Source organism: Desulfovibrio sp. SGI.230 (assembly GCF_050313065.1).
Classification (GTDB): domain Bacteria; phylum Desulfobacterota; class Desulfovibrionia; order Desulfovibrionales; family Desulfovibrionaceae; genus Desulfovibrio.
The window spans coordinates 1-57037 of record NZ_JBNPKS010000017.1 but is presented as its reverse complement, the minus strand read 5'-3'; the positions used below and the strand labels follow the sequence as shown (position 1 = coordinate 57037).

The window sequence follows — 57037 nt, the reverse complement described above, 5'->3', positions numbered from 1 at the left end:
ATTACACGCAGCTTGCGGATGGCTCCTATCAGCAACTTCAGTGGAAGAACGTTGGTAGTTTCTTTAATCCGGACTACCGGTTGGGATACCAGTCTGGTGGAATATGGCATGAAGTAACGGACAACTTGTATACTATGCAGGAAGTTCCCGTTATTGCCACAGGCGGCAATGCCACACAGGTGACCAATGGCGAAGGCTTAGCCGCTGCCTTTGAAAACGGCTTCAAGCCAGGCACACTGACCGCTGCTGGTAACGATACCATTCGGGCAGAGCACGCCACCTCATCCGCCATCATCTACGGCGACGTGATGAATACGGACCGGCTGCTCCATGAACTGAAGCAGAATGACGCGATTACCCAGATGGTAGCGGCAGGTATGATTACCGCCCTGCCTGGCTATGGTTCCGGTTCGGAACTCTTCCAGTGGCTGGAAAAGAATAGCGATAAGCTCTCGGGCGACTACGCCGGCTGGACCCATGATGATACTATCAAGTACATGCTGGAGCATGCCGGGGAATTGGGGTACGAGACCCGCGTGGCGGAGGACGGTACTGCCTACCTTGTGAAGCCCGATGGTACCGTGCTGAACATGAACGGCTCGGAGGCCACGGATGTTGATCTGGGCAGTCTTACCGGTCGCGATGGTGGCGATGACATCATCACCGGCAGCAGTGCCTCCGACATCATCTACGGTCAGGAAGGTGACGACACCATCTATGGCGGCAGCGGCCACGATACCCTCTACGGTGGCACGGGGGGTGACCTGCTGATGGGTGATGACAAGCCCGAAAGCCTGGCTGCCGATACGGTAGCTGACATCAAGGCCTTGGGCACTGATGCAGCGCTGGATGCCTTCATCGACTCCGTGGAAAACCCGGATGCCGACGGCAATGACCAGCTCTTCGGCGGTGTCGGTAACGATGTTCTGCTCGGTATGGGCGGTGACGACTATCTGGACGGCGGCGCAGGTGAGGATGCCATCTTCGGCGGCTCCGGCAACGACATCATCGTCTACGACAAGGCCGACTACCTGGTCAGCGGCGGCAGCGGCATCGACTTCATGGTGTCCGATGACAGCACGCTGTCGTTGAAGACGCTGCTGCAAGGGACTGGAGAAGGAAACGGCCCCATCGTGGACAGCATCGAAGTGCTGCTGAAGGGCGATGCCGCCCTGAGCCTGACCAGTATCCAGGATCTGGCCGACAAGTACGGTATCAAGCTGGATACCAATCCCGACGGACAGGAAATATTGACGCTGGATATGAGCAAGTGGATTGAGAGCACTTCCGCCGACGGTACCCACGTCTTTACGTCCACGGACAACGATCTGACCCTGGAGACCAATCTGACACCGGTGGACGCCAGTGACCCGGCCAGTGAGGCCGTACAGCAACAGGTCTTCACCCTGGAACACGGTAACGGTTAACCATACACACGGCGGGGCGGCCCAAAGGCCGTCCCGCCTTTCAACATCCTTTAGGGCTTCCATGCGCATCCTTTTCGTCAACCACACCTTCCCGGGAGATCTGGGCCCGCTGCTGGTGGCTTTTGCCGCGCAGCCGGGGCATGAGATCCTTTTTGCCTCCTGCCGGGGCAGACGGGATTTCAGTGTGCCCGGGGTGCGGCATGTGGTCCTTTCCCCCTCCCGCTCCCGGCGTCTTGTCGGGGACGGGGCGGGCACGTCTCTGGACAGGGCCGTGGAGATGGGACGACAGGCCCTGCAGGCCTTCCGTCTGCTGCGGCAAAGCGGTTTTGTGCCGGATATGATGCTACTTTCTTCCGCACTGGAGCAGGGGCTGTTCCTCAGGGATGCCTTTCCTGATGCCTTTGTGGCCTGCTTTGCGGAAAGCTTGCCGTCCGACGGGCTTGCCGGGGACGGTAAAGGGCTTGTCCGCCACTTGCTGCAATGCCGCCAGATGCAGCAGAGCGATCTGGTCATCAGGCTGGCGGCAGAAGCGGAAAACCGCGATCAGGAACAGCGAGGCGTCATGAGCTTGCCGTATCCTGTAGATACGGACTATTTTTCTCCCCTCACTCCAAACGGGGCATCCGGCCCGCAAGCCGGAACCCGGATTCTGTGCGCTGCCCGGGACGCGGCGGATGTCTGGCAGATGCTGCGCCTGGCGGAAGTCCTGCTGGCGCAGTGCCCGGGCTGCCGTCTGGTGCTGCTGTGCGAAAGCGCGGCAGGGCGGGAATCGCTGGCGGAGCTTGGCCTTTCCCTGCCGACCGGGATCGAGGTCCCGGAGCGCCTCTCCCTGCAGGCCTATCGGGATCTGCTCCGCACGGCGGCCGTCATCACGGCCCCGGCGGCAGCGTGCCTTTCCGCGCCGGTGCTGCTGGAAGCCATGAGCTGCGGCGTGGTGCCGGTGCTGGCGGGCGATGCGCCGCACTGGCCCCTGTTGCAGGAGGGCGGGGGAGGCCTCTGGTGCGGGGCGGCGGATCTGGTCCCCACACTGGCGGGCATACTGGCGCAACCGCACCAGCTGGCGGAGTTGTCCCTTGCCGCCCGCCGGACCGTGGAGCGGCATTTCCGGCGGCAGGATGTCATCCCCGGGCAGCTGGCCTTGCTGCATCAGGCACGGGCCGCGTGGCTGCGAAAAAAGCAGGGCGGTACGACGGCCTGAGGCGGCGACGCGCAAGGCTGACGGCCGGCAGAGACAGTCATTTTTTTGCCCGCTCTCCCGGAAGGGATACGACGACCGCAGAGACGATCATCACGGATCGTGACAGATATAAAAAGACCGGCGCCCGTGCTACGGGCCACCGGTCTTTTTTGCATTTTCAGAGGCAGGCCATCATGCGGAGGGCCTGCCTTTTATGGGCGTTTTTTTAGGAGGGATGTCCGTCTTCCATGCCTTTTGGGGCGACGATCCCGGAAAAGATTCTTGTGGAGCCTGTCCGGCAGGAGGCTTGCCCGCCCCCGTCATATCCGTTCCGGCGACTTCTTGCCAAAGGCCCGCTTCAGCGGACGCCGTGGGCCCTCCCCCGTGTTTCAAAAAGCTACATCCCGGGCTTCATGCCCGCGGGCCAGAACGAGGAGTTCCGGCGGCCCTCGCCATCCAGGGCCCAGCCGAGTCCCCAGCCGGCCAGCGAGAAGGCAAAGCCCACGAAGAAGGGCGGCAGCGCGGCCAGCGAAGGCCAGGGCATGGGCAGGATGGCGAACTGCGGGTGCGTCATGAGGTACCAGAGCATGCAGCTCACGAAGCCCGCGGCGCAGCTGCACCAGGCGGCCAGGCTGCTGCGCTTGCCGAAGCGCACCAAGGCCACATAGGCCACCAGTACCGTGGAACCCACGATGCTCCAGCTGGTGGTGCAGAGCATGGCGATGATCTGTCCCTTGATCTGGGCACAGCCGCCGCTGAGCAGCACACAGAAGACGATGCCCGCAAACCACATGCCGCGCGAGGTCTTGCGGCCCGGCAGGTCTTCGGCGATGGCCGCCACGGCGATGTGGAAGATGGCCGTGGCCGTGGACAGGGAAGCCGAGACGATGGCCAGCACGAAGAGCTGCAGGCCGATGTCGGGCAGCAGCATCTTGACCAGGGCGGGCATGACGTCATCGGGCGAGGCCACTTCGGGCATGAACAGGCGGGCCAGGCTGGCCACATAGTAGGCACCGCCCACCAGCACGGTCAGCACCAGCATGGCCAGCGGCGTGATGCGGTTGACCTGCCGGGCGGAGTTGAGGGCAAAATGGCGCTGGATCATCTGGGGCTGCGCCCAGACCGCCACGGACGTGACGATGACCAGCGAGATGATGAACCAGCCCTGTCCGCCGTCGGCCAGCGAGACGAAGCCGGTATTGGCCGTGGCGGTGGGCGCCAGTTCCGCCAGCCGGGCCATGCCTTCCACCGGGCCGCCCACCTTGTCGAACACGGCCACGGTGAGCATGCAGATGCCCACCAGCATGACGAAGCCCTGCATGGCTTCGGTATAGAGCACGCCGCGCAGGCCGCCCATATAGATGGCCGCCGCCACCAGCAGGGCCACGATCCAGACCAGCAGCCAGACGGGCACGGGCATGATCTGGGCCAGGAGCAGGGCCGCCCCCTTGATGACGGCCGAGGCATAGACGCCCAGGAACACGGCGAAGATCAGGGCCAGACAGCGGCCCAGCAGGGGGCTGCGGTGGCCGTTGGCCAGCAGCTGCACCGGGGTGCGGGCCTGCAGGTTGCGCTGGCACAGGCGGGTGGGCCAGGCCAGATAACGATAGACGATCCAGGTCCCCAGCCAGACGTTACCGGCGGCCACCAGCAGCATCTGCATGCCGTAGGCATAGGCCAGACCGCCAAAGCCCACCAGGGCCACGGCGGAGATATAGGTAGCCACATAGGCAAAGGCCTGGATGCCGAAACCCACGCGGCCCGAGACCATGACATCATGCCCGCTGCCCTTGCGGGACAGCCAGATGAACAGGGCGATGTAGCCGCCCCAGATGAGGACATCGGCCAGCATCTAGCGCCCCCTTCCCTGACGGATCAGGCTGAAGAGGGAAAGCACCAGCGCGGCCAGCAGTGAAAGCACCGCCAGCAGCACCGGAGCGTCCGCCAGCCCCAGAACGGAAAACAGTTCCATACGCAACTCCGGTTACGGTCTGACGGGAACGGCAGGGAGCCGCCTCCCGAATATAGACAGTGTAGACAGAAGTGCTGTCCCGAGGCAAGTCCATTTTCCGTTTTTCGGCGGAAAGGCGATACTCTCCGGCCCCGGACCGGAAGGCGGAAAGGGGAGCTAAGCAGCCGGGGTCCATAAAAAAAAGGGCCCCGCAGGGCCCTTGGGTACGGAAGTCGGATGCGATCAGCGCTTCCAGGGCGTGATGGCGCACTTGATGCAGTCGTCCTGTCGCTGTTCGAAGATACGGTAGCCCTCCAGGATCTTGTTCAGGGGCAGGCTGTGGGTGATGAGCGGGTTGGTGTCGATGCGGCCGCGCTCGATAAGGCGGATCAGCTCCGCGCTGTGGGTGGCGTCCACACCGCCGGTACGGAAGGTCAGGTTCTTGCCGTACATCAGGTGCAGGGGCAGGTTCTGCGCTTCTTCATACATGGCCACCACAGCCACGGTGGCATTGGGGCGGGCCACTTTCCAGGCGGTCTGGAAGGTATCGTGCCCGCCCGCGCATTCGATGACCGCATCGGCGCCCAGACCGCCGGTGGCGTCGAGGATGCGCGCTTCCACGTCATCCGCGGCGGCGTCGATGGTCAAATCGGCATAACCGCGTTCCTGCGCCAGCTGCAGGCGGCTGGGCAGGATGTCCACGGCGATGACCTGCGCGGGGCCGAACAGGCGTGCGCACTGCATGGCGCACAGGCCCACAGGTCCGGCCCCCAGCACGGCCACGCTGTCGCCGGGGCGGATAGCGGCCAGTTCCGCACCAAAGTAACCGCTGGCCAGCACGTCGCCCACCAGCAGCACGTCCTGATAGGACAGGGAATCGGGGATGGGGTCGAGGCCGTTGTCCGCAAAAGGCACGCGCACATACTCGGTCTGGCAGCCGTCGATGCGGCAGCCCAGCTCCCAGCCGCCGTGACGGCAGTTGTTGACGTAGCCCTGGCGGCAGAACCAGCAGGTACCGCAAAACGTTTCCACATTGGCGGCCACACGCTGGCCGGGGCGCACTTTGCGCACCTCGCTGCCCGTTGCCACCACTTCGCCCACGAATTCGTGCCCCAGCACCGTGCCGGGCAGGGCACGCGGTACCGCGCCGTTGCGGATATGCAGGTCACTGGCGCAGATGCTGGAAAGTTCCACTTTGACGATGGCGTCGCGCGGATCCTGTATCTGCGGCAGGGGACGTTCCTCCAGCCGCAGGTCGTTGGTACCGTGATAGACCAGTGCATGCATGGTTTCAGCCATAAGCCCCTCCTTGTGCGGACATGCAGCCGTCATATCCGTCCACTATGGCGGGCTTTGGGCAGTGTGTAAAGCGTTCCCGCCCGGCCTGTCCGGCCGGGCTTCATGGGACGGGCCGTCCCGCGGCATCAAGACTTGCGGATGAGCGTGGGCAGGTCGTCTTCCGTGGAGCAGAAGCGTTCCCAGCGGAAATCGCGGCGGTCTTCCAGCAGGCGGGGGACAAGGTCCGGCACATCGACGGGCCAGAAGCAGTCAGGGCGGGGGTGGTGCACGCCCGGTCGTCCGGTCTGCGGGCGGCAGGCAAGGATGGCTTGTCGCCATTGCGCCGGGATGGCTTCCAGACCGTACACGGCCCCCAGCAGGGCCCCGCAGATGGCGGCGTTGGTGTCCGTATCACCGCCGCGCCGCACGGTATCCACCACGCCTTCCTCCAGCGTGGGCGCGTGCAGCAGCTGCCACAGGGCATTGTGCAGGGCGATGCGGACCCAGCCCATTTTGTGTACATAATCCGCAGGCGCTTCGTGCGGCGCCAGCTCCAGGATCTCGTACAGACAGGGCTCAAGCCGCTGCCGCCGGGCAAGCCTGAGCAGCCAGGCGTACAGGTCCTGGGGAGAATCGCCGCTGCGGATGGCCTGCGCGATGAGGCAGGCATACAGGGCATTGGCCTGCTGGCAGACCGGGTGGGCATGGGTCAGGGCCGCATCCTGTTGCGCCCAGCGGGCCACGTCGTGCCAGTGGCGGGTGGCGCCGAAGATGCCCAGCGGGCTCACACGCATGAGAGCGCCGTTGGCTTGGCTGTCCGGGTCGGGATGCCCGCGCAGGCCCAGGGCGATGGTCCGGCCCATGTCGAAGGGGCCGCTCTCCAGCCAGAAAAGATAACGGCGGCGGGCTTCTTCGGCATCATATTCCACGGCTTCGGCCAGCAGACGGGCCAGCATAAGGGCCATTTCCGAGTCGTCCGTGGGTTGCCCGGCCAGGATGTTCCAGGTACCGCCGTCTTCCAGCAGACGGGGTCCATCGGGATAGCGTTCGCGGATGGTGGCCGGGGAACAGAACTCCACCAGACCGCCCAGGGAATCCCCGGCGATCTGGCCCATGAGACAACCGGCGGCACGGTCGAACAGGGGATCGGTATGGCTGGGCATGGAACCTCTTTTTTTTCAGCTCACAGATGGTGGGGAAAGGCCTGCGGGAGAGCCTGTCCTTCTCCATTTCGAATGGAGATACCAGACCTCCGTTCCATTTTGCGGAATGGAGCATGCTGACTGCAGCTGTGCAAGAGATTTTGTCATCATCCCGTCCCACATATTTTTTCTGAAAAGCAGATCGTACGCGCTCGTGTGGCTGCGGGCACAGCCCGGAGGCGGGCGCTGTGGCAAGATTGGCCTGCTCACGCTGATGCGACCATTGAGGACGTGACAGCGGGGGACAACAGGCAGGCCGTCCTCGTGGAAGGCGGCCAAACAGGCAGGAGGGCAGGATGGACGGCAGCATGCAGATGGAGGCCGCGCCCCGGGCGTGTCCCCAGCCGGGGAGATGGAAGGGCCGCGCGGCTCTGGCGGGGGCCGCGCTGGCCTTTGTGCTGGGGGCAGCCCATTTTTTTCGCAGCGGGCAGCATGGCCTTGCTTGTGTTTGTCTGGTCTGGGCCGGGCTGCTCTGGCGGCCGGTGGCCTGGCTGCGGCGCAGTGCTGCGGTCTTTTTGCTGGGGCTGGCCGCGGAGTGGGGCATGACGACGCTGGCCCTGGCCCGCTGGCGTCTGCAACTGGGCCAGGACTGGCTGAGGATGGTCTGCATACTGGGTGCGGTGGCCGCGCTTACCCTGCTGGCGGCCGCAGCCCTGCGCAGTCGCGCCTGCCGCCGGGGCGAGGTCTCCGGTCCCCGTGCCCAGGCGCTCGCCTGTTTGCTGGTCTCGGCCCTGCTGTTGCTGCTGGACGGGCTGCGGCCTGATCTTTTGCTGCTGCACCGGCTCGTACCGGGCTGGGGAGCGGTGCAGGCCCTGCTGGCCGGTCTGTGGGCGGGCCTCGTCTATGGCTGGCTTGCGGACAGGCGTCGGGCCCCCGTATGGCGGCGGCGCATCTGGCTGCTGTTTTCCTGCGTGTTTTTCGGGCAGCTGCTGGCGGGGCTTTTCCTGCACAGCCTGTTCCTTTTGCAGGGCGTGCCGCACCTGCCCGTGCCGGGACTCATCCTGTCCGGCCCGCTGTACCGGGGCGAGGGCTCGCTCTTCATGCCCGGGCTGTTCGCGGTCTCGCTGCTGCTGGCGGGCAGTGCCTGGTGCAGTCATCTGTGCTATCTGGGCGTCTGGGATGCCCGGGCGGCGGATGCCGGGCCCCGCAGCGGCCGGGGCGTGCCCGCGCTCTGGCGCAAGATGCGCTGGGGCCTGCTGGCCGTGAGCCTGCTCCTGCCTTTGGGGTTGCGCCTTGCCGGGCTGCCGTGGCCCTGGGCCCTGGTCCTTGCGCTGGCGCTGGGGCTGGCCCTGTTGCCCTGTGCCCTCTGGCTGAGCCGGAAGCTGGGCATCCCGGTGTATTGTTGCGGCATCTGTCCGCTGGGGATGACGGCCAACCTGCTGGCGCGTCTCTCCCCGTGGCGTCTGCGCCGGAACGGGCACTGCACGGGATGCGGGGCCTGTGCGCGGGTCTGCCGATACGGCGCCCTGCGGCTGGACGGGGACGGCAGGGTCACCGGCCCGGATTGGCGCTGCACCCTGTGCCGGGACTGCATGTCCGTCTGCCGTCATAGAGCCCTGGAGATCCGTTGCTGCGGACAGGTCGGGGCGTGGGTGGAGCAGGCGCTGCTCTGTTCGCTGAGCGTCCTGCATACGCTCTTTCTCTTCATGGGACGTGTCTGATGCCCTGAGGGCCCGGCAGCTCCCGTGACGTTCCCTGTGGCCGTTCCACGCGCAGAAAAAAAGGAGGACGACCGCTGTGGCCGTCCTCCCGTTTTGCGTCAGCAGGGATGGTTTACGGCAGCACCAGCTGAAAATCGGGACGGAAGCTGTCCAGCAGGGAGAGCAGTTCCTTCACCGGTGCGGCGTTCTGGAGCAGGCCCTGCTGCACGGCCTGTTCAGGCGTCAGGCGGCCTTCGAACAGGGCCATCATCTGAAGGCGGGTGCAGGTGAGTAGGGGGGCACGACGGTCACGATCCGCCCTGTGCGCCGTGAGCACGCTGTTGGCCAGATGCAGTTCCCAGCCTTCCTGCGTGTCTGTCAGGCGGATGAGCAGATCCAGCGTCTTGCCCTGGGCCCGGATTCCATCCAGACGCACGCCCAGATAGTCGAAGTACAGGGCCGCGGGCATGGCCCTGGCCTGCGTGTTGACGGGGCTGGCGGCATTGGCGGACACGGCGGGCGGCAGGCCCCGCAGGTCGCGGGCGCCGCTCAGGTAAAAGTTGCGCCAGGGGGCGCTCTCGGCCTGATAGCCCAGCTGTTCCAGGGCATCGGCGGCCAGCTCGCGGGCGGCCTTGTTGTCCGGCTCGGCAAAGATCACGTGGTCGAGCACCTGGGCCACCCAGCGGTACTGACCGGCCTCAAAGTCCTTGCGGGCCCGCTTCAGGACGGCATCGGCACCGCCCATGTATTCCACATATTTGCGGGCGGCCTCCACCGGGGCCAGCATGTGCAGGTGCGCGGGATTGCCGTCGAACCAGCCCAGATAATAGTTGTACACGGCCTTGGCATTGTGGTTGAGGCTGCCGTAATAGCCGAGCAGGCTGAAGACCCGCTGCAGTTCGGGAGGCAGACGCAGGGTCTCCGCGATCTCCAGCATGGTCTGGCCTTTATTGGCCAGATGCAGGGTCTGGTCATTGATGTAGCGGTACAGGTCCCGCATCAGGCCCAGCTCGGTACGCACCCGTTCCGCTCCCCAGACGGGCCAGTGGTGCATGCCGTACAGGACCTCCGCCTCGCCGCCCCAGCGCTGCAGGCTCTCGTCCAGAGCACGGCTCCAGCACAGGGGATCGCGCGCCTTGGCCCCGCGCAGGGTGTAGAGGTTGTGCATGGTGTGGGTGCAGTTCTCGGCGGCGGTCAGGGCCTTGAGCTTAGGGATGTACCAGTGCATCTCCGCCGGGGCCTCGGTGTTGGGTGCCAACTGGAAGATGAAGGTCAGGCCGTCCAGCTGCAGGGTCTCGCCATCCTTTTCGATGAGGTGGGTGGGCTCCAGCAGGCCCGACGTGCCGCGGGAGGTGGCCAGCCCCAGCCCGGCGCCCACATGCCCGCGCGGCGAGGGCGGCAGCAGGGAGCCGTACATGTACTGGGCCCGGCGGCTCATGGCATTGCCGGCCAGCACGTTCTCGGCCACGGCCGCTTCCATGAAGCCCCCGGGCGCGATGATCCGCACCTTGCCGGCGGCCACGTCCTTTTCATCTACCACGCCGTGCACGCCGCCGTAATGGTCCACATGGCTGTGGGAATAGATGACGGCCACCACCGGCTTGTGCGGCCGGTGGGCGTAATAGAGCTTGAGGGCCGCCGCGGCGTTCTCGGCGGAGATAAGCGGATCGACCACGATGATGCCGCTGTCGCCCTCGATGATGGTCATGTTGGAAAGGTCGGCATTGCGGATCTGGTAGAGGCGGTCCACGACCTTGTAGAGGCCGTCGCGCAGCACCAGCTGGCTTTGCCGCCACAGGGAAGGATTGACCGTATCCGGCGCCTGGGTGGGCATGATGACCGACGGCGGAAAGTCGCGGCTCATGGCCGGGGCCAGAAAATCATAGGGGGCCAGGTTCCAGGTCTCGCGGCCGTTGGCGTCGAGGATGCGGCCCCTATCCGGCAGGGGAGCCAGAAAGCCGCGCTGGGCATCCTGAAAATCCTGCCGGTCGGCAAAGTCCACTTCTTTGCTCATGGCCGCGTGGGCGGCGCGTGTGTGCTCCGTGGCCGGTTTGCTCATGTCCGCGGCATCTGGGGCAGGAGCCGCCCAGGCAACGCCGGGGCCGCAGGACAGCAGGGCGGCGCACAGGGCCGAAGTCAGCAAGGTACGCATGGGTTCCCTCCATCGGGGTATGCTCGGGAAAAGGCCGGCCACAGGAAGGCGGACCTTTGGAGAGATCCCGGAACGGGACGGGTCCCGCTGCCGGATCTTTTGCCAGTATCGCGTCCGTCCCGGTCGAAGGCAAGCGGATTCCGGGCCAGGGCATGCGGCCGGGACAGGCCGGGAACGGATAAAAAAAGGCCGGAGAGGCTCCGGCCTTTGGGCATGCTTTGGGGGCGGGGCCACCCGCCGCAGGATCACATGCTGTGCTCGAAGTAGCGGGCCACTTCCGCGGGATCGGGACGACCGTCGGGGCCGTACTGGCTGAGGATGAGCATGAGCTTGAGGCGGGCCTTGGCGGCGCTCAGTTCTCCGGCCATGATGACGCCCATCTTGTGCTGTTGCAGCATGCCGCCCTCGTAGCCGTATTCGTCCAGCACGCGGCCGCCCGTACGGGTGGCGTTGACCACGATGATCCCTTTTTCCAGGGCGCGCGCGATACCGGGGATCACATAGGGCGGCACGTTGCCGCGGCCGAAGCTTTCCACCACGATGCCGTCCACACCGCGCGAGACGGCAAAGTCCAGATAGGCGGCATCGGAACCGGTGACCAGCTTGATGAGGTCGACCTTCTTGCACAGGCTGTGGGGCAAAAAGGTCTGGCGGCCCAGCTGGGCCCTGCGGAAGATGACCCTGTCGCCGTCCACCACACCCAGGGGGCCCCACCAGGGGGACTGGAAGGTGGCCACGTTGGCGGCGTGGGTCTTGGTGACTTCGCGGGCGGCGTGGATCTGCTCGTTCATGACCACAAGGCTGCCCATGTTGCGGGCCGAGCGTGAGGCCGCCACGCGCACGGCCGCCAGAATGTTGCGCGGCCCGTCGGGGCTGAGCTCGTCACCGGAGCGCATGGCTGCCGTGAAACAGACAGGCTTGTGGCCTTCCAGGGAAAGATCGAGGAAATAGGCGCTTTCTTCCAGACTGTCCGTGCCGTGGGTGATGACGCCGCCGCTGACGTCGTCCATGGCCAGATACTGCCGGACCATGGCCGCCAGGCGGAACATGTGGTCAGGGGTGATGGCCGGGCTCGGCAGGTTGTCGAACTCGCGTACTTCCAGATCGCAGACGCTGCCCAGGCCGGGGATGGCCCGGACAAGGTCCGCACCGCTGACAGCGGGCACGGCCGCACCGGTCACGCTGTCATGCTGCATGGCGATGGTGCCGCCGGTAGTGATGATGACGACTTTTGACATGGGTGGTTCCGTATGTCTTGCATAAAAAAAGGGAAAAACAGCCGGCGTGCCGCCCCGGACGGCGGCAACGGGAGACTTGTACCCGACTTGCGAAGATTGCTCAAGGATATGGCGGGGAAAGGATATTTTTGTCCGGTAGCGGCTTTTGGGGTGTTTCCTTCCTTTACGCTGCATCTGTCCCGTGCTATTGGAACTCATTTACATGGTTTCACCGCCGATTCCGCATTTTTTCAGTCCTTCTTTCGGGTAGCATCATGAACATGCATGAAAAGATCCTGGATAACCTGCAGGAGCTGGTCTACATCGCCGACATGGAGACCTACGAGCTGTTCTACTACAACAGGGCCCTGGCAGAAGAATTCCATATCCCCCAGAGATTGCATGGCAAATGTTACGAGATCCTGCAGGGACGGCGGTATCCCTGTCCTTTTTGTACCAACGGCAAGCTTTCCCAGGACGGCTGCTATGTATGGAAGTTCTACAACCAGCTTGTCGGACGCCATTTTTTGCTGAGCGACAGCATTTGCGAGTTCAACGGCAGGCAGGTCAGAACGGAGATCGCCTCGGACATCACGGAGCATGTGCTCCTGCAGGAACAGCTGGACAAGAATCTTTCCCTGCAGAACTTCATCAACCACTGCGCCCGCAAGCTGTACCGGCAGGATGCCGACCTGCCTTTCCTGATCGACGACGTGCTGGCCGCCATCGGCGAATATTTGCAGGCGGACAGGGCCTATATCTTTGAGGTCTCTGACGATGTCGTCCGCAATACCTTTGAATGGTGTCGTGAGGGCGTCGTGCCGCAAAAGGAATTCCTGGCCAATGTCCCTGTGGGGGGCATTGCCCGCTGGATGCCCAACTTCTACGCCCACCAGCCCATCCTGATCACGGATCTGGAAAGCCTGCGTGTGAGCAGCCCGGAAGAATACGCCGTGCTCAAACGCCAGGACATCCACTCCCTGCTGGTGTTCCCGCTCTGGAACGGCAAGAGCCTGCGCGGTTTCGTGGGCGTGGACAACCTGGATCCCGAGCGTATCGATTCTTCCCGGGTGCTGCTGTCGTCCATGAAGTTTTTCCTCAGCTCCTCCCTGTGGCGGCGGGATTCGCTGAACGAGCTGCATTTCCTCAGCTACCACGACCAGCTGACCGGGGTGTTCAACCGCAATGCTTTCCAGCGCGACGTGCAGAAGCGGGATGCCGACATCGGCGTCATCTTCTTGGACATCAACGGCCTCAAGGACATCAATGACGGCGACGGCTACAGCGGCGGGGACGCCGTCCTGGCGGCGGTGAGCCGTTCGGTCCATGAGCTCCTGCCGGATACGGCCGTATACCGCATGGGCGGTGACGAATTTGTCCTGCTGTGGCAGGGAGGGGACGAATGGGAGTTCCGCAGGGATGTGGAGCGGGTGCGTTCCCTGTTTGCCGGGACGCTGGGCTTTACCGCCTCTGTAGGCTGCGCCTGGGTGCGCCGCGAAGACGATATAGGCGAAGGCCTGATCGCCGCCGATGCCCGGATGTTTGCCGCCAAGCGGGATTTTTACCGTTCGTCGCCCCAGAGCGGTCGTTACCGGAGCGGGCTGGACGACGTCCTCGACCTGGCCCGGCCCGGCCGTCTGGAAGAGCTGCTGGCCTCGGACAGCTTTACCCTGTATTGCCAGCCCCAGTTCCGGGTGGCGGATGGTGCGGTGGTCGGCGGCGAGATCCTGCTGCGCCTGATAAGCGAGGGCAAGGTCATCCCGCCCACGCAATTCATCCCCCTGCTGGAATCCCTGTACGCCATGCTGCAGGTGGACCTGCATGTGTTCGGCAAGGTCTGCGCCTGCCTGAAACGCTGGCGGGACGAGGGGCGGCCGCTGGTGCCCATGGCCGTGAATTTTTCCCGTACGACGCTGGCCTTTCCTGAAGTGGCCGACAGGCTGGAGGAGATCAGGCAAAAGTTCGACATCCCCGCCGAACTGTTGCAGGTGGAGATCACGGAAACGGCCAGTACGGAGGATTACCGTACGTTCCAGAAGGTCGTGGACAGCATCCGGGCCAAAGGCTTCCGGGTGGCCATCGACGATTTTGGTGTGGCCTATGCCAATCTCATGACCCTGGCGCGTCTGGGCTTCGATGAGCTCAAGCTGGACAAGAGCCTGATGGATGACCTGTGCGGCAGCGACAAACGCCAGCGCCTGCTGCGTCTGGTCATCGAGGCTGCGGAGGATATGGGCATCCGTACCGTTGCCGAGGGCGTGGAGACCGAGGAACAGCTGGCTGTCCTGCGCAAACTGGGCTGTCCCAGGGCCCAGGGCTATCTGCTCAGCCGGCCGCTCCCGGTGGAACAGTTCGCCGCCCTGCTGTCCTGACAGGGAGCGCAAAAAAGCCGCCCGCAAAGGGCGGCTTTTTTATGGTCTTCAGCCAGTTGAACGCCCGGGGCGCGCAACGGCAAAACATCCTCGCGGCGGGGGCGCTGTTGCGGGGATGACGGCAGCTGCATCTGCCGGGCCGTCGTCCCGTATTACGGCTGGGCGGTGGTTCCTCACAGCCCCAGACGCTTGTAAATGGCCTTCATGTCCACATTCTGGCGCACCACGTCGGCCAGGCGGTCCAGCGAGGCTTCCAGGTCGCAGCGCACCAGCTGGCGGCCCTGCGGCTCCAGGCCCACGTCCTGCCGCACATGGTCGAGCCAGGCACGGCGGAAGGCGTCGTCATCGAACAGACCGTGCAGATAAGTGGCCCAGCGACGGCCGCTCACATAGCCGCAGATGCGTTCTTCCGGAGCGCCTTGGCCCTCGCGCACGAAAAGGGGCAGGGCCGACGGACCGTGGCTGGTATGGCCGTGATGGATCTCGTAACCGCCGGTCATGACCGGCAGCGGCGTGGCGGCCCGGCGCACGCTGGCCAGCGTCTTGTCCGCAGCAAAGGTGGATTCCAGATCCATGAGCCCGAGGCCGGGCACGGAAGGCGCGGCGGATTCCAGCCCCAGCGGATCGAGGATGGCGCGCCCCAGCATCTGGAGCCCGCCGCAGATGCCCAGCAGCCAGCCGTCCCGGGCGGCATGGCGGCAGATGAGCTCGGCCAGACCGTCGGCCCGCAGCACGGCCAGGTCGGCGGCTACGCTCTTGGTACCGGGCAGGATGACCACATGAGGCTGCCCCCAGTCTTCGGCCCGGCGCACGGCCCGCAGGCGCACGTCCGGTTCGGCGGCCAGAGGCGTCATATCGGTGAAGTTGGACACATGCCGGGGCATGACCACGGCGATGTCGAGGATGCCGGGCGGGGGCGGTGTGATGTCCGCCGCCTGCGACCAGGGGAAGCCCGCCATGTCTTCATCCGGGATATTGATGTCGCGCAGCCAGGGGATGACGCCCAGCACCGGGATGCCGGTGGCCTGCCGCACATAGGCATGGGCCGGTTCCAGAAAGGAAGCGTCGCCCCGGAACTTGTTGACGAGCCAGCCCGCCAGCAGGGAGCGCTCCTGCTGTTCCAGGGTCATCCAGGTGCCCAGCAGCGAGGCATAGACCCCGCCGCGGTCGATGTCGCCCACCAGCAGCACCGAGGCCTGCGCGTGGGCGGCCATGCGCATGTTGACGATGTCGTGCTGCTTGAGGTTCACCTCGCCTGGGCTGCCTGCCCCTTCCAGGACCATGACCTCGTGCCGGTCGGCCAGCGTGTCGTAGGCGTCGCGCACGGTCTGCCAGAGCCCGGCCTTGTAGCGGAAATATTCGCGGGCCTGCATGTGCCCCACGGGTTTGCCCAGGACGATGACCTGTGACCCGGTCTCCGAATGCGGTTTGAGCAGCACGGGATTCATGAGGGCCTCGGGATCGATGCGGGCCGCCTGGGCCTGGACGATCTGGGCGCGCCCCATCTCTTCGCCAAGGGCGGTCACCCCGGAGTTGAGGGACATGTTCTGGGCCTTGAACGGAGCCACGTCATAGCCGTCCTGACGCAGGATGCGGCAGAAGGCGGCGGCCAGGATGCTTTTGCCCGCATCGGAGGACGTGCCCTGCAGCATGAGGGCGGGACGCCGGGAGCGCGGGCGCGGCGGCACGGGCACGGACGGGTGCAGGATGCCGCGCAGGGCGTCGGCCAGCCGCTGATGGTCTTCTTCCAGCCGCACGGCGGCACGGAACCAGCTGCCGTCTTCCATGCCGCGATAATTGGAGCAGTCGCGCACGGCGATGCCGTATTCCCGCAGCAGGCGGGCATACAGGTCCGCCGGGGCCTGTTCACAGCGGAACAGCACATAGTTGGCCAGCGAGGGGAAGACCGTGATGCCGGGTACGTCGCGCAGGCAGGCGCACAGATGTTCGCGGCGGCGGCGGTTCTCGTCCCGTGTCCGGTCGGCAAAGTCCGACGTATCCGCCAGTACGGCCTGTGCGGCGGCCAGGGCAAAGGCATTGACGCTCCAGGCGGGCAGCTGTCTGCGCCATCGCCGTGCCCGTTCCGCCCGTGTGACCATATAGCCCAGGCGCACGCCGGGCACGGCATGGAACTTGGTCAGGGAGCGCAGCAGCACGGCATTGTCCGGCAGCTGCGTGATGAGGGAAGAGACGTCGTCGGGGCCCGCATAGGCGGCAAAGGCTTCGTCGATGATCCAGAGCAGGTCGGGGCGGGCCTCCAGCAGACGGCGGCAGGAAGTGGGCGGCAGGAAAGATCCGGAAGGGTTGCCCGGATTGGCCAGCCAGACGGCTGCCCGGGCCGGGACGTCCGCCAGCAGGGAGAGCAGCTGCCGGAGCATGTCCTCGTCGCTGTCCCCGTCGCGGCGCACGCCGCAGTCCGGATGGCGTACCTTCAGCCCGGCCAGTCCGCAGGCTAGGGCGTATTCGCTGAAGGCCGGTTCGATCACGGCCGCGCAGGGAGTGCCGTCTTCCTTGAGGACACGGGCCAGCAGGTGGATGAGCTCGTTGGTGCCGTTACCGAACACGAAGCAGTCCGCAGGCAGGCCGTAGACGCGGGCGGCGGCCTTCATGGCCTCTTCCGCATGGGGGGAAGGATAGGCCGAGATATGGTCCAGGGCGCGACAAAGCGCCAGACGCAGGAATTCCGGCGCGCCTTCGGGACGGACGTTGACGCTGAAATCCAGCAGGCTGTCAGGGGCGCGCCCGGCTAGTGCAGCCATGCGCAGCCGGTCGCCGCCGTGTGCCTCAGGCTTCATGGGAGTCCTCCTCAAGGGTCGGTGACGGCATGGCCTTGCCGTGAAGGGCAAGGGCGGAAAGGATGCGGGCCGCGCAGTGCTCGGGACTGGTGCAACTGGTATCGATACGCAGCTCGCCGGGCAGGGGCGCGTGGATGTCCCGCGCCTGCCGGGCGGCATGGGGCCAATCCGGCGTGCGGTCGGTACGGCCCTTTTCCCGGCGTTCCAGTTCGCCCAGTTCGCAGCAGACCTGCACGGGCAGGACGGGGATACCCCGCAGGCGCCGCCACAGGTCGGCTATCCAGTCCGGGCGCTCACCCAGCACATGATCCACGATGACCCATGCCCCGGCGTGCGCGGCTTCGGCCGTGGCCGCGTGCAGGATGGCGGTCAGGGGCAGGCCCGTGGCGGCCATGCCCTGCAGCAGGGCCCCCGGACGGCCGGGACAGGCCCGCAGCAGATCGTCCATGGACAGGATGATGCTGTGGCGGCCGTGGTCGGCCAGCAGCTTTTCCTGCAGGGCGCGGGCCAGGGTGCTCTTGCCCGCACTGGAGGGGCCGTTGAGCAGGATCACCTGCCCGCCAGGACTGTGGGGGGCAGGAGCGGCAGGGGCCGTCTCCATGTCCATATTCCCGCCAGCGGCGGCATCGGCCAGACCGCCCCAGTAAAGATGCACATAGCCCGCCCACACATTGCCGTGATGCACGCCTTCGGGGCGGGTACCCGTACGGTCCGTGACGTCATAGAGGGGCGCATAAGGCCGGTGCAGCTCGATGTGCGACCAGTGGAACTCGTGGCCCCGGCAGGTCTCCAGAGGCAGGCCCAGGGGCGCGCCCCCCGTGAAGCGGACATCGCGGTAACCCAGCGAGCGCAGGCCCTGGCCCATGCGGGCCGTGGCCTCCAGCACGCCGCACATGGGCCAGACGCGGCGCTCTCCATCCAGACCGTGCCCCTCGGCGGCGGCTTCCAGTCCGGCACACAGATACATGTAGCCGCCGCACTCGGCGTAGATCTCGCCGCCCGCGGCGGCGAAGTCCCTGATGGCGCTACGCATGGCCGTATTGGCGGACAGTTGGGCGGCGAAGGCTTCCGGGTAGCCGCCGCCCAGATACAGGGCGTCCGACTGCGGCGGCAGGGCCGTATCCCGCAGGGGCGAGAAGGGGACGATCTCCCAGCCGCGGGCGCGCAGGGCCTCCTCATTGGCGCGGTAATAAAAGCAAAACGCCTCGTCCCGGGCCACAGCCAGCCGCCGCTGCCGCTGTCCGGGGGCGGGCAGGGGCGGCTCCAGCGGCCGGGGCTGGCGCGTCAGAGCCAGCAGGCGGTCCAGATCCACATGATTTTCCGCCAGTTCCGCCAGACGGTCCGTCCACACCGTATCGCAGTCGCTTTCAGCCGCGGGCAGCAGGCCCAGCTGCCGTTCGGGGATGCGGCAGGCCTCGTGGCGGGGCAGGGCGCCCAGCAGGGGCGGCAGCCCGGCCTTTTCCAGCGCCTGACGCAGAATATCCGCATGGCGCGGGCTGCCGGCATTGTTGGCGATGACGCCCGCCAGCCGAACGCCATGACGTGCCGCCTGTTGCTGGAAACCTTCCACCAGCGCCGTCAGCGAGGCGGCCATGCCCCGCACGTTGACCACCAGCAGCACGGGCAGGTGCAACACACGGGCACAATCCAGCGTGCTGCCGGAAAGGTCGTCCGGGGAGCGGCCGTCCAGCAGGCCCATGACACCCTCGCAGACAGCGGCGTCGGCTCCCTGCACGGCGGCCCGCCACTGGGCGCGCACACCGGCCTCGCCCATCATCCAGGTATCCAGATTGCAGGCCGGGCGACCGGTAGCCAGCGCATGGAAGGTGGGGTCGATGTAATCCGGCCCGCATTTGCAGCCCTGCACGGCAAGGCCCCGGCGGACAAGGGCCCGCATCAGGGCCACGGCCACGGCGGTCTTGCCCTCGCCGGAGCGGGGAGCGGCCAGACAAAAGGCGTGGAAGTCCCGCATCAGCGACCGTCCGCGGCGGACGCGGGGGCGTCCTTGTCCAGATATTTTTCCGCATAGCCGCGGGCTTCGAACAGCGCGCCCCGATCCGTGACCGTGCGTGCGCTGCCGATGAGCACCAGCGTGGACATATCCACGTCATCGGCGGGCAGGTCGGCCAGACGACCGATCCAGCGCGTCTCTTCCGGGCGACCGGCATGACGCACGAAGGCGCAGAGGATGTCACCGCCGCGGGCCTCGCGGAAGATGTCCAGGGCCTCGGCCAGCAGCCGGCGGCGCTTGCGCCCGGCAGGATTGTACAGGGTCACGGGCAGGGCCGACTGCGCCACGGCCCGCAGGTTGCGGCGCACTTCGTCAGCGGGCACCAGCAGGTCGGAAAGGCTGACCAGCGAAAAACCGTTCTGCAGGGGGGCCCCCAGCGCCGCGGCGGCCGTGCTGGCAGCCGTGATGCCGGGCAGCACCCGGATGGGCAGGTCGCGGAAGGCCTGTTCGCGGGCGCGCAGCTCGAACAGCAGCCCGGCCATGGCCAAAATGCCCGGGTCACCGGAGCAGACCATGCAGACCGTGGCCCCGGCAGCGGCAGCGGCCAGGGCGTCGCGGCAGCGTTCCACCTCGCCCTTCATGCCGGTCTCGATGAGGCGCTTGCCGTGGATGCGGTCGCGGATGAAATCCACATATTTGCTGTACCCGGCCACAGTATCGCAGCGGCGCAGGGCCGCATCCACTTCGGGCGTGAGCTGGGCAGGGTCGCCGGAGCCCAGGCCCACCACCAGCACCTCGCCGTGCGGGGACGAGGGGGCCGCGGATGCCGTGGCAGCTGCCGGGAAGACCGCAGCAGGCGTGTCGTTTTCTTTCTTCGCTTCAGTCGGGCCGGTGATGCCCAGCCCGCCGGTGATGCGGGCCACGCGCCGGGTCAGACGGTCACCGGCATGATTCGGGCCGTCCAGCAGGCAGACGGCATGGCGGCCGCTCTCGGCGCAGCAGATGACGGCAGCGTCCCCGGTGGCGGCAGGCAGCAGGGGCAGGGCCTGACGGGGCGTGCCCAGGATGATGTGGGCATCGAAGCGGGGCAGGGCATCAGCCAGAGCAGCGGCCATGTCGGCCACGGGCTGCGGGGCGGGCTGCTGGTCATCGGCCGGGCAGGCGGCGAAGATCACGGGAGCGGGGGCGTCGCCCTGCGCCAGTGCGGCGGCCAGCGTACGCGCCTGGGCCAGTCCCGCCGGGCTGGCGGCATAGAGGGCGCAGGTGCCGAGGAAGGCCTCGTCGGGCAGGCTGTTGCGGTAGCCGTGGGAAAAAGAGCCGTCGTACAGGCGCGAGACCGCCGTGGAAGCAGCCAGGGCACGGCCCACCAAAATAAGGGACTGCCGCCGGAAGCCAGCTTCTTCCACCTTGCGGGCCAGATCGGCCAACGTGCCGCGCACGACCTGCTCGTCAGGCCAGGAGGCGCGGTAGACGGCCGCGGCGGGCGTATCCGGCGCAAGACCGCCCGCATCCTGCAGTTCCGCCATCAGATCGGCCACTTTGCCCGTACTGAGGAAAAAGGCCAGCGTGGCCCCCGTGCGGGCAAAAGCGGCGGCCTGCTCGCCAGCAGGCATGGGCGTGCGGCCGGGCGTACGGGTCAGGACGACGCTCTGGGCCGTTTCCGGGCCGGTCAGTTCGCAGCCCAGGGCCGCGGCGGCGGCGAACACGCTGCTCACGCCGGGGGTGATGCGCACGGTGATGCCCCGTTGGGCCAGCCCCCGGATCTGTTCGTCGATGGCGCCGTAAAGGGCGGGATCACCGGTGTGCAGGCGCACCACGCGCTTGCCCGCCAGCGCGGCCTCGCTCATGACGGCCACCTGTTCCGCCAGATCCATGGAGGCACTGTCCCGGCAAAGGCAGTCCGGGCGGCAGTGGCGCAGCAGGGCAGGAGCCACCAGCGAACCGGCATAGACCACCAGATCGGCTTGCTGCAGGGCCCGCAGGCCGCGCACGGTGATGAGGTCTTCCGCACCGGGACCGGCGCCGACGATTTCCACAAAGGGCATGTTCATGGGCAAACTCACAGGGGGAGGTAAGGGGCTCCGGCCGCAGGGCGGTCAGGGCCTGTCGATGAAATAGCGCAGGCCGATGTCCGGGGCCTGTCCGTCAGAAGAAGTGTCTTCCGGGCTGTCGGTCGTGCCGTCGTCCGGGGACGGCAGAGGGGCCGCCACCGTGCCGGGAGCGTGCCGCAGGCTTTCCTTGAACAGGAAGGTGCCGTCAAAGTCGAAGACCAGCAGATGCAGGGACGGCACGCCGGGAGCCCGGCGGGAAAAGTGTTCCAGGGCCGCCCGGGCCAGTCCGTGCAGCACGGGCAGGCGTCCGGCTTCGGGGATGGAGAGCAGGGCCTCGCGCACGGACGCGCTGTGGCGCAGGGCCTCGTGCAGGGCGGTCTCTCCGGGCAGACAGGCCTGCACCTGACGACGCAGCAGGGCCATGTCCTGTTCTACCTGATGGGCGTGGGTGTTGGCGAAGCCGGCGGCATACTTGCAGAGCTTGCCCGCCATGCAGGCCACGACGACCTCCTGCATCCGGTGACGGGCGGCGATGCCCAGACTGTCGGCGATGAAATCCCCGATGCAGACGAAAGCGCTTTCCGGCCAGTGGGGCAGCTGGCGGCGGGCTCCCGCCTGGGTGCGGCCGCCGGTACAGAAGACCATCTCGCGGCCGCCGCTGCGTTGCCGGGCCCGTACGCACAGGCGCACGGTCTCCACATAGGCGGCGTGGCTGTAAGGCCGCACCAGACCCGTGCTGCCCAGGATGGAGATGCCGCCTTCCACGCCCAGCCGGGGATTGAGGGTATGGCGGGCCAGCTCAGCGCCGTTCTCCACGCCAAGTTCCAGCAGCCAGCAGCCGTCGGTCATGCCCGCGCGGGCCAGGTTCTCGGCCAGCAGGCGACGCGGACCGCCGGTGACGGCCCATTTGCCGGGCGGGCAGTCCAGGCCCTGCCGGGTGCAGCGGCCGATACCTTCCACGGCACGCAAGATGAGCACCGCTGCGCCTGCGTCGAGGCGATGGTCCTCCGGCCGGGCATCATCGGGCGCGCAGGCGGAAAGGCGGGCAAAGAGCACCGCACCATGCGTGCAGTCGGGGTCGTCGCCGCCGTCCTTGACCATCTCGGCCATGCGGCCCGGAGCGGGCGGCCGCATGGGCAGGAGGCGCTCCTTGCCGTCGCCGAACAGCACGGGCACCACGGCCGGTGGCGTGCCCGTCCGCAGGGACTGCCAGCAGGCCACGGCCAGCGCGGCCGCGCAGGCGCCGGTGGAATAGCCCCAGCGCAGGGACGTGTGGTCTTTGCGGCCCATGGCGGTCTAGGCGCTCTCCATGACGGCGTGCAGGGTGGTGACGGCCAGGGCGCTGCCGCCGCGACGGCCTTCCAGCACGATCTGGGGCACAGGGCAGCGGGCCAGGAGATCCTTGGATTCCACTACGTTGACGAAGCCCACGGGCATGCCCACCACCAGGGCCGGGCGGACGCCTTCTTCAAGGATATAGCGGGCGATGCGGGCCAGGGCCAAGGGTGCATTGCCGATGAGCACGATGCCGCCATCCAGCAGGGGACGGGCTTTTTCGGCGCTGCACAGGGCGCGGGTATGGCCTTCGGCGCGGGCCCGCTCCACCACATCGGGATCCGTGATGTAGCAGTGCAGGTCTTCAGGCCCGTAGCCCGGATGGAGCGTGCGCAGTTTGGGCAGGGACAGGCCGGAGCGCAGCATCTGGGAATCACAGAAGATGGGGGCCTTGCGGCGCAGGGCGGCCAGTCCGGCGGCCACCGGATCATGGCGGAAGACAAGGGTATCCGCGATGTGCATGTCCGCCGTGGTGTGGATAAGGCGGCGTGCCACGCGCCAGTGCGGGGCGGACAGGGTACGGTGCAGGTCGCATTCGGCTTCGATGCGGCGGAAGCTCTCCTGCTCGATCTCTGCGGGGCTCATGTTCCAGCGAATCGTTTCCATGGGATATCCTGCTGAACAGCAGTCAGAAAGGTCGGGAAAATCGCGACAAGAATGCAGAAAATCGGCGTGCTGTGCAAGAGGGGAAGTGGCGGGTCGGGGCGGCGCCGCCAGTCGCACAAGAGATGTTCGGGAAGGAAAGGCCTGTCTGATGGGGACAGGCAGGTGTACTGGCGCCGGCCTTTGGCAGACGGGCAAGAAGGTATACGGCAGTGTGTCGTTATTCTTATGGAAGAGGGCGGGAAAGCTCTGCGATGATGCTTCCAGATTGGTGCACCGGATGGTCAGCATGGATCGGGATGTCACACCGGGGCAGGAGCGGGATAGCGCATGTGTCGTAAAACGGCCGTGACGCCGCAGCGGGTACGGCGTCACGGGGAAAACGGATGTACTTGGCTCCTATCTACAGCGAAGCTCCAAAGCGGAACGCCTGATCCAGAACAGGCTGCCCGGCCACGGCTCCGGCTTCGAACACACCGCCGGCCAGGACCTGTCCGCGATCTTGCCAGCCAAGGAAGCCCAGGAGCGCGTGGTAGTAATCCAGCACCGGTTTCCAATTGTCAGCGCTATTGCCTTCGGCCGCCATGATGAGCGCGCACTCTTTGTGCGGATTGGCATAGCCGGGGAAGCATTCGGCCACGGCAAAAAGGCGGTCAAAAGCCGTTTTCAGCTGGCCGGAAAAGCTCCAGTAATACATGGGCGATGCCAGCACGACGATATCGGCTTCCCGGTAGGCGGGGTAGATGAGCCCCATATCGTCCTTTTGCACGCAGGGGCTTGCGGGGTCCTTACCGCCCTTCACACAGCCCAGACAGCCGTGGATATCCAGCTTGTGGAGGTCGAACCGGGTCACCTGATGGCCCGCGCTCCGGGCACCGGCGCTCAAAGCATCGCACAGCATGGCCGTATTGCCCTTGCTGCGGGGACTTCCGTTGAGAATGAGGATTTTCTTGCTCATGGTGTTCCCTCCTGTGCCGCATAGGCGGCACTGTGGTTGTACTGATGGTAGGCATGGCTCTGCGCGTATCCTGCCGGGGCAGGCCGGACCGTGCCTTTGGCGTCTGCCGTGGCTGGAGTCGCTGTCCGGGCTCGCTGGCGAGGAAGGGACGGTCATGCCTTTGTTTTCTTTCGGCGGACGGATGATCGCTGTCGTGTCCGTATGTATATTTTTGTAATAATCACTAAGAAAATGTCAATACCCTTGTCGCACCTGCTGCCTAGGGACAGCCGGCAGGAAAAGTGACAACAGGACTAAGACGGACGGACAGCGGGAGAGTGGGAAGAAGGAGCTGGTCTGGCGGGCCTATGGGAGGCGCGGCGGCAGCATGCGGACAGCGTGGGCCGCGATGGCTTTGAGCTCGGACTGGAAGAGCCCGTCCCGGGCCTGCAGGGACAGGCCTTCGAGCAGGGTGTTCAGCGCACCGGCCAGGGCCGGGACATCGGTATCCGGGGGGATTTGCTTGTCGCGTATGGCCCGGCGGAGCCTTTCGGCAAACATCTGCTTGGTGGCCAGGCGGAGCTGGCGGACGGTCTCGATGATCTCTTTCTCGTCCGCCGCGATGTTCACGGCCGCCAGGACCACCATGCAGCCGCAGGGCGTTTCCGGCGAAAGCAGGATCTGTGCGGCTTCCTGGAAAAAATCCTCGACCGCCGTATAGATGTCGGGGGCGGCCAGAAAGCGTTGGGCCGGGGCCTCCCAGTAGGTCTGCTCGTAATGGCGCAGGGCTTCCAGAAAGAGCGTGGCCTTGTTGCCGAACGTGGCGTAGAGGCTGGGGGGATTGATCTTCATGGCCTTGCACAGGGATGCCACAGAGGCCGGGGCGTAGCCCTGCTGCCAAAAGACCTCCAGCGCACGGTGCAGGGCCAGGCCCCGATCGAAGGCACGCGGGCGGCCTTTGCCGCGCGCTGCGGCATCAGAGGTACGGTTCGTCGGCATGGGCATTCCTTTGCTTGGTTGTCTGGGATGATGTGTAGGCCAGGGGGCAAAAAAATTCAAATGCTCTTTGCGGACAAGGCAAGTGCGGGGAGAGTTTTTTGTAGTTTTTGCTAAATAAATACCCCGCAAAATCGTTCATGACAGATGGATGCCCCTGCGGACTCACGGAGCACACCACTCTACGGCAGCAGACATTCCCGCATTTCGGGCTGCTGCTGGCGGCAGCGCAGAAGGTTGGCGCGCACCGCCTGCTCCGAACGGTTGGCGTAGCAATAGACGCAGAAGTGCGGGCAGCTGTCATAGGCGCCGATGTCCTTGCTGGGGATGCAGCCGCAGGCCGTGCGCTGGCCCGTATCCTTGGACGCGCTGGCGGCCGTCTCCATGCCGGGCAGGAGGAAAAGCTGCCGGCGGGGTGCCAGCTCGGCCTGCACCAGCGCATCCTGCGGGCACAGGCTGCGGATGAGGACATCGTCGATACATTTGTTTTTATGGATGCCCAGGGCACTCAGGTCGATGCCTTCGGCGCAGGTGGCCAGCTCCAGTCGGTGCGGCCAACCGGCGTTGAGGGCCGCGATGCCCCGGGCCAGCTCCCGCATCTCGTCCACCGTGGGCGCGCGGTAGGCCGGATCGAGCCTGTGCAGGGCAGCGGCGGTCTTGCGGTACATGTCCACGAAGCTGAAGACGAGCTTTTCCGTATAGGGGGAAAGCTCCCGCCCCAGCCGGTCGATACGTTCCAGCAGGACATCCGTACTCAGGCGGCCGCCCACGATGAGGGGATCGCAACGCCAGATGACCCGCTGCGGGCCGATGGTGTCCGCCAGCCGCTTGAACGTCTCCAGACGGCGGCACAGGGAGGGCAGGCCGGGCTCCAGCCCCTCGGCCTCGTAGGCATTGAGGGTGTACTGGAAGTAGAATTGCCGGCCTGTGGCCGCGATCTCCGCCAGATGCGGCAGGAAGGGCGCGGGATGCTTGCTCCAGAAGACGAAAACACGCGTGCGGGCAAAGGAGATGAAGCTCTCCTGACGGCTATTGAAGGGATTGCGCCGACGGCAAAAGCCCGCCTGCAGCCGGGCCATGAACCACTCCCCATGGAAGGCGGGGATGTCCGTGGCCCGGCTGGCGGAGATGACGAGAGGGGAGTATGTCCTTATATCAGGAAATATATTATTCAAATTGATAATTTATGGCTCTTGACTAGCTGAGAGGATTTTCTCTGAGCAGTTTTAGCACCAGAAGGTAAATGTCCTCTTGTCTATGATTAAACCGAAACTCACATTCTTTCAAATGGAGATAAAACGTTTGTTTTTGAAGGCCTCTAAAACGAACCAGCCGGGTTTTTGCATAGCTCCAAAAACTTTCTATCCCATTGATATGTGAGTGTTTATTGGAAAATTCATTGTGCGAATGCTGGACGCGGAAGTGTTTTTGGTATCCCAAATCGACGAGCCCGTCATAACCTCGCCAACCATCGGAATGAATGACGCTTCAAGGTCTACACGTCCACGTATGATGCCCTGGAGAGTGGCTCTGGAGCAATCAGGAACGATTTCCGTATAGACGTTATCATTGCGTTTGAACAGGCCGAAAACAATGGTTTTTCCGCGTGCTCCACGGCCTCTGATGCCCCTGACCCGGCGAGCGCCGAAGTAGCTTTCATCAACCTCGACTTCCCCTTTGACGGGAGACTCCGCCTCGCAATAACGGGCAATTCTTTCTCGGAAAGCCGTCACATACCGGTTGACGGTGTTTCGGTTAACACCGGACAATTCCGCAATCTGTGAAGCTGTCAAATCAACGGAAAAAAGCTTCACAAGTTGCCGAATTTTTGCCTCGGAAATTCTTGAACGATATGCGTACTTGTTTTTCATTGCCATGACTACCTGGATAACCTTTTTAGGATATCTCAGCTAGTCAAGAGCCCTTTTTTATATGCTGACAACGTACAGAGAAAAAACGACAACGTGAGGCTATTATGACACAGGCAACACTCAATGTCCGTATGGATGCGGAACTCAAGCAGCAGTTTGACGCCATATGTACCGAATTCGGCATGACGCCTTCCACGGCCGTCAATATCTTTGCCCGTACTATCGTGCGCGAACGCCGCATTCCCTTTGAGATCGCCGCCCCGCGCGATCCTTTCTATGGGGAAACGAATATGCGTCGCCTGCGCACGGTGGTTGCCGAACTGAACAGCGGCAGGGGACAGGAACATGAGCTACAGTGAGCTTTTGTTAGAAATTGCAATATAAATTATTTCCCTATACTAATTTGTAAACTAGGATCAGTTTCAACTTTTTGAACAAGTTCATTATAGCGCGAAATAAGCCGCACCGCCTCCTCACGCCTTGAATTTTCAACAAAATGACTCCATTCAAGAATATTTGTCGCTATAAATTGTTCGGCCTCAATAACTTCAATACGCCCTTCGAGCGTGAATCCTTTTGCTATGGACTCGACACCTGCCCGACTTTCGGCAATGGTGACGATGATGGGACGCATCCCGGCATCAATGTTGGCTTGGCATTTGTGAATAAGAGCTTCTGTCGGCGCTGTGGTCACATGGATGGCTATCTCGTCCAAAACAAAATCTCCCGCCCGAGCCGTCGGGCCGTCAGCTACGTTGGCGCCGAAGTGCTCGGGACGTTTTTCTTCAGGTAAAATCAGATCAAGTTTAGCGCCGACAAGATGTTGCAATAATGTACCGGCATACGTTGTGCCGGGATTGTCTTTCTGCCTTTTCATGGCTTGAGCCAACAAATCCGCGATGATGGATTGCAGTGATTTTCCGGGATCAAATTTTAGGGTAAACGGTTTGCCGCTGAAATAATCCCGAACGCGGGATATCCACCATGCCTCGATGGCGCGCAGATCTATCTCGCGCGTCTGGGCGAGGACGTTCAGAAATTCCGCGTAGGTTGCAGCAGTACCCAGACTCCCTCGACTGGTTCGGCCCCCTTCCTCAGCAAGTATACGGTCTATGCCGTGTTCTTTCAGGATATTCTGTACACGGCTCTTGCCAAGCCCCCTGACTTGTCCTTCCTTATCGGTTCGGAGGGCTTTCAAATCAATTGGAAGACCATTTTCAATGGCCAGCCTGGTGATGTGAAGCATGACGGCCAGCTGCCCTTTGCTTTTCAGCGACCAGTCATCGCGAAATTTGGTCAGGGTTTGCTCAAGTAAGGTCATAACAGGCCTCCGCAAGAGGGGAAAGAAGGTGCCTTGCCAAGTGAGCGGCTACCGGGGCGGCTACAGCGTCGCCCATAGCCTTATAGCCGTCGTTGAATGTGCCGGGGAGCTGAAAAGTTTCGGGTGCGCCCATGAGTCGGGCAGCTTCGCGCGGGCTAAGAATGCGTGTTCGCCATCTCCCGCCAACCTTGATCACAAGATATTGCCTGCTGCTGCCGCCGCTGGGAGTTCGTAGACATCCCGCAACATCATCAAAACGCAGTTCCAGCACCTGCCTTTTATTCCTAACCCGTTTATAGCCAGGTACTGCTGTAAGTCCGCATTGGTTAAGCAGTTGCTTATGTACCGGCGGAATCATGGCTAAATTTTTTTCGCTTGTTTGAATATCCTGACAGGGGATGGAATAATCGATTATTTCGGAAAGTTTGGCTCTAGGTTTTTCAGGGGCAGGCAAGCGCCACCAAATCCAGTGGGGCAACCCGACCGCAATCTTGCGAATTGTCGCCGGGTGAATCCAGCTGGGAGCAGCATCCAAAAGTTTTTCAGGGATGGAAATGCGTCTGTCTACAGCAACGACAAAAATTCTGGGACGGGAGTGAGGCAGCCAATATACTGCATCAAGCAACATTGCACCGATCTGATAGCCTCTTTCCGCCAAGGCCAAGTGGAGTTCGCGATAGTGAATGCCGTTATTGGAAGACACTAATCCCAGCACGTTTTCTGCCGCCAAGATAGGCGGGCGCTGAGGCATTTCGTCCATAACGCGCAGCCACTCCCATACCAGTCCGCTTCGCTTGCCTCTGATGCCTTTTCCGGCTCCTGCCAATGACAGATCCTGACAGGGGAAACTGGCCCACGAAAGAACGCTTGCAGGAAGTTCTCTGCCATCTATGTCAGTTATGGAACAAAGTTGAAAGGGTTCTCCCGGCTGGTTGGCAGCAAAAATAGCGGCCTTTTTGGGGCAGATGTCATTTGCCCAAACTTCACAAAAATACGGCTTCAAAGCATGACTCACAAGCCCGCTGCCCGCAAAAAAGTCAAGAAATGGCGGCCTGACATCATTGTGGAACGGCATAATCGTGGTGTGCATGGCTATCTCTGAGACATGTTGCAGTTCAAAGGCATATTTCGTGGAGGTCGACAACCTCTCCCAAAAATTTGGATATTCGCTCGCAAAGTGTCGCCATATCTTTAAGCTCGCACTCCCAAATAACAAGAACACGCCAACCGAGACATTCCAAAGCCGCCTTGCATTGCGCGTCCCGAGCCACGTTTCGCTCAAACTTGCGTTGCCAATAGGCGACATTGACTGCAGGAGTCGAAGCCCGCTTGCAGCCTGGATGACGGTGCCAAAAACAACCATTCACAAAAATTACCGTGTGAAACTTTGGCAAAACAATATCGGGATTGCCGGGAAGATCCTTTCTGTGAAGTCTAAAACGGTAGCCCATGCGATGCAGGAGGGAGCGTACTATTTTTTCTGGCCTTGTGTCGCTACCTTTCACCTGCGCCATGATCCAACTGCGTCTTTCCGAGCTTACCCTGTCCATTCCAAATACTATTCTACATAACTGCCGTAAAATATCAAATTTTTCAAAATCTGTGGGGAAGATTGTGGGGCAGATTTGCCCCACTATGGAAAAGCCCTCACGATTTCTCGTAAGGGCTTGATTTCTTTGGCGTCCCCAAGGGGATTTGAACCCCTGTCGACGGCGTGAAAGGCCGTTGTCCTGGGCCGGCTAGACGATGGGGACGCGCTATGAAGTTGTGATGGCTGGGCTGCAAGGACTCGAACCTTGATTAGCGGAGCCAGAATCCGCCGTCCTGCCAATTGAACGACAGCCCATCGCGAAAATGGAACCTACGCAAAACCGGCCCTCTTGTCAAACAAAAAAATGAAAAAAGTGGATATTTTTTTGATAAAAATAAAAAGATAAATTATTTTAGCATGTTGATATGTGCCTTTTGGGTGTAAAAAAAGGCCGTCCCGATGGGGACGGCCTTGGGGATGGCAGGTGATGCCGTTACGGCAGCCTTACTTCCAGTAGAGTTTGACCAGGTTGGTACCGCGCGGGGTAGCCGTGGAGCCCTTGAGCTGGCCGGCGGTGATGACGGCGCATTCGTTGGGCAGGAAGTCCGGGCAGTTGTGGATGAAGTTTTCGGCGCGGCTCAGGTGGCTGGGATCGCTGGCCGGATCGGCGACGAATACGGGATGCACGCCCCAGACGAAGTTCAGGGCCTTGATGGTCACCGGGTCGGGGGTCAGGGCGTAGATGTCCTGGGGAGGACGGCGGCAGGAGACCTGACGGGCCGACGCACCGCTGAGGCTGTGGGAGACGATGGCCTTGGCGTGGGCCTTCTCGGCCAGCAGGCAGGCGGAGTAGGCCAGGAACTCGGGGATGCCCTTGTCCGCGGCCGGTTCTTCCAGCTTGCGGTCATTGACCAGCAGCTTCTCCGCCTCGTCGGTGATCTTGCGCATGTACTGCACGGTCTCCACCGGGAAGTTGCCCATGGCGGTCTCTTCGGAGAGCATCACGCAGTCGGCGCCGTCCAGCACGGCATTGGCCACGTCCGTGGTCTCGGCGCGGGTGGGGGCGGGGCTGTTGACCATGGAGAGCAGCATCTGCGTGGCCACGATGACCGGCTTGGAGATGGCGTTGCAGGCGCGGATGATGCGCTTCTGCAGGGCGGGCAGCAGGGGCAGGGGGCATTCCACGCCCAGGTCGCCGCGCGCCACCATGATGACGTCGGTCTCCTTCAGGATCTCGTCCAGGTTGTCCACGGCGTTCTGGCGCTCCAGCTTGACCACCACGGGCACGCGGCGGCCCGAGGCGGCGATGAGCTGTTTGGCTTCGCGCACGTCGTCAGCCGTCTGTACATAAGAGATGGCTACGGCGTCCACGCCCAGGGCCAGACCGTCGCTCAGGTCCTTTTTGTCCTTTTCGGTCAGGGCGCGCACCTTGGTGGCCTTGCCGGGCAGGGCCAGGCCCTTGCGCGAGGTCACAATGCCGCTGTTGTTGGCTTCCAGCAGCACCAGGCCGTCGGGGCGGCTCTGCTGCACGGTGAATTGCAGACCGCCGTCGGCCAGCACCATGCGGTCGCCGGGCTCCAGGGTCTCCAGGATCTCGGGATGGTCGAAGGGCAGGAAGGGCATCTCATCGGTGCGCTGGTCGGAAAGGCCCAGCAGCAGCTGCATGCCCTTGGTGACCTGGATGGTCTTTTCCTGCACGACGCCCAGACGGATCTTGGGGCCGGACAGGTCCTGCATGATGGTGATGGGCTTGTCCAGCTCCTTTTCCACTTCACGGATATCATTGATGATACGGACGAAATCCGCGGCCGAACCGTGGGAGAAGTTCAGGCGGAAGACGCTGACGCCCGCTTCGACGAGCTGACGCAGCTTTTCCTTGGAATTGGAAGCCGGGCCGATGGTGGCGACGATCTTGGTTCTCATATCTTTATTCCTTTCATACCCGTGCGGGGGCACGGATGTTCTCTCATAAAGCTGTATGTCCAGAAAAAACTATCCGGGCTTTCCTGCGGCTTGTCAAGCGGCAGGAAGCGTGCGGGCGGGCGGGGACGCCCCGCCCCGAGTCCCAGGCAGCCCATTGGAATAATTGACAAACAAAATCACATGATTGTCACCGTCCCGTCATGTTCGCTTGACAGCGGGGGAAAGGGTGGGGCATAAGTGGGAAAACGTGGTAAATAGTGGGCGACAGGTGGTGGATCGGTGGCAAATCTGTTTATCCAGAGCGCATATCGCAATCTTGACGCCAAGGGCCGTCTGCTGCTGCCGCCAGAGTACAGGGATGCCCTGCTGGCCGCCGGGGATGGTTCCTTCTGGCTGACCATAGGTCTGTACGGAGGCCTCAAGGCCTACATGCCTGCGGATTGGGAAGCCATCGTCGAAAAGCTGAACAGCGTCCCCCTCCCTTCCATGAAGCTTTCCCACGTCAAAACGAAGTTGCTCGGTCTTGCGCAGAGGATGGTCCCCGATGCGCAGGGCCGCATACGTATCCCGCAGCCCCTGATGCGTGCCGCCGGTCTGCAAAAGGACGTGGTACTGGTGGGCATGGCGGACAAGTTCGAGATCTGGGATCAGGCCCGCTTCGATGCCCTGCTGGTGGAAGACGTCAGCGATGAAGTGGCGGCCTGTCATCTTGATATAGCTCTTTAGAGGTAAGCATGACCATGCAGCAGCAGGGACAGGAACGAAATGCGGCTGATCTGCACATCCCTGTCCTGATGAAGGAAACCCTTGCGGCCCTGCAGCCCGTGCTGGATGCCGGAAGGGATCGCCCCGTGCGCATCCTGGACGGCACGCTCGGCATGGCCGGGCACAGCTCTGCCATGTTGCAGGCGGCCCCCCAGGCGGAACTCTGCGCCCTGGACCGGGACGAGGAAGCCCTGGAACTGGCCCGGCGCCGGCTGGAGCCTTTTGGTGGGCGCGTCCATACCTACCATTGCCGCTACAGCCAGTTCGAGGAGGCCCTCGACGACCTGGGCTGGGACAAGGTCGACGCCGTGCTGCTGGATATCGGTGTTTCCTCCCTGCAGCTGGACGAGGCGGAGCGCGGCTTCAGCTTTTACGGGGACGGGCCCCTGGACATGCGCATGGACCAGCATTCCGGCGCGCCTTCGGCCTGGCACTGGGTCAATCGCGAAAGTTTCGACCGCCTCAAGGAATGCATCGCCACCCTGGGCGAGGAGCCGCAGGCCGGGCGCATAGCCCGGGCCATCGTGGATGCCCGCCAGAAGAGCCCCATCGATACCACCGCCCAGCTGGCGGCCCTGGTGGAGAAGGCCTATCCGCCCGCGTGGCGTGCCAAGGCCCGCCGCCATCCCGCCACGCGCACCTTCCAGGCCCTGCGCATGGCCGTCAACGACGAGCTGGGCGAGCTGCGCCGCTTCCTTGATGCCATCCTGGGCCGTCTGTCCCTGGGCGGCCGTCTGGCGGTCATTTCCTTCCATTCCCTGGAAGACCGCATGGTCAAGCAGACCATGCGCTACTGGGCCGAGGGCTGCCGTTGCCCCCGGCATGTGCCGGTGTGCGTGTGCCACCATGTGCCGGAAGTCGAGATCCTGTACAAAAAGCCCGTGCAGGCCGACGATGACGAGCTGGCCGTCAATCCGCGTGCCAGCAGCGCCAAACTGCGGGCCGTGGAGAAAATAGCCGAGGCGGTTTCATGAAGAAGCTGTCGGTCGGGCTGCCGTTCCGCGGACAGGGCAAGGTCCAGACCAAAAGCTGGCTGCTCCTGCTGGCGCTGGGACTGCTGGCCTGCATGACCATGTGCCTGATCCTGGTCTGGAGCAATATCGAGCGCATCGATACCACCTACTTCATCAATATCGCCCAGAACAAGTTGCAGGAACGCAAGGCCCTGCGCGCCAAGCTGGAAGTGGAGCGGGAGCGCCTTCTTTCCCCGTACGAGCTGCGCCGCAAGGCGGAGGAGATCGGCATGAAGGAGCCGAAGCCGGGGCAGGTCCGGCGTATGGAAGCGCACTAGCCGGCAAGCATCACAAGCGGGGGACGCATGTTCAAATTCTCATCCGATACCGGAGACAAGAAACGTCGTCCGGGCCGTACCGCATCGCGTACCGTACGCAGCGGTGGGGCCCGGCGTGTTTCTGTTGCGCCCAAGAACAGGGGCCTGAGCTGGGTCGACAGGGTGGACTGGGGCAAGGCCCGCATTGCCGCTGTCGTGGCCATCTTCTGCGTCCTGTGGCTGGGCCTGTGGGGCCGTGCCTGGTATCTGCAGATGATCGAGGGCCCGCGCCTGGCCGACAAGGCCCGCCGCCAGCATATGGCCACGGAGCTGGTCACCGGCAAGCGCGGCATGATCATGGACCGCAACGGGCAGGTGCTGGCCCGCAGCGTGGAGGCCCGTTCCGTCTATGCCCGGCCGCAGGAGATCCAGGATTTCCTGACCATGGCCAACACGCTGGGGCCCATCCTCGGCATCGAACCGCAAAAGCTCTATGACGAGCTTTCCAAGACCAAGCGCCGTTTCGTCTGGGTGCGCCGCAAGGTGGACGATTACACCGCCGAGGCCGTGCGCAAGGCGGGCCTGCCCGGCATCGGCCTTTCCAAGGAATACGACCGCGTCTATCCTTTCAAGCATCTGGCCGGGCAGCTGCTCGGCTTCGTGGGCGTGGACGACAAAGGCCTGGAAGGCCTGGAACGCTCGCTGGACGACCGTCTTGCGGGCACGCCCACCCGCATGGTGGTGCAGCGCGACGCCATGGGTCGCCGTTTTTACCTGCATGAAGAAGGCAAGGACGAGCTCCGCGGCGAGGACTTGATGCTGACGCTGGACGTGCAGCTGCAGTTCATCGCCGAAGAAGCCGTGGCCCGTGCCGCCCGGGACTTCGATGCCCGCTGGAGCGGGGCCCTGGTGGTGGATGTGCCCAGCGGCGACATCCTGGCCTGGGCGCAGTATCCCTTCTTCAATCCCAATACCTACCGGCAGTCCAGCCCCATGATCTACCGCAACCGGCTGGCCTCCGACGCCCTGGAACCCGGTTCCACCTTCAAGCCCTTCGTCATGGCCTCGGCCCTGCAGGAGCGCAAGATCAACCGCAATACGGCCATCGACTGCGAGAACGGCAAGTGGGAGATCAAGAAGGTGACCATCCGCGACACCTCGCGGCAGGGCGTGCTGCCCGCGCACAAGGTGCTGCGCTATTCCTCCAACATCGGCATGGCCAAGATCGGTCTGGAGCTGGGTTCGCCCACGCTCTACAAGTACCTGCGCGCTCTCGGCTTCGGGGAGAGCACCTGCGTGCCCGTGGCCGACAGCCGGGGCATCCTGCGCCAGCCCCGCTCCTGGAGCGAGGCCGACCTCATGTCCGCCTCCTTCGGGCAGAGCGTATCCGTCACGGCCCTGCAGATGGCGCAGGGCTACTTGACCCTGCTCAACAATGGTGTCTACAAGCCGCTGCGCCTGCTGCGCGAGCAGGTCAATGTGGAACAGCGTTACGAGCGCATCTTTTCGGAGCGCGTCTGCCGTGAGGTCATGGGCATGATGCGCGACGTGGTGGAAGAAAAGGACGGTACCGGCAAGCGGGCCCGCATCGAAGGGGTGGAAGTGGCCGGCAAGACCGGCACCGCCCAGAAGGCCGACCACAAGGCGGGTTCCTACGGCGCCAAGCGTCTGGCCTCCTTCGTGGGCTTTTTGCCCGCCGACAATCCCCGCTATCTGATCGTGGTGCTGGTGGACGAACCCACCAAGAACCAGTACGGGGGCGTGGTGGCCGCGCCCGTGTTCCGCGAGATCGCCTCGCGCGCCATCACCTACAGCGGCGCCATCGTGCCTGATGCCACCAGTCAGGCGGAAAAGGACGACAAGCCGGACAAGGACAAGGGCCGTCAGCGCGGCCTCAAGCTTTCGCGTCTGGATGTGCCCTTCCTGGCCAAGGAAGACGTCCAGACCAGCCGTCCGCCGTCCATGCAGCAGCCCGGCCATCTGGCCAAGGCCTCCAGCCGGGTCCCCGACGTCAAGGGCAAGACGGTGCGCAACGCCGTGGAACTTTTTGCCCGCGCCGGGATCGTGCCGGAGCTCAAGGGGACCGGCACGCGCGTGGTCAGGCAGAGCCCGCCGCCGGGCACGGCCTGGCCCAAGGAAGGAGAAAACGTCACTTACATTCTGTGGCTCTCGGAGAGGTAACCGTGAATCGCGAATTCGAACAATTGCTCGACAAGGTGCGCCGTGAGGGAGGGGAGATCCGCTCCGACTCGCGTGAGGTCGGCAAGGGGGACATCTTTGTGGCTGTCCCCGGGGTCAATGCTGACGGCGCCCGTTTCATCCCGCCGGCCGTGGAGGCCGGTGCGTCCACCATCGTCTGCCTGCCCGGAGGGGCCGAAGCCGAGGCCGCCCGTGCCGCGGGCTGCACGGTGGTCCATCATGACGATCCCCGCGAGGCCCTGTGGCGTCTGGCCGAGGCCCGCTGGCATACCGGCAGCCTGCCGCTGCGCGTGCTGGGCGTCACCGGCACCAACGGCAAGACCACCAGCGCCTATTTGCTGGAGCATCTGTTCACGGCCACCGGACACAAGGTGGGCGTGCTGGGCACGGTGAGCTACCGCTGGCCCGGCCATTGCGAGGCCGCGCCCCTGACCACGCCCGATCCCCTGCGCGTGCACGCCATGCTGGCGGCCATGGCGCAGGCCGGGGTGGACATCGCCGTCATGGAGGTCTCTTCCCACGCCCTGGAACAGCAGCGCGTCTGCGGGGTGCCCTTTGCCGGGGCCTCCTTCAGCAACCTGACCCAGGACCATCTGGATTTCCACCAGGACATGGAAAGCTATTTCCGGGCCAAGTCCCGTCTGTTCCTGGAACTGCCCCGCGCCGACAAGGTCATGGCCATCAACGGCGATGATCCCTGGGGCCGCCGCCTGCTGGAGCTGTGCCCGCGGGCCCTGTCCTTCGGCCTGCAGAAGGCGCTCCCGCAGCAGCGTCATCTGTGGGGCGAGCTGTTGTCCGCCGGTACGGACGGCTGCCATCTGCGCATGCATCTGGACGGCCAGCAGTGGGAACTGCGCTCGCCGCTGGTGGGGGCCTTCAATGCCTCCAACCTGCTCTCCGTGCAGGCCCTGGCCCTGGAGCTGGGCCTGATGCCGGACGATCTGCGCCATCTGGAAGACTTCCACGGTGTGTGCGGCCGTCTGGAGCGGGTTCCCAATGCCCGCAAGCTGCACGTCTTCGTGGACTATGCCCACACGCCGGACGCGCTGGTCAACGTCCTGAAGGCCCTGCGCGGCGCCGGTTTCAAGCGCATCGTCACGGTCTTCGGCTGCGGCGGCAACCGTGACCGCACCAAGCGCCCCATCATGGGCGAAGCCGTGGCCCGCTATTCCGACGTGGCCGTGCTGACCTCGGACAATCCCCGTTTCGAGGACCCGGAAGCCATCCTCAAGGATGTGCTGCCCGGCCTGCGCGAAGCCAGGGAAGTCGTCGTGGAAGTGGACCGCCGCAAGGCAACGGCCAAGGCCGTGGAAATGCTCGGTCCCGATGATGCCCTGCTGATCGCCGGCAAGGGCCATGAGGATTATCAGATCATTCAGGGCACCAAACATCACTACAGTGATCAGGAAGTGGTGCGGGAGCTGTTGGGGTGCGCCTAGATCTTGCTGAAATCGTTCGTTGTCTGGGCTGTGCCCGGGATGTGAAGGTGACCGACGGCAGCGTGACGGTCACCTCGGTCGTCACGGACAGCCGCGAGGCCGTGGCCGGCAGCCTGTTCGTCTGCATCGCCGGCGAGCGCGTGGACGGCCATGATTATGCCGCCCGTGCCGTGGAGCAGGGCGCTGTGGCCGTGCTGGCTTCCCGCCCGCTGGAAGGCCTGTCCGTGCCTGTCCTGCTGGTCCAGGATACGGTGCGCGCCCTGGGCGCCGTGGCCGCCCTCTGGCGCGGCAAGTCCTCTGCCCGGGTGGTGGGCATCACCGGCTCCGCGGGCAAGACCACGGTCAAGGAACTGCTGGCCCATGTGCTGTCGCGGCGCGGCAAGACCGCCTGCAATGCCCTCAACCTCAACAATCAGGTGGGCATGCCCCTGTGCATGCTCAAGACCGACGGGGACGAGGACTTCTGGGTCTTCGAGGCCGGTATCAGCCACGAGGGCGACATGGACGAGCTGGGCGCCATCCTCCAGCCCGATCTGGCTCTGATCCTCAACGTGGGCGCCGCCCATACCGAGGGGCTGGGAGAACGCGGCGTGGCCTGGCACAAGTCCCGTCTTCTGGCCCATCTGGCCCCCGAAGGCCAGGCCCTCGTGAGCGCCGACTATGACGACCTCGTCCGCGAGGCGCGGGCCGTGTTCGGCGACGTGCTCTTCTTCACGGCCAGCGGGCGTCCGCTCTCCTATCGTGCGGCCTATGCCGGGTGTAGCGATGGGGTGCACGGGCAGTACCGCCTGTGGCTGGACGGCCGTCCCTGTGACGTTATCGCGCCTTTCCGCGGCGATTACGGTACCGAGAACTGCATCGCCGTGGCGGCCGCCGCCCACATGCTGGGCCTGACCGCCGAGGAGATCGCCGCCGGTTTCGCCGACGCGCAGCTGCCGCCGCAGCGCTTTGCCCGCAGTCGTCGCGGCAACTGGGACATCGTGGACGATACCTACAATGCCAACCCGCTTTCCATGGCCCGCATGCTTGACGCCGCGGCGGAAAGCGCCCAGAAACGGCCTTTCGTGGTGGTGCTGGGCGAGATGCGCGAACTGGGCAGCGTGGCGGACAGGGAGCATGAACGTCTGGGCAGGCATCTGGCCCAGCTGCGTCCTGTGCTGGTCTTCTGGCGCGGCGGCCATGCCGATGCCGTGCGGGACGGCCTGGAGCACGGGCTGTACACGGGCAAGTTCCTGCCCGTGGATTCCGGCGAGGCCTTCGTGCAGGCCCTGCGTGAACATCTTCCCGCCGAGACGGGAGAGCAGGGGGGCCTCATGCTCTTCAAGGGATCGCGCGGCAACCATCTGGAAGAATTGCTTGAAGCTCTGGAGCAGAGCGACTGGCTGCCCGGCAGCCGTACGGAGAGTCTGTAGATGCTGTATAACCTGCTGGTACCGTGGGCGTCCGAATGGACGGCGCTCAATGTTTTCCGGTACATCACCTTCCGTTCCATGGCCGCGCTCATCACGGCCCTGGTGCTCTCCATCCTGCTGGGTCCCCGGTTCATCGCCTGGTTGCGTCGCCTCAAATGCGGCCAGCACATCCTGCATGAAGTGACGGCCCATGCCTGCAAGGAAGGCACGCCCACCATGGGCGGCCTGCTGATGCTCTTCAGCCTCACGGTCAGCCTGCTGCTGTGGGCGGATCTGGGCAATTTCTACATCTGGCAGACCCTGCTGGTGTTCTGGGGCTTTGCGGCCGTGGGCTTCTGGGACGACATGACCAAGCTGCGCCATGCCGAAAACCGCGGCATCAGCGGCCGGGCCAAGCTGGCGGGCCAGCTGGCGGTGGCCGTGGTGGCCATGCTCTTCCTGGTCACGGATCCCGGCTATTCCAGCCAGCTGAGCATCCCCTTCGTCAAGGACTGGGCTCCTGACCTTGGTCCCCTGTATCTGCCGTTCGGGGTCTTCGTGATGGTGGCCTCGTCCAATGCCGTCAACCTGACCGACGGTCTGGACGGTCTGGCCATCGGGCCCTGCATCGTGGCCGGTATCGTTTTCGCCATCTTCATCTATGTGACGGGCCATGCCCGCTTCGCCAATTATCTGCTGCTGCCCTATACGCCGGGCGTCGGTGAGGTCACGGTGTTCTGTGCGGCCCTGGTAGGCGCGGGGCTGGGCTTTTTGTGGTTCAACGCCTATCCGGCCCAGGTCTTCATGGGCGATGTGGGCTCGCTGGCCCTGGGCGGCGTGCTCGGCTATCTGGCCCTGCTCTGCAAGCAGGAACTCATCCTGGCCGTGGTGGGCGGTCTGTTCGTGGCCGAGACCCTGTCGGTCATCATGCAGGTGAGCTACTTCCGCTGGACAGGCGGCAAACGCCTGTTCCGCATGGCGCCCCTGCATCATCACTTTGAACTGAAGGGCATCCCGGAATCGAAGATCATCATCCGGTTCTGGATCACGTCCGCACTGCTGGGGCTGGTGGCCCTGTCGGTACTGAAACTGCGCTGATGGCGAGGGCTCCGGCTGCATGAGGCCGGGGCCCGCTCGCCGTTTTTTATCCTGTCCGCCGTGCCTGCCGGTGCAGTGCGCGGCAATATCTTATCCGCGAGGAATGTGACATGGCTCAGAATGAAGATCGTGGCCGGTGCATCAAGGCCGGTGAACTGGCTGTAGTGGTGGGCGCCGGGCGTTCCGGTAAGGCAGCGGCCCGTCTTCTGTTGCGGCAGGGCGCCCGGGTGCGCCTGCTGGAGAGCAATCCCCAGGCTCTGGACGAAGCGCAGGCCGCGGCCCTGCGCGCGGAAGGCATCGAACTGGTGCTGGGGGAACAGGGGCCGGAGCTCTTTGCCGGTGCGAAGATGGTGGTGCCCAGCCCCGGCCTGCCCGTGGTGCGCCTGCGCGAGATGATGGGCCCCCATGCCGATGCGGAAGGTACCGAGATCCTGGCCGAGATGGAGCTGGCCTGGCGCGCCCTTGACGGCGAGCCCGTGCTGGCGGTGACCGGCACCAGCGGCAAGACCACCACGGTCAGTCTGGCGGCGGCCATGCTGCGGGAGCAGGGCCTGCGTGTTTTTCTGGGCGGCAATATCGGCACGCCCCTTTCGGAATATCTGCTTTCCGGCGAAAAGGCCGACGTGCTGGTGCTGGAGACCTCGAGTTTCCAGCTCCAGTGCTGCTCCACCTTCCATCCCCGGGTGGCCGTGGTGCTGAACATCTCGCCCAACCATCTGGATTACCACAAGGACATGGAAGAATACATCGAGGCCAAGTTCCGTCTGTTCCGCTGCCAGACGGAAGAGGACCTGGCGGTTTTGGAGCCCGGGCTGGAAGAGACCGCCGCCCGCTTCGACCTCAGGGCCCGCAAGGTGTGGATCCGGCCCGAAGGCCGTTTCCCGGACTGCCCCCTGTTCGGACAGCACAACCAGTTCAATGCCGAGGCCGCCTGGCAGGCCTGCCGTCCCTTCGGCGTGACGCTGGAGAATGCCGCCCGCGCGGTGGCTGCCTTCAAGCCCCTGCCCAACCGGCTGGAATCCGTGGCCCGCGTGCACGGCGTGCTTTATGTGAACGACTCCAAATGCACCACGGTGGCCGCTCTGGAAGTGGCGCTGGAAGCCATGGACCATCCCGTGCACCTGCTGTGCGGCGGCAAGTTCAAGGGTGGGGATCTGGACGGCATGAAGGATCTGCTGCGCCGCAAGGCCAAGAGCGTGAATCTGTACGGGGCCAGCCGCGAGATCTTCGAGGCTGCCTGGCAGGGCGTGGTGCCCCTGTGCTGGCACGAGCGCATGGAAGACGCTGTCCTGGCCCTGCAGGGCCAGGTGAAGGAGGGCGATGTGGTCCTGCTGGCTCCGGCAACTTCCAGTTTTGACCAGTACCGCAATTATGTGGAACGCGGCAACGACTTCAAGCGCATTGTGGGAAGCCTGGCATGAAGAACATGTTCCTGAGCAGGAAGGAAAAGAAAAAGGAAGAAGCCGCTCCCCAGGGCGGAGGCATCTCGCGTGCTCTGGGCAAGGTGAGTTTTGAGGGTTTCGACTGGTGGCTGTTCACCCTGATGCTCATCATCCTGGCCATCGGCCTCATCATGGTGCTGTCGGCCAGCGGCATCGTGGCCGAGCAGGTCAACGGTGACAAATACTACTTTTTCAAGCGCCAGCTGATCTTTGCCTGCGGCGGGGGCCTCGTGCTCTGGGGCGCGGCCCTCATGCCCCGCAGCTGGCTCTACAAATTGCAGTATCCGGCCATCTTCCTCTCCCTGTTCCTGCTCCTGCTGACCCTGTCGCCCCTGACGCCGTCCATCAACGGCGCCAAGCGCTGGATCCCTCTGGGGCCCGTGAACCTGCAGCCCATGGAGTTCGTCAAGATCTCCCTGGCCCTGTACCTGGCCTATTTCATGAGTTCCAAGCAGGCACTGGTCAAGACCTTCAGCCGGGGCGTCATCCCGCCCTTTGCCGTGACGGGCCTGTTCTGCGGCCTGCTGCTGTTGCAGCCCGACTTCGGCAGCGCCGTGGTGGTGGCCAGCATCTTGTTCTTCATGTGTCTGGCCGGGGGCACGCGTTTCATCTATTTGTTCTTCGCCATGATCCTGGCCTGCGCCGGCGCCATGGCCCTGGCCATCCTCGAGCCTTACCGCCTGCGCCGCCTGCTGGCCTTTCTGGATCCGTTCGCCGATCCCACCGACACGGGCTATCACCTGGTGCAGTCCCTGCTGGCCATCGGCTCGGGCGGCTTTTTCGGCGTGGGCGTGGGCGCCAGCCGACAGAAGATGTTCTATCTGCCCGAAGCCCACAACGACTTCATCATGGCCGTGCTGGCCGAGGAGCTGGGCTTTGTGGGCATCACCGTGGTCATGCTGCTGTTCGGCCTGCTGTTCTGGCGCTGTTACCGCATCATCATGCGCCAGACCGAACTGCGCGACCGGCTGACGGCCTTTGGCCTGACGGTCATCCTGGCCATGGGGGCCGTCATGAATCTGGCCGTGGTCATGGGGGTGGCGCCGCCCAAGGGCGTGCCCATGCCCCTGATGAGCTACGGCGGCAGTAATCTTATGGCCACCATGCTCTGCGTGGGCCTGCTCATGAATTTTTCTCGCACGGCCACGGGCAAGGAGGGGAGCATATGGAAAGAGTCCTCTTAACCACCGGCGGTACCGGCGGGCACATCTTCCCGGCGCTGGCCGTGGCGGAAGCCCTGCGTCAGCGCCATCCCGGTGTGGAACTGCTGTTCGTGGGCTCGCAATACGGCCCGGAACAGCGTCTGGCCCGGGCGGCGGGCATCGACTTCATCGGCCTGCCGGTGCGCGGCTTCTTGGGGCGTGGCCTGCGGGCCTTTGCCGCTGCCGGGCGCATGGCCTGTGCCGTCTGTCGGGCCCGGGGCATCATCCGGCGCTTCCGGCCCCAGGTGGTGGCCGGTTTTGGCGGTTATGCCGCCTTCGCGCCCATGCTGGCGGCCCGTCTGGCCGGTGTGCCCACGGTGCTGCATGAGCAGAACGCCATCGCCGGCATGAGCAACCGGATTTTGGGACGCCTTGCCCGGCGCATCTGCCTGTCCCTGCCGGGGACCGAGGGCTTCGACGCCTCCCGGACGGTACTGACGGGCAACCCCGTGCGCGCCGCCGTGGTGGCGCTGGCCGGACGGCAGCATGATTTTTCCGGCAAGCGCCTGCTGGTCATGGGGGGGTCCCTGGGGGCCCATGCCCTGAACGTGCATGTGTGCCGCCATCTCGACGCCCTGCGGGCCGCGGGCATCGAAGTGCGCCACCAGACCGGCGTGCGTGACGAGGCCGTGACCCGCGAGGCCTATGCGGCGGCGGGCTATGACCCGGCCTGTGTGAGTGCCTTCATCGACGACATGGCTTCGGCCTATGCCTGGGCGGATCTGGTGCTTTGCCGCGCCGGGGCCACCACCGTGGCCGAGCTTTGCGCCGCGGGCCTGCCCTCGGTGCTGGTGCCGTTCCCCTATGCGGTTCATGACCATCAGACGCGCAACGCCCAGGCCCTGGTGGCCGAAGGCGCGGCCCTGATGCTGCCCGAGGCCCGCATGGAGAGCGACGGCCTCATGGCGCAGGTCACGGACCTGCTGCAGGATACCGGCAGGCTGCGCACCATGGCCGCTGCGGCTTCCGGCTGTGCCCGCGTCCGCGCGGCGGAGCTGGTGGCCGCGGAACTGGAGACCGTGTGCGCACGGTAAGTTCACGATAACATCTTCTTCCGGATAGAGAGAGACATATGGACAGCAAGATTCGGCAGATTCACATGGTGGGCATCGGCGGCGCCGGCATGAGCGGCATCGCGGAAGTCCTGCTCAACCTGGGCTATGACATCTCGGGCTCGGACATGAGCGATTCGGCCGTGGTCAAACATCTGCGTAGTCTTGGGGCCCGCATCGCCGTGGGCCATGCGGCCGAGAACGTGGGCAACGTGCAGGTGCTGGTCAAGTCCACGGCCATTGCCGAGGACAACCCCGAAGTGGTGGAAGCGCGCCGCCGCAACATCGCCATCATCCCCCGTGCCGAGATGCTGGCCGAACTGATGCGCCTGCGCCAGGGCGTGGCCATTGCCGGTACCCACGGCAAGACCACCACCACGTCCCTGACGGCCTCCATCTTCGATACGGCCGGTCTGGACCCCACGGTCATCATCGGGGGGCGCCTCAATGTCTACGGCACCAATGCCCATCTGGGCAGCGGCCACTACCTCATCGCCGAAGCCGACGAATCCGACGGCTCCTTCCTCTGTCTGTTCCCCATCATCAACGTGGTCACCAACGTGGACGAAGACCATCTGGACCACTACGGGACCCGGCAGGCCATCGACGACGCCTTTGTCCAGTTCATGAACAAGGTTCCGTTCTACGGCCTCAACGTGGTCTGCGGCGATGATCCCGGCGTGCGGGCCCTGCTGCCGCGCGTCAAGCGCCCGGTGCTGACCTACGGCTTTGCCGCCGACAACCAGCTGCGCGCCGTGTTGCTGGAATCGGGCATGACCAGCCGTTTCGAGGTCTGGCGCGATGACCAGAAGCTGGGCGAAGTGAGCCTGCCCCATCCCGGCCGCCACAATATCCTCAATGCCCTGGCCGCCATCGGCGCCGCCACGGCTGCCGACATCCCCTTCGAACGCTGTGTGGAAGGTCTGGCCACCTTCCGGGGCGTGGGGCGCCGCTTTGAATTCAAGGGCGAACGCAATGGGGTGACCGTCATCGACGACTACGGCCATCATCCGGCCGAGATCGCGGCCACGCTGGCCACGGCCCGCCAGGTCTTCCCTGACCGCCGTCTGGTGGTGGCCTTCCAGCCGCACCGCTTCAGCCGTACCCAGGCCCATTTCGGCGAGTTCTGCAAGGTATTCGACGTGGTGGACCAGCTGGTGCTGACCGAGATCTACGCCGCTTCCGAAAAGCCCATCCCCGGTGTTTCCGGCGAGAGCCTGGCCCAGGGCATGCGCCAGGTCTCCGAGACCCCGGTCACCTATTTCCAGACCATCGACGCCATGGTCAAGGGCCTGGACGATATCCTGCAGCCCGGTGACGTGCTGCTGACTCTGGGGGCCGGCACCATCACCCGTGTGGGGCCCGCCTGGCTGGAGGGCGGCAAGGATGCGTGAGATCCTGTCTCCTTCGCTGGCAGAGCGGACATCACTGCATCTCGGGGGCCGGGCCATCGCGGAACTGGTGCTTGAGCGTGCCGAGGATTATCCGCTGCTGGCAGAACGTTTGCAGCAGCTGGGCGGGAGCCCGTTCATCATTGGCGCGGGCACGAATTTGCTTGCCCGCGATGGTGAATTACCAGTCGTACTGCTTCGTTCTGCAATCAAGGAAGGCCCCGAGATCGTCTGGGAATCTGAAGCGCGGGCCCATGTGCGGGCAGGGGCGGGCGTGCCCCTGCCGCGCCTGCTTGGTTTCTGTGCCCGGCGGGGTTTAGGCGGTCTTGAGGGCCTTGTCGGCATCCCCGGGAGCGTCGGGGGGGCCGTGGCCATGAACGCAGGCTCCTACGGTTGCGAGACCTGCAGGAATCTCTTGGAAATCAAGGCCGTTGTCGATGGTCGCCCGCGGGTCTTCCCGGCAGCGGAACTGCAGTATGGTTACAGAACCCTGCTGGTGGACGGCAAAAAAAACGGTTTTCTTGTGCTCGAAGCCACATTTGACTTGACCAAGACTGACAGGGATGGCATTTCTAAACTCATGCATCGCAATATTTGCGAGAAAAAGTCTAAACAACCTGTGACAGCGTGGAGTGCGGGCTGCGTATTCAAAAATCCGGCCCCGGACAAACCAGCCGGCATCCTTCTGGATAGGGCCGGCTTTCGCGGCAGGCGGCTTGGCGGGATGGCTTTTTCGACCATGCATGCCAATTTTTTGATAAATGAAGGGAATGGCAGCGCGAGTGCCGCGTTCGAACTTATAGAAAGTGCGCGGCAGGGAGTGCTGGAGCAGTTCGGCATCACGCTGGAAACGGAAGTCAGGATCGTGCCGTGACCTTTTCGCTGAAAAAAAACCGGCGCAATACGCGCTCCTACAGCGGTAGTTCGACACCTGCTCCCAGTCGCAGCACCGCTTCCCGCCCCAATACCCGCAACCGGGCCAAGCTGGCGAGGGAAAAACGTCAGTTCTCCCTTTGGAGCAAGCTGCAGGGCGGGCGTGTGCAGCGTTTTTTTTGCGTCCTGTTCCTGCTGGCAGGGCTGGTAGCGGCTGTGACGGGCCTGTGTGCCGGGTCCATCTGGCTGTACGGCAAGGCCACGACCAGTGACTTCTTCGCCACGCGGCATATCGACGTGGCCGGGAATGTCAGATTGTCGCGGGAGATGGTCCTGCAGTATGGCGGCCTGAAGGAAGGGGAGAACTCCCTGGCGGTCAGCATCGCGGAAGTGGAGCGCAAGCTGCGTGCCACGCCCTGGGTGGAAGAGGTCTCGGTCAAACGTCTGTTGCCGGACCGCTTCGTCATCAAGATCAAGGAGCGTATGCCCACCTTCTGGGTCCACAAGGACGGGGTGCTGTATTACGCCAATGAATCCGGCGAGGCCATCGCGCCTGTGGAGAGCCGCAACTTCCTCTCGCTGCCGACCCTGTCCGTGGAAGCGGGGGCCGAGGATGACGTGGCCTACCTGCCGCGATTCATGAAGGATCTGCATGCGGGCAGCCTGCCGGTGGAGGCGGGGGCCATTGCGTCGATCACGGTGAGCCCCGCACGGGGTATCGAGATATATCTGGAAGACCGCGAGATGCGGCTTTCCATCGCAACGGATGACTGGGCCGGGAATCTTGCCCGGATCGGCCTGACGCTGGGGGATCTGGCACGCAGGCACGAGCTGAAGAACGTGCGTGAGGTGCGTTCGGTCAACGGCAGTGTCTGGGTGACGCTCAGTCAGCCCATGCGCGGATGATGTTTGGTGAGGAGTAACTATGGCGGATCTCATTGTAGGCCTGGATATCGGCACTACCAAAGTGTGTGCGGTCGTAGGGGAAATGGCGGAAAACGGCCTGGTGGATGTCGTTGGGATCGGCACCCGTCCCTCTCACGGCATGCGCAAGGGCGTGGTGGTGAATATTGAGCAGACCGTGCAGTCCATCCGGGGCGCCATCGAGGACGCCGAGCTCATGGCCGGCTGTGAGATCAATTCGGTCTATGTGGGGATCGCCGGCGGGCATATCGCCGGGATCAACAGCCATGGCGTCATCGCCGTCAAGGGCGGCGAAGTGGGCCAGCGCGATGTGGAACGCGCGCTCGATGCGGCCCGTGCCGTGGCCATCCCTGCGGACCGTGAAGTCATCCACATCCTGCCGCAGGAATATATCGTGGACAACCAGCGCGGCATCGCCGATCCGCTGGGCATGGCGGGCGTGCGTCTGGAGGTCAAGGTGCACATCGTGACCGGGGCCGTGACCTCGGCCCAGAACATCGTGCGCTCCTGCCACCGCAGCGAACTGGAAGTCTCGGACATCGCGCTGGAATCCCTGGCATCGGCCAAAGCCGTGCTGACGGAAGAAGAGCGCGAGCTGGGCGTCGCGCTGGTGGACATCGGCGGCGGCACCACGGACATCGCCATTTTCGCCAACGATTCCATCAAGCACACCCATGTGCTGGCGCTGGGCGGCCAGAACCTGACCAACGATATCGCCTTTGGCCTGCGCACCCCCATTGCGGCGGCCGAGCGTATCAAACTCAAGTATGGCTGTGCCCTGACCGACATGGTGCGGCATGACGAATTCATCGAAGTCCCCACCGTGGGCGGCCGTGATCCCAGCCGCATCTCCCGCCAGATCCTGGCGGAGATCTGCGAGCCGCGCATGGAAGAGATCCTGTGTCTGGTGAACCGGACGCTGGAAAACTCCGGTTACAAGAACTTCCTGGGCGCAGGTGTGGTGCTGACCGGCGGCACGGCCCTTATCGAGGGCTGTCAGGAGCTGGGCACGCAGATCTTCAACCTGCCCACGCGTATCGGCTACCCCCGCAATGTGGGCGGCCTCAAGGACGTGGTGAACAGCCCCAAGTTCTCCACGGCTGTGGGTCTGCTGCGTTACGGTGCGGAAAAGGAAGTTTCCGGCCAGAAAAAGTTTACTCCCACGCACAGCGACAGCGGCGTTTTCGAAGGCCTGCTGGCGCGCATGAAGAAGTGGTTTTCCGACATTTCCTAAAAAAACAAAGCGGGCAAGCTTTTAGAGTATTTGAGGAGAGGGAACTATGTCACAATCCATTGTTGATGATATCGACATCACGCTGGGCAATAATGCCAAGCTTAAGGTCATCGGTGTAGGCGGTGGCGGCGGCAACGCCGTGCAGAACATGATCACTTCCGGTCTGCAGGGGGTGCAGTTCATCTGCGCCAATACCGATATGCAGGCCCTGAGCCGCAACAACGCCCCGGTCAAGATCCAGCTGGGCGAAAAGCTCACCAAGGGCCTGGGGGCCGGTGCCAACCCCGCCGTGGGCCGTGAGGCCGCCCTGGAAAGCGTCAATGCCATCCGGGAAGCCATCGGCGATGCCGACATGGTCTTCGTGACCGCCGGCATGGGCGGTGGTACGGGGACGGGGGCCGCGCCCGTCGTGGCCCAGACCGCCAAGGAAATGGGCGCTCTGACCGTGGGTGTCGTCACCAAACCTTTCTCTTTTGAAGGAGCCCGCCGCCGTCGCTTTGCCGAAGAAGGTCTGGAAGAGTTCAAGCAGCATGTGGACTGCCTGATCACCATCCCCAACGACCGTCTGCTGGCCTTCGCTCCCAAGAAGACTCCCTTCTCTGCCATGCTGCAGAAAGCCAACGACGTGCTCTTCTATGCCGTCAAGGGTATTTCCGACGTCATCCTGGCCGATGGTATGATCAACCTCGACTTCGCCGACGTGCGCACCACCATGTCCGAATCCGGCATGGCCCTGATGGGCACCGGCGTGGCCGCCGGTGAGAACCGCGCCCGCGAGGCCGCCCAGCGCGCCATCAACAGCCCGCTGCTGGAAGACGTGTCGCTGGAAAGCGCCAAGGCCGTGCTGTACAACATCACGGCGTCCATGGACATCTCCACCGACGAGATCGCCGAGATCGGCGACATCATCGCCGATGCCACGCCCGAAGATACCAACATCATCTTTGGTGTGGTCTATGATGAGAACATCGGCGACGAACTGCGCCTGACCGTCATCGCTACGGGTATCGATCCCAGCGCCACGGTGGTGCAGCCCGTGGCCGAGCCCGTGAAAAGCTCCAGCGTGACCAAATTCCCCGGCTCGCAGGCTGCCCAGGCTGCCCGCCCCATGGAAGCGCCGCAGGCTCCTGCCTATGAGCAGCCTCGTCCGCGTCCCGTGCGCCAGCGTGGAGACTGGATCCCCCAGAACTCCTATCCGCAGGGGGGATACGGTCCCTATTCCGCCCAGGACCAGTTCGAGAAACCGACCTATCTGCGCACCGGCGCCACGCTGGGCCAGCAGCCCATGCCCCGGCGCCAGCACAACCCCGGTCATGAGGACTTCACCTACAGTGAAGAAGACTTCGAGATTCCTACGTTCATCCGCACTCAGGCCGACTAGGCCGTGCGGCAGGCCGCTGAGGCATGAACGCATGAGATTTCAGGGCTCACCTCTTCGGCCCTGAAATGCCCGCCGGGAGGCCCATGGGGGGCCTCCCCTTTGTACCGTTCCGGTGCACAAAAACGCCCGCAAGTTCGTCTTGCGGGCGTTTTTCGTTTTGCGTGCCAGTCTATGCATTACCGGCGGCACGATACCAGGCAGATGATCGACAAAAATGACGGAGCAGGGCGAAGCCGGTGCGGCCTCAGCGGTATTGCCACCAGCGCCAGAGCATCCACAGGGCAAGGCCTGCCAGGGTCGCGGACAGGATCAGGAGATTCTTGCCCGGTGAGCGAATCCAGCCCGCAAGATAGGCGCGACCACCAAAGAAAATGGCCAGCAGGGCGAGGATGATGGCAAGGCTCATGTCGTTTCGGCCGTGATCGCTGAAAAAGATCGGTCACAGCAGCGAGCCGCTGTCCAGATCGGGGGAGCTGGGCTTGATGTCCAGCAGGGGCGTGCCGTCCAGCATATCCACATGCGAGACGTGGAGGATATTCCCGTCCCGGCGCAGCAGCGGTACCAGGCTCATGCCGATGCCGCTTGGACGGCAGGGAGCACGGGTAGTGAAGACGCCGCGCTCCTGCGTCTGCCCGTGCGGGATGACCTGCAGGCGCGGAGCCTCCGCCCTGTGGAAGGCGAAGATCAGCCAGATGCGGGCAAAGCGCTCCAGGCCTTCAAGCCCGGCCATGAATTCGGGAAAGATCTCCACCCGGCCGGTGTAGTCTGCGGCGTGGATGGGTTGACGGGGCGTTTGGGCCGGATCGGTATGGGGTGTGTGGATGATGCCGATGGGGCGGCAGGTGAACAGAGGCAGCGACATGGACTCCTCCTGTGAGCGTTTTCCCGGGGAATGTCACAAGGCACGGCTGGCGGTCGATGGACAGTCGTACTGCCCCGGATGCCTTTGCATGGAACTTGTGAATGCGAACTGGCTGGGCGATACCGCCCCCAAATCCGTATTTTCACTAGCGCTAGCCGCGTGCTGGCGAAAAGGGGGCTGGAGCCATGCTATCCCTTCGGCCATGCGGGCGTGTCGTCTGCCTCCTGCGGGCGCAGCTGCGGCGCGTGGATGGCCAGCCAGACACAGGGCTTGCTGGTCTCCAGCACACGATGGCGCACATGCTTAGGCAACAGCAGACACTGGCCGCGTTCCAGGGATACTGCACGGCCATCGTCAAAGCCCAGCCGGGCGGCGCCTTCCAGCAGCAGGACCCATTCGTCTTTTTCCTGATCGTACCACTGGCCTTCCGGCGTCACATGGCCCCAGGAGACGATGCGCTCCACCAGCAGCCCGCTGTCTGAGGTGAGCAGAGCCGTGAAATGTTCCGGCGTGCCGGGAAGATGGATGTTATCCGGCAGCGTGAGCAAAGAATCCATGATGCCTCCGCAAGATACGATGACAGGCGGCAGGCCGTTTGGCCCGCCCGGCAAAAGGATACCCCGAAGGGGACATGACGGAAAGGCCGTTTTTTGCGGCCCGGGAGCGGGCAGGAGGCCTTCGAAGGGGCAGGAACGGCAGGGATGCTGCTCCGTTCCTGCTTTTGGCAAAAGCCCCAAAGGGACCTACTCCAGGCCCATTTTCTTCATGCCGGAATTGAACAGAGATTCCATGCTGTTGCCGAAATCCGACAGGCCCTTCTCGATGTCATCCATGGTATTGGAACGGCGGGCCGGCTTGTCAGCCAGCGAGGGGTCGAGGGTCTCCAGATCGTGGATGCGCTTGCGCAGCTGGTCGATCTCGAACCAGGCCAGGTTCTCCATGGCGCTTTGGCTGTTGGGATAGTTCTCGGCCACAGGACGCATACTGGCCTTGTACGCCAGCCAGCTGTGCTGGCTCTCTTCCAGGGCTTCCAGGCAGGCTGTGCTGCGTTTTTCCGCTTCGGGGCCGGAGAATTTTTTGCAGATGCCCTGCATGGCCTGATAACGGGTATCCAGCTTTTTCTGCCAGTAATCACGCTCCATATCCAGGCACTGTTTCTGATCCGAGCTTTTGGGATTTTTTTTGATGCAGGCTTCGAACCCCGGAGCGTGTTCGGCTGCCATGGCGGGAGCGGCCAGCAGCAGGGCGGCCAGCAGAGCGGGCAAAAAACGTTTCGTGGACATAGGATCTCCTTGTGTCATGTACTGCCAGCATACGGTATGCGGTGGTTCCTGTCAGCAGGTCTACCAGCCGGTACGTCGTCGACCATGGACCAGCAGGCCGATGCCCAGCAGCAGGGTCAGGGCCTCGGCCAGGGGGATGGCCCAGAAGATATGCTCGTCTTCCAGCCAGAGGGCGAACAGGCTCAGGAACAGGGCGGGAAAGACCAGACTGCGGCTCAGCGCCATGCCCACAGCCTGTAGGGAGCGGTTGAGCCCGGTCAGGTAACAGGCGATGCCCATGTTCAGGCCGCTGAAGAAAAAGCTCCAGCGGAAGTCGGCGATGAAGTCACAGGCCAGGCTGCCCACAGCGGCGTTGTCGGGCAGGAAAAGGCGGGCAAGTTCCTGCGGGTAGAGGCTGAAGACAAGGAACATGACCACGCCCAGTGCCAGCAGGCTCAGCAGGGCGACGTGCAGGAATCTGTGCGTCCGCTGGCGCAACCCGGCAGCATGGTTGGCACTGACCAGGGGCGACAGGGTATCGCTGAGGCCGTAAGCCAGGGTCAGGCCGAACCACGAACCGTAGCTGACCACGGTGAAGGCGGCCACGCCGGAGGAGCCGAAACGGGCCATCATCAAATGATTGATGAACAGGATGATGCTGCCCACGGAGATCTCGTTGATGCTCTCCGCACTGCCGTTGAGGCTGGCCCGCAGTATCTCCCGCCAGCCGCAGCCCTTCAGGGTCAGGCGCAGCAGGGCACGGCGGGAAAGGAAGTGGATCAGGAACAGGAGCAGGGTGCAGCTGAAGCCCAGGCCCGTGGCCAGGGCCGCCCCCTGCACGCCCCAGCCGAAGCGGGCGATGAACAGGTAATCCAGGAAGATATTGACGGCAGCGCTCAGGATGAGCCCCAGAGAGGCCAGGGTGGGATGCTGGTCCACCCGGGCGAACTGCGAAAGCGCATAGGAGGCGGGCAGCACAGGGCTGAAAAGCAGGATGGTGGTCAGATACTGGTACGCGGGCCGCATCACATCACCGTCCGCCCCCAGCAAGGCCAGCAGCAGCGGCCGGAACAGCAGGGAGAGCAGGGCCAGTACCAGACCGGCCAGCAGGATGAGCAGCATGGTGCGGCCAAAGACCGCCGAAGCGGCCCGCAGATCGCCACGCCCCACGTGGTGGGCACTGCGGACCGTGCCGCCCACGGAAAGCATGACGCCCATGCCGAAAAAAATGCTGAAGACAGGGCTGACGATATTGACGGCTGCCAGAGCCTGGGCTCCGACATAGCGACCGATGAAAATGGTATCCACCAGACCGGCGGACGAAAGCAGGAGGAAGGCCGCGGACCAGGGCAGGCCGTAGCGGAAAAAGGTCTGGGCCACGGGGCGGTCCAGCATGGTGGCACGATTTTGGGACATGGGAACCTCGGGATGGCTGCACAGGGCAGGTCCGGGACTTGTACCATGCGGCCAAGAAAAGCGTCAACGCGCTGCGCGGAAGCGGGAAAAAGCGGCGGGATCCGGGAAAGGGGCTTGACATGGCCGCCGCAAGGATTATGCTCAATTGTGCAAAACGTCCGCAAGCCTGCCATCCTTTCCGGCTGCGTGCCCGTTTTGCCAGATATTGGAGAAATCATGCCGCGTCCCAGACAGTGCCGCTATGTGGCCACCACTCCCAGTGTCACCTACTTCAAGCCGCGGGGCATCCCCATGACGGCCCTGGAGGAAGTCTGCCTGGGCGTGGAAGAACTCGAAGCCCTGCGTCTGGCGGATCTGGAAGGCCTGACCGGTTCCGAGGCCGCCTGCCGCATGCGTGTGTCCCGGCATACGTTCGGCCGTACTCTGGCTGCGGCCCGGCGCACGGTGGCGCTGGCCCTGGTCACGGGCCGGGCCCTGCGCATCGAGGGCGGTCATTATGCCCTGGCCGAACCGGATCACCGGACTGCGGACGCAAAGGAGAATACCATGCAGAAGATTGCCATTTCCAGTGAAGGCCCCACCCTTGACGATCTCGTCGATCCCCGTTTCGGTCGCGCGGGCGGTTTCGTGGTGGTGGATCTGCCGGACATGAGCGTGAGCTATATCGACAACGGCGCTTCCCAGACCATGAGCATGGGTGCCGGCATCGAGACCGCCGAACGTGTGGCCAACGCAGGCGTGCAGGTGGTGCTGAGCGGCTATGTGGGCCCCAAGGCTTTCGACGCCCTGAAAGCTGCGGGCATCAAGGTCTGCCAGGATGTGAGCGGTACCGTCCGGGAAGCGGTGGAACGCTTCCAGAAGGGCGAATTCCCCTTTGCTGACGCGCCCAACAAGTAGAGGACCCGTATGCGTATCGCCATTGCCAGCGGCAAGGGCGGGGCAGGCAAGACCAGCGTGGCGGCCTCCCTGGCCAGCGTCTGGGACAGCCCCCTGGTGGCCGTGGACACGGACGTGGAAGCGCCCAACCTCCACCTCTTCCTGCCGCCGCAGGTGGAGGGGAGCAGCAAGGCCTGGCTGGAAGTTCCTTCCCTCGATCTGGCCGCGTGCAGCAAGTGCGGCAAATGCCGCGAGATCTGCAGCTTCAAGGCCATCGCCTCCTTTGCCGGCAATATCAGCATCTTTCCCGACATGTGCCACGGCTGCGGCGGCTGTTTCGCCGTCTGTGCGGACAAGGCCCTCAAGCCCGTGGGCCGGGAGCTGGGCGAACTGGAACACGGCACGGTGCTGGACGGTACGGTCCGCTTCCTCATGGGGCGTACCCGTATCGGCGAATCCATGACGCCGCCCCTGCTGCGCCAGCTGCGGGCCCGTCTGGACGCCATGCTGGCTGAGATCCCGGCCGATGCCATCCTCGATGCGCCTCCCGGGGTCAGCTGTCCGGCGGTCACGGTCACCCGTGATGTGGATCTGATCCTGCTGGTGGCCGACCCCACGCCCTTCGGCTTCCATGATTTCAGATTGGCGCATCAGGCCTTCCTGCCCCTGAACAAGGCCATGGCCGTGGTCATCAACCGGGCCGGGGCCGAGGGCAATGCCGATGGTGACGCCGCTGTGCGTGACTACTGTCGCGAACACGGCCTGCCCCTGCTGGCGGAGCTGCCTTTTGAACGGGCCGCCGCCGAGCAATATGCCAATGGCCGTCTGCTGGCCGCGCTGTCCCCGGAATGGAAACAGCGTTTCGAACACTTGCGCGATGCCCTGCGCCGTCTGGGCGGGGAGGTGTGTCATGCGTGAGATCGTCGTCATCAGCGGCAAGGGCGGGACGGGAAAAACCACGGTCTGTGCCTCCTTTGCCCATCTGGCCGAAAGCAAGGTCATCTGTGACCTGGATGTGGATGCGCCCGACCTGCACATCCTGCTGCAGCCGGAGGTCAAGGAACGCACGCCGTTCATCTCGGGACACAGCGCCCGGATCCGTCAGGAGGACTGCATCCGTTGCGGCCAGTGTGCCGATTTGTGTCGTTTCGAAGCGGTACGTCCGCATGACGGGGGCTTCCTTATTGATGACCATTGCGAAGGCTGCGGCGTCTGCGTGAAGCTCTGTCCGCAGCAGGCCATCGATTTTCCCGACAATCACTGTGGTGACTGGTACGTGAGCGACAGCCGCTTCGGGCTGATGGTCCATGCCCAGCTCTTCCCCGGGCAGGAGAACTCCGGACGTCTGGTGAGCCTGCTCAAGGCCCAGGCCAGGGAGCGTGCCAGAGCGCTGGGGCTGGAGACCATCTTGTGCGACGGTTCGCCGGGCGTGGGCTGTCCCGTCATCAGTTCCCTGTCGGGGGCCAGCCTGGCCGTGGGCGTCGTGGAGCCCACGCCGTCAGGCCGCCACGATTTCAGCCGCGTGGCCGATCTGTGCCGGCATTTCCGCATCCCGCTGGCCATCATCATCAACAAGGCTGATCTCAATGTGAACGAGGCCGATGCCATCGCCGCGGAATGCGCCGAACACGGCCATACCCTGCTGGGGCGCCTGCCCTTCGATCCGGTGGTGACCCGGGCCATGGTGCAGCGTCGCGCCCTGACAGAATTCGACAATCCTCTTGGCAACAGCCTGAAGGACATGTGGTCGGCCCTTCAGGATATGCGCACCGGCCGCTAGGCCGCGCACCTTCGACCAGAAATGGAGCGTTTATCATGAGCTTTCTTCTTGCCGTGCCTTCCTGCATGCCTGGCGGTCTCGATGCCCAGATGGGCATGCACTTCGGCCATTGTGACATCTACACCATCGTGGAAATCGAAGACAACGCCATCAAGGCCGTGGGCACGCTGGAAAACGTGCCTCACCAGCAGGGCGGCTGCATGGCTCCCGTGCAGCACCTGGCCAGCCACGGCGTGAAAGCCCTGCTGGCCGGCGGCATGGGCATGCGTCCGCTGATGGGCTTCCAGCAGGTGGGCGTCAACGTCTTCTTCGCCGGTCAGTACCCCACCGTGGGCGCTGCCGTGCAGGCCTTCCTGGAGGGCAAGCTGCCTCCCTTCACCATGGACTTCACCTGCGGTGGCGGCGGCCATCACTAGGCCGTGGGGTCCGCTATGGATATCCTGATCGTTACCTCGCGCCCCGAACAGTGGGCCCCGGTCCTTCCGGTCATGGAAGGGCGCGGTGCGGCTGTCCGGCAGGCGGGTTCCCTGGAACAGGGCATGGAGCTGGTGCGCCAGCAGGCCCCCGCTCTGGCCGTGCTCGACCTGGGGCTGGAGCCTGAGGAGCTGCGCAAGGCTGTCATCGACATCCTCATGGTCAATGCCATGATCCATACGGCTGCTGTCAGCCCCATGACGGCGGCGGAATTCCACGACAAGATGGAAGGGCTCGGCATGCTGATGTCCCTGCCCGTGGACTTTACGGTCCGGGACGTGGAAAAGATGATGACGGCTCTGGAAGGCCTCGCAGGATAGAGACCTGTTGAGCTGATAGCAGGGGATCCTTTGTCGGGCTGCCGCCCGGGAAGGATCCCCTTTGCATTTTTTGCGGGGACCGCCGGTTCTTGCTGTGGATAGCGCAAGTAGAGGAGGACTATCTGCTTTTGCCTTTCTTCTTTCCTGAGGAAAGGGACGGCAGGCCGTGCTTTCAATGTCGCATCCGGGGCGCTGTGTCCGGCGTATTTTTCTCCTTTCCGTGTGTCCTTTGGTGCCGTGACAGAGAAAATCCGAAGCAGGGCGAAAGAGGCGCCTCGCTTCCTGGAGAGAAAAGGATGCTTTCTCTAGCAGGGAATGCGGGGCTCTTGCCGGGCAGAAAGGGGAGAAGAAAATGGAAAATGGCAAAGAAAAATCCAAACATTTTTCTGTGTCTTTTCAGTGTGTTGATTGAATAATCAGTCAGCAGGGAGCAAATCCGTAAAATTTTTTGCGGAAAAATGCTTGACGGTGGGGTCGAAAAGGCGCATAAAGTCGTTCGCGCCAACGAGTCGGCCACGTCCAAAAGGGCGACGGGAAAAGAAATTTTCCCGGATGGCAAAAAAAGTTCTTGACGCGGGTTTGAAAATGAGACATAAGTCTCCCTCGCGCCAACGAGTTGCCCCGACGGGGCCGCGAAAAAAACTTTCGCGAAAATA

The 57037-nt window shown here is 63.9% G+C and carries 48 protein-coding genes, 2 tRNA genes and 1 pseudogene (1 of these 51 cut by a window edge); 25 read left to right on the top strand and 26 right to left on the bottom strand.

The features are described 5' to 3' along the window. Both ACQRAG_RS11050 and ACQRAG_RS11045 read left to right on the top strand, forming a co-directional pair. Positions 1-1427 carry the 3' portion of a VWA domain-containing protein gene (locus ACQRAG_RS11050; protein ID WP_427804121.1) on the top strand. It extends 2068 nt beyond the left edge of the window, so the window shows 1427 of its 3495 coding nt (coding positions 2069-3495); its start codon lies off the left edge, out of view; its stop codon occupies positions 1425-1427. A 61-nt stretch (positions 1428-1488) separates the two neighbouring features. Continuing rightward, positions 1489-2625 carry a hypothetical protein gene (locus tag ACQRAG_RS11045; RefSeq protein WP_427804120.1) on the top strand — a complete coding sequence of 379 codons (1137 nt, stop codon included), beginning with the start codon at positions 1489-1491 and terminating at the stop codon, positions 2623-2625. Positions 2626-3001: 376 nt separating this feature from the next. On the opposite strand, the gene ACQRAG_RS11040 is transcribed toward ACQRAG_RS11045, so the two are convergent. The 3 genes from ACQRAG_RS11040 to ACQRAG_RS11030 form a co-directional block, all read right to left on the bottom strand. Further along, positions 3002-4456, bottom strand: coding sequence for a sodium:solute symporter family protein (locus tag ACQRAG_RS11040; protein WP_168934578.1), 1455 nt, complete (start codon positions 4454-4456; stop codon positions 3002-3004). Between the two features lie 342 nt (positions 4457-4798). After that, entirely contained in the window at positions 4799-5854 is a 1056-nt protein-coding gene (locus tag ACQRAG_RS11035) for an alcohol dehydrogenase (RefSeq protein WP_303930468.1), read from the bottom strand. A 125-nt stretch (positions 5855-5979) separates the two neighbouring features. Continuing rightward, positions 5980-6996, bottom strand: a complete 1017-nt coding sequence (locus ACQRAG_RS11030) for an ADP-ribosylglycohydrolase family protein (RefSeq protein ID WP_303956253.1) — start codon at positions 6994-6996, stop codon at positions 5980-5982. 335 nt (positions 6997-7331) lie between these two features. Between ACQRAG_RS11030 and ACQRAG_RS11025 the strand changes: the two genes are divergently transcribed. After that, positions 7332-8696: a 4Fe-4S dicluster domain-containing protein gene (locus ACQRAG_RS11025; protein ID WP_427805326.1), complete on the top strand. Its 1365-nt coding sequence runs from the start codon at positions 7332-7334 to the stop codon at positions 8694-8696. A gap of 112 nt (positions 8697-8808) precedes the next feature. Here ACQRAG_RS11025 and ACQRAG_RS11020 read toward each other — a convergent pair whose 3' ends face one another. Both ACQRAG_RS11020 and ACQRAG_RS11015 read right to left on the bottom strand, forming a co-directional pair. Beyond that, complete coding sequence (locus ACQRAG_RS11020) at positions 8809-10827, bottom strand: alkyl/aryl-sulfatase (protein WP_427805325.1); 2019 nt, start codon at positions 10825-10827, stop codon at positions 8809-8811. A gap of 245 nt (positions 10828-11072) precedes the next feature. Continuing rightward, the gene (locus tag ACQRAG_RS11015; RefSeq protein WP_297138763.1) at positions 11073-12065 is read right to left on the bottom strand and encodes an asparaginase; all 993 of its coding nucleotides are present in this window, start codon (positions 12063-12065) and stop codon (positions 11073-11075) included. Positions 12066-12319: 254 nt separating this feature from the next. Between ACQRAG_RS11015 and ACQRAG_RS11010 the strand changes: the two genes are divergently transcribed. Then, a complete protein-coding gene (locus ACQRAG_RS11010) occupies positions 12320-14416 on the top strand; it encodes a bifunctional diguanylate cyclase/phosphodiesterase (protein WP_427805324.1) in 2097 nt (698 codons plus the stop codon). A gap of 173 nt (positions 14417-14589) precedes the next feature. Here the strand turns inward: ACQRAG_RS11010 and ACQRAG_RS11005 are convergent, their stop codons facing one another. From ACQRAG_RS11005 to ACQRAG_RS10965, 9 genes and pseudogenes are all read right to left on the bottom strand, one after another. Further along, entirely contained in the window at positions 14590-17211 is a 2622-nt protein-coding gene (locus ACQRAG_RS11005) for a cobyric acid synthase (protein ID WP_427805323.1), read from the bottom strand. Next, positions 17201-19183, bottom strand: coding sequence for a cobyrinate a,c-diamide synthase (locus ACQRAG_RS11000; RefSeq protein ID WP_427804113.1), 1983 nt, complete (start codon positions 19181-19183; stop codon positions 17201-17203). Before ACQRAG_RS11000 ends, ACQRAG_RS11005 begins: the two co-directional genes overlap by 11 nt. Continuing rightward, the gene (gene cobM / locus ACQRAG_RS10995; RefSeq protein WP_427804112.1) at positions 19183-21213 is read right to left on the bottom strand and encodes a precorrin-4 C(11)-methyltransferase; all 2031 of its coding nucleotides are present in this window, start codon (positions 21211-21213) and stop codon (positions 19183-19185) included. Before cobM ends, ACQRAG_RS11000 begins: the two co-directional genes overlap by 1 nt. Before the next feature lie 45 nt (positions 21214-21258). Beyond that, positions 21259-22503, bottom strand: coding sequence for a cobalt-precorrin-5B (C(1))-methyltransferase CbiD (cbiD, locus tag ACQRAG_RS10990; RefSeq protein WP_427804111.1), 1245 nt, complete (start codon positions 22501-22503; stop codon positions 21259-21261). Positions 22504-22509: 6 nt separating this feature from the next. Next, positions 22510-23154, bottom strand: coding sequence for a precorrin-8X methylmutase (locus ACQRAG_RS10985; protein ID WP_168934568.1), 645 nt, complete (start codon positions 23152-23154; stop codon positions 22510-22512). A gap of 400 nt (positions 23155-23554) precedes the next feature. Next, positions 23555-24109, bottom strand: a complete 555-nt coding sequence (locus tag ACQRAG_RS10980; protein WP_303955979.1) for a flavodoxin family protein — start codon at positions 24107-24109, stop codon at positions 23555-23557. A 345-nt stretch (positions 24110-24454) separates the two neighbouring features. Continuing rightward, positions 24455-25087, bottom strand: a complete 633-nt coding sequence (locus ACQRAG_RS10975) for a TetR/AcrR family transcriptional regulator (RefSeq protein ID WP_304039935.1) — start codon at positions 25085-25087, stop codon at positions 24455-24457. 179 nt (positions 25088-25266) lie between these two features. Next, positions 25267-26259 (bottom strand): DUF1848 domain-containing protein, encoded by a 993-nt coding sequence (locus ACQRAG_RS10970; protein ID WP_427804110.1) that lies wholly within the window; start codon positions 26257-26259, stop codon positions 25267-25269. Between the two features lie 22 nt (positions 26260-26281). Further along, positions 26282-26961 (bottom strand): annotated as a pseudogene (locus ACQRAG_RS10965) (IS1595 family transposase). 98 nt (positions 26962-27059) lie between these two features. On the opposite strand from ACQRAG_RS10965, the gene ACQRAG_RS10960 reads away from it, so the two are divergent. Further along, positions 27060-27314, top strand: a complete 255-nt coding sequence (locus tag ACQRAG_RS10960) for a type II toxin-antitoxin system RelB/DinJ family antitoxin (RefSeq protein ID WP_427804109.1) — start codon at positions 27060-27062, stop codon at positions 27312-27314. A 26-nt stretch (positions 27315-27340) separates the two neighbouring features. On the opposite strand, the gene ACQRAG_RS10955 is transcribed toward ACQRAG_RS10960, so the two are convergent. The 6 genes from ACQRAG_RS10955 to pyk all read right to left on the bottom strand — a co-directional run bounded on the left by ACQRAG_RS10955 (position 27341) and on the right by pyk (position 31730). Then, positions 27341-28276 carry a DUF4928 family protein gene (locus ACQRAG_RS10955; protein ID WP_427804108.1) on the bottom strand — a complete coding sequence of 312 codons (936 nt, stop codon included), beginning with the start codon at positions 28274-28276 and terminating at the stop codon, positions 27341-27343. Then, positions 28263-29366, bottom strand: a complete 1104-nt coding sequence (locus tag ACQRAG_RS10950) for a DNA cytosine methyltransferase (RefSeq protein WP_427804107.1) — start codon at positions 29364-29366, stop codon at positions 28263-28265. Before ACQRAG_RS10950 ends, ACQRAG_RS10955 begins: the two co-directional genes overlap by 14 nt. Before the next feature lie 25 nt (positions 29367-29391). Then, complete coding sequence (locus tag ACQRAG_RS10945; protein ID WP_427804122.1) at positions 29392-29826, bottom strand: very short patch repair endonuclease; 435 nt, start codon at positions 29824-29826, stop codon at positions 29392-29394. Between the two features lie 127 nt (positions 29827-29953). Further along, positions 29954-30030 (bottom strand) — tRNA-Glu (locus ACQRAG_RS10940). A 17-nt stretch (positions 30031-30047) separates the two neighbouring features. Then, positions 30048-30122, bottom strand: a tRNA-Gln gene (locus ACQRAG_RS10935). A 189-nt stretch (positions 30123-30311) separates the two neighbouring features. After that, entirely contained in the window at positions 30312-31730 is a 1419-nt protein-coding gene (gene pyk / locus ACQRAG_RS10930; RefSeq protein ID WP_168935455.1) for a pyruvate kinase, read from the bottom strand. A gap of 279 nt (positions 31731-32009) precedes the next feature. On the opposite strand from pyk, the gene ACQRAG_RS10925 reads away from it, so the two are divergent. The 15 genes from ACQRAG_RS10925 (at position 32010) to ftsZ (ending at position 49391) form a co-directional block, all read left to right on the top strand. After that, the gene (locus ACQRAG_RS10925) at positions 32010-32456 is read left to right on the top strand and encodes a division/cell wall cluster transcriptional repressor MraZ (RefSeq protein WP_168935454.1); all 447 of its coding nucleotides are present in this window, start codon (positions 32010-32012) and stop codon (positions 32454-32456) included. Between the two features lie 8 nt (positions 32457-32464). Continuing rightward, entirely contained in the window at positions 32465-33469 is a 1005-nt protein-coding gene (rsmH, locus tag ACQRAG_RS10920; protein WP_204674773.1) for a 16S rRNA (cytosine(1402)-N(4))-methyltransferase RsmH, read from the top strand. Continuing rightward, positions 33466-33786: a hypothetical protein gene (locus ACQRAG_RS10915; RefSeq protein WP_168935452.1), complete on the top strand. Its 321-nt coding sequence runs from the start codon at positions 33466-33468 to the stop codon at positions 33784-33786. Before rsmH ends, ACQRAG_RS10915 begins: the two co-directional genes overlap by 4 nt. Before the next feature lie 27 nt (positions 33787-33813). Further along, positions 33814-35946 (top strand): penicillin-binding transpeptidase domain-containing protein, encoded by a 2133-nt coding sequence (locus tag ACQRAG_RS10910; RefSeq protein ID WP_239465071.1) that lies wholly within the window; start codon positions 33814-33816, stop codon positions 35944-35946. Positions 35947-35948: 2 nt separating this feature from the next. Then, entirely contained in the window at positions 35949-37403 is a 1455-nt protein-coding gene (locus tag ACQRAG_RS10905) for a UDP-N-acetylmuramoyl-L-alanyl-D-glutamate--2,6-diaminopimelate ligase (RefSeq protein ID WP_168935450.1), read from the top strand. Further along, on the top strand, positions 37394-38815 hold the full coding sequence (locus ACQRAG_RS10900) for a UDP-N-acetylmuramoyl-tripeptide--D-alanyl-D-alanine ligase (protein WP_168935449.1): 1422 nt from the start codon (positions 37394-37396) through the stop codon (positions 38813-38815). The genes ACQRAG_RS10905 and ACQRAG_RS10900 overlap by 10 nt, the downstream gene beginning before the upstream one ends. After that, a complete protein-coding gene (gene mraY / locus ACQRAG_RS10895) occupies positions 38816-39892 on the top strand; it encodes a phospho-N-acetylmuramoyl-pentapeptide-transferase (RefSeq protein ID WP_168935448.1) in 1077 nt (358 codons plus the stop codon). 110 nt (positions 39893-40002) lie between these two features. Continuing rightward, positions 40003-41313, top strand: a complete 1311-nt coding sequence (gene murD, locus ACQRAG_RS10890; protein ID WP_304023683.1) for a UDP-N-acetylmuramoyl-L-alanine--D-glutamate ligase — start codon at positions 40003-40005, stop codon at positions 41311-41313. Next, positions 41310-42518, top strand: a complete 1209-nt coding sequence (gene ftsW / locus ACQRAG_RS10885; protein WP_204626213.1) for a putative lipid II flippase FtsW — start codon at positions 41310-41312, stop codon at positions 42516-42518. Before murD ends, ftsW begins: the two co-directional genes overlap by 4 nt. Beyond that, a complete protein-coding gene (gene murG / locus ACQRAG_RS10880; RefSeq protein WP_168935445.1) occupies positions 42500-43570 on the top strand; it encodes an undecaprenyldiphospho-muramoylpentapeptide beta-N-acetylglucosaminyltransferase in 1071 nt (356 codons plus the stop codon). The genes ftsW and murG overlap by 19 nt, the downstream gene beginning before the upstream one ends. Positions 43571-43608: 38 nt before the next feature. After that, the gene (gene murC, locus ACQRAG_RS10875) at positions 43609-44982 is read left to right on the top strand and encodes a UDP-N-acetylmuramate--L-alanine ligase (protein ID WP_289616332.1); all 1374 of its coding nucleotides are present in this window, start codon (positions 43609-43611) and stop codon (positions 44980-44982) included. Then, positions 44975-45853 (top strand): UDP-N-acetylmuramate dehydrogenase, encoded by an 879-nt coding sequence (gene murB / locus ACQRAG_RS10870; protein WP_297159198.1) that lies wholly within the window; start codon positions 44975-44977, stop codon positions 45851-45853. The genes murC and murB overlap by 8 nt, the downstream gene beginning before the upstream one ends. Continuing rightward, positions 45850-46758, top strand: coding sequence for a cell division protein FtsQ/DivIB (locus ACQRAG_RS10865; protein ID WP_427804106.1), 909 nt, complete (start codon positions 45850-45852; stop codon positions 46756-46758). The genes murB and ACQRAG_RS10865 overlap by 4 nt, the downstream gene beginning before the upstream one ends. Positions 46759-46777: 19 nt before the next feature. After that, positions 46778-48010 (top strand): cell division protein FtsA, encoded by a 1233-nt coding sequence (ftsA, locus tag ACQRAG_RS10860; protein WP_168935441.1) that lies wholly within the window; start codon positions 46778-46780, stop codon positions 48008-48010. A gap of 46 nt (positions 48011-48056) precedes the next feature. Further along, positions 48057-49391 carry a cell division protein FtsZ gene (ftsZ, locus tag ACQRAG_RS10855; protein ID WP_168935440.1) on the top strand — a complete coding sequence of 445 codons (1335 nt, stop codon included), beginning with the start codon at positions 48057-48059 and terminating at the stop codon, positions 49389-49391. Between the two features lie 244 nt (positions 49392-49635). On the opposite strand, the gene ACQRAG_RS10850 is transcribed toward ftsZ, so the two are convergent. The 5 genes from ACQRAG_RS10850 to ACQRAG_RS10830 all read right to left on the bottom strand — a co-directional run bounded on the left by ACQRAG_RS10850 (position 49636) and on the right by ACQRAG_RS10830 (position 52931). Continuing rightward, complete coding sequence (locus ACQRAG_RS10850; protein WP_297231383.1) at positions 49636-49797, bottom strand: hypothetical protein; 162 nt, start codon at positions 49795-49797, stop codon at positions 49636-49638. Between the two features lie 33 nt (positions 49798-49830). Beyond that, positions 49831-50253 carry a tRNA (N6-threonylcarbamoyladenosine(37)-N6)-methyltransferase TrmO gene (gene tsaA, locus ACQRAG_RS10845; protein ID WP_302261375.1) on the bottom strand — a complete coding sequence of 141 codons (423 nt, stop codon included), beginning with the start codon at positions 50251-50253 and terminating at the stop codon, positions 49831-49833. Between the two features lie 188 nt (positions 50254-50441). Next, on the bottom strand, positions 50442-50810 hold the full coding sequence (locus tag ACQRAG_RS10840; protein WP_427804105.1) for a cupin domain-containing protein: 369 nt from the start codon (positions 50808-50810) through the stop codon (positions 50442-50444). 186 nt (positions 50811-50996) lie between these two features. Further along, positions 50997-51536 carry a lysozyme inhibitor LprI family protein gene (locus ACQRAG_RS10835; RefSeq protein WP_304037953.1) on the bottom strand — a complete coding sequence of 180 codons (540 nt, stop codon included), beginning with the start codon at positions 51534-51536 and terminating at the stop codon, positions 50997-50999. A gap of 60 nt (positions 51537-51596) precedes the next feature. Beyond that, entirely contained in the window at positions 51597-52931 is a 1335-nt protein-coding gene (locus ACQRAG_RS10830; protein ID WP_427804104.1) for an MATE family efflux transporter, read from the bottom strand. A 216-nt stretch (positions 52932-53147) separates the two neighbouring features. On the opposite strand from ACQRAG_RS10830, the gene ACQRAG_RS10825 reads away from it, so the two are divergent. Genes ACQRAG_RS10825 through ACQRAG_RS10805 form a run of 5 tightly spaced genes read left to right on the top strand, consistent with a single transcriptional unit; the run spans position 53148 to position 56381 of the window. Continuing rightward, on the top strand, positions 53148-53828 hold the full coding sequence (locus ACQRAG_RS10825; protein ID WP_297138592.1) for a DUF134 domain-containing protein: 681 nt from the start codon (positions 53148-53150) through the stop codon (positions 53826-53828). A gap of 9 nt (positions 53829-53837) precedes the next feature. Beyond that, the gene (locus tag ACQRAG_RS10820; protein ID WP_204626220.1) at positions 53838-54725 is read left to right on the top strand and encodes a 4Fe-4S dicluster domain-containing protein; all 888 of its coding nucleotides are present in this window, start codon (positions 53838-53840) and stop codon (positions 54723-54725) included. Beyond that, positions 54718-55587 carry an ATP-binding protein gene (locus tag ACQRAG_RS10815; protein WP_297138598.1) on the top strand — a complete coding sequence of 290 codons (870 nt, stop codon included), beginning with the start codon at positions 54718-54720 and terminating at the stop codon, positions 55585-55587. Before ACQRAG_RS10820 ends, ACQRAG_RS10815 begins: the two co-directional genes overlap by 8 nt. 35 nt (positions 55588-55622) lie before the next feature. Then, a complete protein-coding gene (locus tag ACQRAG_RS10810; RefSeq protein WP_205906129.1) occupies positions 55623-56003 on the top strand; it encodes a NifB/NifX family molybdenum-iron cluster-binding protein in 381 nt (126 codons plus the stop codon). A 15-nt stretch (positions 56004-56018) separates the two neighbouring features. Further along, positions 56019-56381, top strand: coding sequence for a hypothetical protein (locus tag ACQRAG_RS10805; protein WP_204626222.1), 363 nt, complete (start codon positions 56019-56021; stop codon positions 56379-56381). Between the two features lie 416 nt (positions 56382-56797). On the opposite strand, the gene ACQRAG_RS10800 is transcribed toward ACQRAG_RS10805, so the two are convergent. Next, positions 56798-57037 (bottom strand): hypothetical protein (locus ACQRAG_RS10800; protein WP_427805322.1); only part of this gene is annotated, 240 nt, incomplete at its 5' end.

Excerpts from the sequence above, each read along its gene's own strand:
- ACQRAG_RS11045 (WP_427804120.1), top strand. The coding sequence starts at position 1,489 with ATGCGCATCCTTTTCGTCAACCACACCTTCCCGGGAGATCTGGGCCCG.
- ACQRAG_RS11040 (WP_168934578.1), bottom strand. The coding sequence starts at position 4,456 with ATGCTGGCCGATGTCCTCATCTGGGGCGGCTACATCGCCCTGTTCATC.
- ACQRAG_RS11035 (WP_303930468.1), bottom strand. The coding sequence starts at position 5,854 with ATGGCTGAAACCATGCATGCACTGGTCTATCACGGTACCAACGACCTG.
- ACQRAG_RS11030 (WP_303956253.1), bottom strand. The coding sequence starts at position 6,996 with ATGCCCAGCCATACCGATCCCCTGTTCGACCGTGCCGCCGGTTGTCTC.
- ACQRAG_RS11025 (WP_427805326.1), top strand. The coding sequence starts at position 7,332 with ATGGACGGCAGCATGCAGATGGAGGCCGCGCCCCGGGCGTGTCCCCAG.
- ACQRAG_RS11020 (WP_427805325.1), bottom strand. The coding sequence starts at position 10,827 with ATGCGTACCTTGCTGACTTCGGCCCTGTGCGCCGCCCTGCTGTCCTGC.
- ACQRAG_RS11015 (WP_297138763.1), bottom strand. The coding sequence starts at position 12,065 with ATGTCAAAAGTCGTCATCATCACTACCGGCGGCACCATCGCCATGCAG.
- ACQRAG_RS11010 (WP_427805324.1), top strand. The coding sequence starts at position 12,320 with ATGAACATGCATGAAAAGATCCTGGATAACCTGCAGGAGCTGGTCTAC.
- ACQRAG_RS11005 (WP_427805323.1), bottom strand. The coding sequence starts at position 17,211 with ATGAAGCCTGAGGCACACGGCGGCGACCGGCTGCGCATGGCTGCACTA.
- ACQRAG_RS11000 (WP_427804113.1), bottom strand. The coding sequence starts at position 19,183 with ATGCGGGACTTCCACGCCTTTTGTCTGGCCGCTCCCCGCTCCGGCGAG.
- cobM (WP_427804112.1), bottom strand. The coding sequence starts at position 21,213 with ATGAACATGCCCTTTGTGGAAATCGTCGGCGCCGGTCCCGGTGCGGAA.
- cbiD (WP_427804111.1), bottom strand. The coding sequence starts at position 22,503 with ATGGGCCGCAAAGACCACACGTCCCTGCGCTGGGGCTATTCCACCGGC.
- ACQRAG_RS10985 (WP_168934568.1), bottom strand. The coding sequence starts at position 23,154 with ATGGAAACGATTCGCTGGAACATGAGCCCCGCAGAGATCGAGCAGGAG.
- ACQRAG_RS10980 (WP_303955979.1), bottom strand. The coding sequence starts at position 24,109 with ATGAGCAAGAAAATCCTCATTCTCAACGGAAGTCCCCGCAGCAAGGGC.
- ACQRAG_RS10975 (WP_304039935.1), bottom strand. The coding sequence starts at position 25,087 with ATGCCGACGAACCGTACCTCTGATGCCGCAGCGCGCGGCAAAGGCCGC.
- ACQRAG_RS10960 (WP_427804109.1), top strand. The coding sequence starts at position 27,060 with ATGACACAGGCAACACTCAATGTCCGTATGGATGCGGAACTCAAGCAG.
- ACQRAG_RS10955 (WP_427804108.1), bottom strand. The coding sequence starts at position 28,276 with ATGACCTTACTTGAGCAAACCCTGACCAAATTTCGCGATGACTGGTCG.
- ACQRAG_RS10950 (WP_427804107.1), bottom strand. The coding sequence starts at position 29,366 with ATGCACACCACGATTATGCCGTTCCACAATGATGTCAGGCCGCCATTT.
- ACQRAG_RS10945 (WP_427804122.1), bottom strand. The coding sequence starts at position 29,826 with ATGGACAGGGTAAGCTCGGAAAGACGCAGTTGGATCATGGCGCAGGTG.
- pyk (WP_168935455.1), bottom strand. The coding sequence starts at position 31,730 with ATGAGAACCAAGATCGTCGCCACCATCGGCCCGGCTTCCAATTCCAAG.
- rsmH (WP_204674773.1), top strand. The coding sequence starts at position 32,465 with ATGACCATGCAGCAGCAGGGACAGGAACGAAATGCGGCTGATCTGCAC.
- ACQRAG_RS10915 (WP_168935452.1), top strand. The coding sequence starts at position 33,466 with ATGAAGAAGCTGTCGGTCGGGCTGCCGTTCCGCGGACAGGGCAAGGTC.
- ACQRAG_RS10910 (WP_239465071.1), top strand. The coding sequence starts at position 33,814 with ATGTTCAAATTCTCATCCGATACCGGAGACAAGAAACGTCGTCCGGGC.
- mraY (WP_168935448.1), top strand. The coding sequence starts at position 38,816 with ATGCTGTATAACCTGCTGGTACCGTGGGCGTCCGAATGGACGGCGCTC.
- murD (WP_304023683.1), top strand. The coding sequence starts at position 40,003 with ATGGCTCAGAATGAAGATCGTGGCCGGTGCATCAAGGCCGGTGAACTG.
- ftsW (WP_204626213.1), top strand. The coding sequence starts at position 41,310 with ATGAAGAACATGTTCCTGAGCAGGAAGGAAAAGAAAAAGGAAGAAGCC.
- murG (WP_168935445.1), top strand. The coding sequence starts at position 42,500 with ATGGAAAGAGTCCTCTTAACCACCGGCGGTACCGGCGGGCACATCTTC.
- murC (WP_289616332.1), top strand. The coding sequence starts at position 43,609 with ATGGACAGCAAGATTCGGCAGATTCACATGGTGGGCATCGGCGGCGCC.
- murB (WP_297159198.1), top strand. The coding sequence starts at position 44,975 with ATGCGTGAGATCCTGTCTCCTTCGCTGGCAGAGCGGACATCACTGCAT.
- ftsA (WP_168935441.1), top strand. The coding sequence starts at position 46,778 with ATGGCGGATCTCATTGTAGGCCTGGATATCGGCACTACCAAAGTGTGT.
- ftsZ (WP_168935440.1), top strand. The coding sequence starts at position 48,057 with ATGTCACAATCCATTGTTGATGATATCGACATCACGCTGGGCAATAAT.
- ACQRAG_RS10850 (WP_297231383.1), bottom strand. The coding sequence starts at position 49,797 with ATGAGCCTTGCCATCATCCTCGCCCTGCTGGCCATTTTCTTTGGTGGT.
- tsaA (WP_302261375.1), bottom strand. The coding sequence starts at position 50,253 with ATGTCGCTGCCTCTGTTCACCTGCCGCCCCATCGGCATCATCCACACA.
- ACQRAG_RS10840 (WP_427804105.1), bottom strand. The coding sequence starts at position 50,810 with ATGGATTCTTTGCTCACGCTGCCGGATAACATCCATCTTCCCGGCACG.
- ACQRAG_RS10835 (WP_304037953.1), bottom strand. The coding sequence starts at position 51,536 with ATGTCCACGAAACGTTTTTTGCCCGCTCTGCTGGCCGCCCTGCTGCTG.
- ACQRAG_RS10830 (WP_427804104.1), bottom strand. The coding sequence starts at position 52,931 with ATGTCCCAAAATCGTGCCACCATGCTGGACCGCCCCGTGGCCCAGACC.
- ACQRAG_RS10825 (WP_297138592.1), top strand. The coding sequence starts at position 53,148 with ATGCCGCGTCCCAGACAGTGCCGCTATGTGGCCACCACTCCCAGTGTC.
- ACQRAG_RS10820 (WP_204626220.1), top strand. The coding sequence starts at position 53,838 with ATGCGTATCGCCATTGCCAGCGGCAAGGGCGGGGCAGGCAAGACCAGC.
- ACQRAG_RS10815 (WP_297138598.1), top strand. The coding sequence starts at position 54,718 with ATGCGTGAGATCGTCGTCATCAGCGGCAAGGGCGGGACGGGAAAAACC.
- ACQRAG_RS10810 (WP_205906129.1), top strand. The coding sequence starts at position 55,623 with ATGAGCTTTCTTCTTGCCGTGCCTTCCTGCATGCCTGGCGGTCTCGAT.
- ACQRAG_RS10805 (WP_204626222.1), top strand. The coding sequence starts at position 56,019 with ATGGATATCCTGATCGTTACCTCGCGCCCCGAACAGTGGGCCCCGGTC.